Annotated in this window: 48 protein-coding genes and 1 pseudogene (2 of these 49 running past the window's edge); 26 read left to right on the top strand and 23 right to left on the bottom strand. The window is 72.5% G+C overall.

Annotated features, from left to right (window positions below):
- The 6 genes from AB0H28_RS24335 to AB0H28_RS24310 all read right to left on the bottom strand — a co-directional run.
- Positions 1–8: the 5' portion of a hypothetical protein gene (locus AB0H28_RS24335; RefSeq protein ID WP_358044387.1), read on the bottom strand. 274 nt of this gene lie to the left of the window's left edge; 8 of the gene's 282 nt are visible here — the first part of the coding sequence; its start codon is at positions 6–8; its stop codon lies off the left edge, out of view.
- A 79-nt stretch (positions 9–87) separates the two neighbouring features.
- The gene (locus AB0H28_RS24330) at positions 88–885 is read right to left on the bottom strand and encodes a hypothetical protein (RefSeq protein ID WP_358044384.1); all 798 of its coding nucleotides are present in this window, start codon (positions 883–885) and stop codon (positions 88–90) included.
- A 221-nt stretch (positions 886–1,106) separates the two neighbouring features.
- A complete protein-coding gene (locus tag AB0H28_RS24325; protein WP_358044381.1) occupies positions 1,107–2,777 on the bottom strand; it encodes a tetratricopeptide repeat protein in 1,671 nt (556 codons plus the stop codon).
- Positions 2,774–3,502, bottom strand: coding sequence for a hypothetical protein (locus AB0H28_RS24320; protein ID WP_358044378.1), 729 nt, complete (start codon positions 3,500–3,502; stop codon positions 2,774–2,776). Before AB0H28_RS24320 ends, AB0H28_RS24325 begins: the two co-directional genes overlap by 4 nt.
- A gap of 3 nt (positions 3,503–3,505) precedes the next feature.
- Positions 3,506–4,117 (bottom strand): DUF6879 family protein, encoded by a 612-nt coding sequence (locus tag AB0H28_RS24315; RefSeq protein WP_358044375.1) that lies wholly within the window; start codon positions 4,115–4,117, stop codon positions 3,506–3,508.
- Complete coding sequence (locus AB0H28_RS24310) at positions 4,110–4,382, bottom strand: hypothetical protein (protein ID WP_222952787.1); 273 nt, start codon at positions 4,380–4,382, stop codon at positions 4,110–4,112. Before AB0H28_RS24310 ends, AB0H28_RS24315 begins: the two co-directional genes overlap by 8 nt.
- A gap of 82 nt (positions 4,383–4,464) precedes the next feature.
- Between AB0H28_RS24310 and AB0H28_RS24305 the strand changes: the two genes are divergently transcribed.
- Complete coding sequence (locus AB0H28_RS24305) at positions 4,465–4,863, top strand: hypothetical protein (RefSeq protein ID WP_358044372.1); 399 nt, start codon at positions 4,465–4,467, stop codon at positions 4,861–4,863.
- Positions 4,864–5,010: 147 nt separating this feature from the next.
- Here the strand turns inward: AB0H28_RS24305 and AB0H28_RS24300 are convergent, their stop codons facing one another.
- Positions 5,011–6,423 carry a hypothetical protein gene (locus AB0H28_RS24300; RefSeq protein WP_358044370.1) on the bottom strand — a complete coding sequence of 471 codons (1,413 nt, stop codon included), beginning with the start codon at positions 6,421–6,423 and terminating at the stop codon, positions 5,011–5,013.
- Between the two features lie 414 nt (positions 6,424–6,837).
- On the opposite strand from AB0H28_RS24300, the gene AB0H28_RS24295 reads away from it, so the two are divergent.
- The 4 genes from AB0H28_RS24295 to AB0H28_RS24280 all read left to right on the top strand — a co-directional run bounded on the left by AB0H28_RS24295 (position 6,838) and on the right by AB0H28_RS24280 (position 18,910).
- Positions 6,838–8,910 (top strand): DUF262 domain-containing protein, encoded by a 2,073-nt coding sequence (locus AB0H28_RS24295; RefSeq protein WP_358044367.1) that lies wholly within the window; start codon positions 6,838–6,840, stop codon positions 8,908–8,910.
- Positions 8,911–9,050: 140 nt separating this feature from the next.
- Complete coding sequence (locus AB0H28_RS24290) at positions 9,051–15,479, top strand: DEAD/DEAH box helicase (RefSeq protein WP_358044364.1); 6,429 nt, start codon at positions 9,051–9,053, stop codon at positions 15,477–15,479.
- Between the two features lies 1 nt (position 15,480).
- Entirely contained in the window at positions 15,481–17,649 is a 2,169-nt protein-coding gene (locus tag AB0H28_RS24285; protein ID WP_358044361.1) for a UvrD-helicase domain-containing protein, read from the top strand.
- A gap of 13 nt (positions 17,650–17,662) precedes the next feature.
- Positions 17,663–18,910 (top strand): protein kinase, encoded by a 1,248-nt coding sequence (locus AB0H28_RS24280; protein WP_358044358.1) that lies wholly within the window; start codon positions 17,663–17,665, stop codon positions 18,908–18,910.
- A gap of 30 nt (positions 18,911–18,940) precedes the next feature.
- Here the strand turns inward: AB0H28_RS24280 and AB0H28_RS24275 are convergent.
- Positions 18,941–19,072, bottom strand: a pseudogene (locus tag AB0H28_RS24275) (DUF397 domain-containing protein); the annotation flags it as partial.
- Positions 19,073–19,524: 452 nt separating this feature from the next.
- Here AB0H28_RS24275 and AB0H28_RS24270 point away from each other — a divergent pair.
- From AB0H28_RS24270 to AB0H28_RS24240, 7 genes are all read left to right on the top strand, one after another.
- On the top strand, positions 19,525–20,115 hold the full coding sequence (locus tag AB0H28_RS24270) for an SAVMC3_10250 family protein (RefSeq protein ID WP_358044355.1): 591 nt from the start codon (positions 19,525–19,527) through the stop codon (positions 20,113–20,115).
- A gap of 9 nt (positions 20,116–20,124) precedes the next feature.
- A complete protein-coding gene (locus AB0H28_RS24265; RefSeq protein ID WP_358044352.1) occupies positions 20,125–23,577 on the top strand; it encodes a protein kinase in 3,453 nt (1,150 codons plus the stop codon).
- The gene (locus tag AB0H28_RS24260) at positions 23,574–24,179 is read left to right on the top strand and encodes a hypothetical protein (protein ID WP_358044349.1); all 606 of its coding nucleotides are present in this window, start codon (positions 23,574–23,576) and stop codon (positions 24,177–24,179) included. Before AB0H28_RS24265 ends, AB0H28_RS24260 begins: the two co-directional genes overlap by 4 nt.
- Before the next feature lie 327 nt (positions 24,180–24,506).
- On the top strand, positions 24,507–25,517 hold the full coding sequence (locus AB0H28_RS24255) for a hypothetical protein (protein WP_358044346.1): 1,011 nt from the start codon (positions 24,507–24,509) through the stop codon (positions 25,515–25,517).
- Between the two features lie 2 nt (positions 25,518–25,519).
- Entirely contained in the window at positions 25,520–26,194 is a 675-nt protein-coding gene (locus AB0H28_RS24250) for a hypothetical protein (RefSeq protein WP_358044343.1), read from the top strand.
- Between the two features lie 78 nt (positions 26,195–26,272).
- Positions 26,273–26,605 carry a class I SAM-dependent methyltransferase gene (locus AB0H28_RS24245; RefSeq protein ID WP_358044340.1) on the top strand — a complete coding sequence of 111 codons (333 nt, stop codon included), beginning with the start codon at positions 26,273–26,275 and terminating at the stop codon, positions 26,603–26,605.
- The gene (locus AB0H28_RS24240; protein ID WP_358044337.1) at positions 26,602–26,742 is read left to right on the top strand and encodes a hypothetical protein; all 141 of its coding nucleotides are present in this window, start codon (positions 26,602–26,604) and stop codon (positions 26,740–26,742) included. The genes AB0H28_RS24245 and AB0H28_RS24240 overlap by 4 nt, the downstream gene beginning before the upstream one ends.
- 134 nt (positions 26,743–26,876) lie before the next feature.
- Here AB0H28_RS24240 and AB0H28_RS24235 read toward each other — a convergent pair whose 3' ends face one another.
- The 7 genes from AB0H28_RS24235 to AB0H28_RS24205 all read right to left on the bottom strand — a co-directional run bounded on the left by AB0H28_RS24235 (position 26,877) and on the right by AB0H28_RS24205 (position 33,329).
- Positions 26,877–27,107 carry a hypothetical protein gene (locus tag AB0H28_RS24235; RefSeq protein ID WP_358044334.1) on the bottom strand — a complete coding sequence of 77 codons (231 nt, stop codon included), beginning with the start codon at positions 27,105–27,107 and terminating at the stop codon, positions 26,877–26,879.
- 4 nt (positions 27,108–27,111) lie between these two features.
- On the bottom strand, positions 27,112–28,371 hold the full coding sequence (locus AB0H28_RS24230) for a WXG100 family type VII secretion target (RefSeq protein ID WP_358044332.1): 1,260 nt from the start codon (positions 28,369–28,371) through the stop codon (positions 27,112–27,114).
- An 11-nt stretch (positions 28,372–28,382) separates the two neighbouring features.
- Positions 28,383–28,703: a type VII secretion target gene (locus AB0H28_RS24225; RefSeq protein WP_358044329.1), complete on the bottom strand. Its 321-nt coding sequence runs from the start codon at positions 28,701–28,703 to the stop codon at positions 28,383–28,385.
- Positions 28,690–29,091: a YbaB/EbfC family nucleoid-associated protein gene (locus tag AB0H28_RS24220; RefSeq protein ID WP_358044327.1), complete on the bottom strand. Its 402-nt coding sequence runs from the start codon at positions 29,089–29,091 to the stop codon at positions 28,690–28,692. The genes AB0H28_RS24225 and AB0H28_RS24220 overlap by 14 nt, the downstream gene beginning before the upstream one ends.
- 87 nt (positions 29,092–29,178) lie before the next feature.
- On the bottom strand, positions 29,179–29,814 hold the full coding sequence (locus tag AB0H28_RS24215) for a hypothetical protein (protein ID WP_358044325.1): 636 nt from the start codon (positions 29,812–29,814) through the stop codon (positions 29,179–29,181).
- Positions 29,811–31,211 (bottom strand): pyridoxal-dependent decarboxylase, encoded by a 1,401-nt coding sequence (locus AB0H28_RS24210; RefSeq protein WP_358044322.1) that lies wholly within the window; start codon positions 31,209–31,211, stop codon positions 29,811–29,813. The genes AB0H28_RS24215 and AB0H28_RS24210 overlap by 4 nt, the downstream gene beginning before the upstream one ends.
- Before the next feature lie 138 nt (positions 31,212–31,349).
- The gene (locus tag AB0H28_RS24205) at positions 31,350–33,329 is read right to left on the bottom strand and encodes a BTAD domain-containing putative transcriptional regulator (RefSeq protein WP_358044320.1); all 1,980 of its coding nucleotides are present in this window, start codon (positions 33,327–33,329) and stop codon (positions 31,350–31,352) included.
- Between the two features lie 73 nt (positions 33,330–33,402).
- Between AB0H28_RS24205 and AB0H28_RS24200 the strand changes: the two genes are divergently transcribed.
- The 3 genes from AB0H28_RS24200 to AB0H28_RS24190 are packed head-to-tail and all read left to right on the top strand — an operon-like array spanning position 33,403 to position 36,125.
- A complete protein-coding gene (locus tag AB0H28_RS24200; protein ID WP_358044317.1) occupies positions 33,403–34,281 on the top strand; it encodes an alpha/beta hydrolase in 879 nt (292 codons plus the stop codon).
- Between the two features lie 60 nt (positions 34,282–34,341).
- Positions 34,342–35,313: an ATP-binding cassette domain-containing protein gene (locus AB0H28_RS24195; protein ID WP_358044314.1), complete on the top strand. Its 972-nt coding sequence runs from the start codon at positions 34,342–34,344 to the stop codon at positions 35,311–35,313.
- Entirely contained in the window at positions 35,310–36,125 is an 816-nt protein-coding gene (locus tag AB0H28_RS24190) for an ABC transporter permease (protein WP_358044312.1), read from the top strand. Before AB0H28_RS24195 ends, AB0H28_RS24190 begins: the two co-directional genes overlap by 4 nt.
- On the opposite strand, the gene helR is transcribed toward AB0H28_RS24190, so the two are convergent.
- Positions 36,104–38,305 carry an RNA polymerase recycling motor ATPase HelR gene (gene helR / locus AB0H28_RS24185; protein WP_358044309.1) on the bottom strand — a complete coding sequence of 734 codons (2,202 nt, stop codon included), beginning with the start codon at positions 38,303–38,305 and terminating at the stop codon, positions 36,104–36,106. The genes AB0H28_RS24190 and helR overlap by 22 nt on opposite strands.
- 220 nt (positions 38,306–38,525) lie before the next feature.
- Here helR and AB0H28_RS24180 point away from each other — a divergent pair, with 220 nt between their 5' ends.
- Both AB0H28_RS24180 and AB0H28_RS24175 read left to right on the top strand, forming a co-directional pair.
- A complete protein-coding gene (locus tag AB0H28_RS24180; RefSeq protein WP_358044307.1) occupies positions 38,526–39,293 on the top strand; it encodes a TetR/AcrR family transcriptional regulator in 768 nt (255 codons plus the stop codon).
- Between the two features lie 194 nt (positions 39,294–39,487).
- The gene (locus tag AB0H28_RS24175) at positions 39,488–40,078 is read left to right on the top strand and encodes a hypothetical protein (protein ID WP_358044305.1); all 591 of its coding nucleotides are present in this window, start codon (positions 39,488–39,490) and stop codon (positions 40,076–40,078) included.
- A 144-nt stretch (positions 40,079–40,222) separates the two neighbouring features.
- Here AB0H28_RS24175 and AB0H28_RS24170 read toward each other — a convergent pair whose 3' ends face one another.
- On the bottom strand, positions 40,223–41,212 hold the full coding sequence (locus AB0H28_RS24170; protein ID WP_358044303.1) for a WYL domain-containing protein: 990 nt from the start codon (positions 41,210–41,212) through the stop codon (positions 40,223–40,225).
- A 94-nt stretch (positions 41,213–41,306) separates the two neighbouring features.
- Here AB0H28_RS24170 and AB0H28_RS24165 point away from each other — a divergent pair, with 94 nt between their 5' ends.
- Positions 41,307–41,879, top strand: a complete 573-nt coding sequence (locus AB0H28_RS24165) for a DinB family protein (protein WP_358044301.1) — start codon at positions 41,307–41,309, stop codon at positions 41,877–41,879.
- A gap of 81 nt (positions 41,880–41,960) precedes the next feature.
- Here AB0H28_RS24165 and AB0H28_RS24160 read toward each other — a convergent pair whose 3' ends face one another.
- Positions 41,961–43,181: an aminotransferase class I/II-fold pyridoxal phosphate-dependent enzyme gene (locus tag AB0H28_RS24160; RefSeq protein WP_358044299.1), complete on the bottom strand. Its 1,221-nt coding sequence runs from the start codon at positions 43,179–43,181 to the stop codon at positions 41,961–41,963.
- A 106-nt stretch (positions 43,182–43,287) separates the two neighbouring features.
- Here AB0H28_RS24160 and AB0H28_RS24155 point away from each other — a divergent pair, with 106 nt between their 5' ends.
- Positions 43,288–43,671 (top strand): GNAT family protein, encoded by a 384-nt coding sequence (locus AB0H28_RS24155; RefSeq protein WP_358044297.1) that lies wholly within the window; start codon positions 43,288–43,290, stop codon positions 43,669–43,671.
- A gap of 184 nt (positions 43,672–43,855) precedes the next feature.
- On the opposite strand, the gene AB0H28_RS24150 is transcribed toward AB0H28_RS24155, so the two are convergent.
- From AB0H28_RS24150 to AB0H28_RS24140, 3 genes are read right to left on the bottom strand one after another with little or no spacing between them, the layout of a single operon-like run.
- On the bottom strand, positions 43,856–44,677 hold the full coding sequence (locus AB0H28_RS24150; RefSeq protein WP_358044295.1) for an MOSC N-terminal beta barrel domain-containing protein: 822 nt from the start codon (positions 44,675–44,677) through the stop codon (positions 43,856–43,858).
- Between the two features lie 2 nt (positions 44,678–44,679).
- Positions 44,680–46,308: an acyl-CoA dehydrogenase family protein gene (locus AB0H28_RS24145; protein ID WP_358044293.1), complete on the bottom strand. Its 1,629-nt coding sequence runs from the start codon at positions 46,306–46,308 to the stop codon at positions 44,680–44,682.
- Complete coding sequence (locus tag AB0H28_RS24140; protein WP_358044290.1) at positions 46,305–46,904, bottom strand: TetR/AcrR family transcriptional regulator; 600 nt, start codon at positions 46,902–46,904, stop codon at positions 46,305–46,307. Before AB0H28_RS24140 ends, AB0H28_RS24145 begins: the two co-directional genes overlap by 4 nt.
- A gap of 140 nt (positions 46,905–47,044) precedes the next feature.
- Between AB0H28_RS24140 and AB0H28_RS24135 the strand changes: the two genes are divergently transcribed.
- The 6 genes from AB0H28_RS24135 to AB0H28_RS24110 all read left to right on the top strand — a co-directional run bounded on the left by AB0H28_RS24135 (position 47,045) and on the right by AB0H28_RS24110 (position 54,281).
- Positions 47,045–48,595, top strand: coding sequence for an ABC transporter substrate-binding protein (locus AB0H28_RS24135; protein WP_358044287.1), 1,551 nt, complete (start codon positions 47,045–47,047; stop codon positions 48,593–48,595).
- Positions 48,592–49,536, top strand: coding sequence for an ABC transporter permease (locus AB0H28_RS24130; RefSeq protein WP_358044284.1), 945 nt, complete (start codon positions 48,592–48,594; stop codon positions 49,534–49,536). Before AB0H28_RS24135 ends, AB0H28_RS24130 begins: the two co-directional genes overlap by 4 nt.
- Complete coding sequence (locus tag AB0H28_RS24125; protein ID WP_358044281.1) at positions 49,533–50,414, top strand: ABC transporter permease; 882 nt, start codon at positions 49,533–49,535, stop codon at positions 50,412–50,414. The genes AB0H28_RS24130 and AB0H28_RS24125 overlap by 4 nt, the downstream gene beginning before the upstream one ends.
- 83 nt (positions 50,415–50,497) lie before the next feature.
- Positions 50,498–51,475 carry an ABC transporter ATP-binding protein gene (locus AB0H28_RS24120; protein WP_358044403.1) on the top strand — a complete coding sequence of 326 codons (978 nt, stop codon included), beginning with the start codon at positions 50,498–50,500 and terminating at the stop codon, positions 51,473–51,475.
- 20 nt (positions 51,476–51,495) lie between these two features.
- The gene (locus AB0H28_RS24115) at positions 51,496–52,482 is read left to right on the top strand and encodes an ABC transporter ATP-binding protein (RefSeq protein WP_358044278.1); all 987 of its coding nucleotides are present in this window, start codon (positions 51,496–51,498) and stop codon (positions 52,480–52,482) included.
- 11 nt (positions 52,483–52,493) lie between these two features.
- A complete protein-coding gene (locus AB0H28_RS24110; RefSeq protein ID WP_358044275.1) occupies positions 52,494–54,281 on the top strand; it encodes a gamma-glutamyltransferase family protein in 1,788 nt (595 codons plus the stop codon).
- 43 nt (positions 54,282–54,324) lie between these two features.
- On the opposite strand, the gene sthA is transcribed toward AB0H28_RS24110, so the two are convergent.
- Both sthA and AB0H28_RS24100 read right to left on the bottom strand, forming a co-directional pair.
- Complete coding sequence (gene sthA, locus AB0H28_RS24105) at positions 54,325–55,728, bottom strand: Si-specific NAD(P)(+) transhydrogenase (protein WP_358044272.1); 1,404 nt, start codon at positions 55,726–55,728, stop codon at positions 54,325–54,327.
- A 74-nt stretch (positions 55,729–55,802) separates the two neighbouring features.
- Positions 55,803–57,155, bottom strand: coding sequence for a glycosyl hydrolase family 18 protein (locus AB0H28_RS24100; RefSeq protein ID WP_358044269.1), 1,353 nt, complete (start codon positions 57,153–57,155; stop codon positions 55,803–55,805).
- Between the two features lie 121 nt (positions 57,156–57,276).
- Here AB0H28_RS24100 and AB0H28_RS24095 point away from each other — a divergent pair, with 121 nt between their 5' ends.
- Positions 57,277–57,671 carry the 5' portion of an ROK family transcriptional regulator gene (locus AB0H28_RS24095; RefSeq protein WP_358044267.1) on the top strand. Its footprint extends 847 nt past the window's final position, so the window shows 395 of its 1,242 coding nt (coding positions 1–395); the start codon lies at positions 57,277–57,279; the stop codon falls past the right edge of the window.

The following is a 57,671-nucleotide window of genomic DNA, read 5'->3' as shown; positions in this document are numbered from 1 at the left end:
GCGCTCACGGGCGGCCCGACCGGATCTCGGTGCCGTGCCGGCCCGGCGCGACCGGCCAGTGCCGGCTGATCAGATTGGTGGTCGGCGTCAGGAACAACGGCACGACCCGAGCGCCGAAGGCACGACGCCGCACGCGAAGCAAGCGTCGGGGTGGGGGGCTCGCACGGTCCGCAGCGATGAAGTAGAGGCCAGTGCCTTCAACATCGCCGGAGTCGGCTGTGGCGGAATCGGTCGCAATGACTGCCGAGCGGCCTGCACCTGCTTCTTGGTGGCCGTCGGCCAGCCGCGTGCCCTGACCTCCTGGGCCAACAGCTTGATGCCGATGCCCGGATGGCTTGCCTGGACAACGCGTATTACCTCGGCCAGAGAAGGTCGATTGCGGGCAGCGGTTGTGACCTTCGCCGGCTTCCGGGTCGCGGTAGGGGGAGTGATCACTGTGATGGTTCCGCCGGACTTCGCCCTCGTCGTCGACGAGGTCTGGGTGCGGGTGGGCACAATGACGGTTCGGTGGGACTGCGCGTTCGATCGGACCGGATGGGCGCGCAGCGCCTTGCGTACCTGCTCCGCGGAAACGTCAGGCCAGCCGCTCTGTCGGAGATGGCGGACGAGCGTCTTGTCCTTGATGCCGCGCATACGCGCCTGAAGCTCACGGGCAGCATCCGCCAGCTCCCGCTGTGTCGGCACCCGTCCAGGGCTGCTTCTCCGCGAGGTCGAGGCGGCACGGCGCGAAGAGCGGGCAGCCACTGGTCGCTCCGACGGCTTCAATCGGTCGAGCCAGGTGTCGGGGTTGCGATCAGGCCGATCGTCGTTCTCCCAGTCGCGCCGAAAGTCGGCCGCATCCCGACCTTCCGCGTTGGCATACCAGTCGGTGATGGTGCGCCTCATGACCAAGGTGCCCTCCGGTGCCGTCGGGGTGAGTCACCGTATGTGAGGCAGTCGACACTATGGCGGTCGCGCAACGCATGGAAGCCACCGATAGTCCTTGATGGACGGCGATCGGCTCGGTCATCGATACGGGGACCTGACCGGCCCGCGTCATTGGTTGACCACGATCAACGGGCGTCGACCTTTTCCGCACGGTTGTGGGTTGTGCGTACACCCGAGGTTCAGCCCTCCGGGAGGGACGCGGCGAGGCGTTCGCGGAACGCGGCGGCCCTGGCGTCGGCGAACCGAGCCAGCAGGGCGTACGCCTCCCGCCGGTGCTGTGCCGCCTCGTCGGCGCGGCCGGCCGCCGCCAAGGCGGCGGCCAGGTGGTCGAGTGTCAGCGCCAGTTGCCAGTCGTCGCCGAGTTGCCGGTGCACCGCCGCCGCCCGCAGGTGGAAGGCGATCGCCTCGTCCGCCTGCCCCAGCTCCCGGTACGCCTCGCCGGCGCCGTCCAGCGCCATCGCCTCGCGGCTGCGGTCACCGAGTTCGCGTTGGATCGTGGCCGCCCGGTGCACCGCCTCCAGCGCCTCGGCCGGCCGGCCCGAGGCGCGCAGCACCCGGGCGCGCTCCACCAGCCAGTGCGCCAACCACACCTGGTTGGCGTCCTCCTCAGCGATGGCCACCGCCCGTTCGATCGCCACGGCTGCCTCAGCCACCCGGCCGAGTTCGCGCAGCGTCATGCTGAGGAAGAACAGCGAATTGCCCTCCTGCCCGCGGTCGTCGATGCTCCGCTGCACCGCGAGCGCCCGCTCCAGCAGTTCGGCGGCCTCGGAAAGGTCCCCGATCTCATAGCGTGTCTCGGCGAGGTTGCTCAACAACAGCGCCCGCCAGCGCTGATCACCGAGCTGCTCGAAGATCGCCAGGCTCTCGCCGAAGTGGGTGAGCGAGTCGGTGAGCCGCCGGTGGCGCAGGCCCAGCAGCCCGAGCGCGTTGATCGACACCGCCGTGCCGCGAACGTCGCCGATCTCCCGCCGGATGGTCAGCGCGGCCCGATGGTGCTCGGCCGCCTCGGTGAGCTGGCGGGCCTGGAAGTGCGCCTTGCCGAGGCTCTCCAGTGCCTCCGCCTGGCCTCGCCGATCGTCCAGTGTGCGGGCTGCCTCCAACCCGATCCGGGCGGTGGCGAACCAGCTCTCGAAGGCGTTGCGGTGCATGAAGACGCTGCGCAGCAGCGCCGCCAGTTGCCACGCGGTCCGCTGCAAGCCGGCCTCCGCTGCCATCCGGGTGGCAGCTACCAGGTTGTCCCGCTCGGCGTCGAGCCAGGCGTCCGCGTCGCCGCTGGTCGCGAAGGCCAGCGGCGTGACGTCGGCCGGCGGGTCCAACGGCACGGTCCGGTAGAAGGGCAGAGTGCGGTCCAGCGCCGCGTCGGCGGTGTGCAGATACCAGTCCAGGAGGCGGCTCAGCGCCGCCCGCCGGTCCTCCGAACTCTCCAGGTGCCGGACCTGGTCCACGGCGTAGGCGCGCAGCAGGTCGTGGAGCTGGTAGCGCCCCGGCGCGTTCTGCTCCAGCAGGTGCGCGGCGACCAACGCGTCCAGCGGCTGACGTACCCGGGATGTCGCCGCGCCGATCAGCGCGGCGGCAGCCGGTGCGGTCAGGTCCGGGCCGGGGTGCAGCCCGAGTAGCCGGAAGAGCCGGGCCGCCGTCGGGTTCAGCGCCCGGTAGGACCAGGCGAAGACCGCGCGGACCGCGTCGGACTCCTCGCCCTCCTCCGCGGTGAGCGCGTCCCACAGCGCCGACTCGTCGCGCAGGTCATCGATGAGCTCACCGAGCGGCATGAACGGCCGGCTCGCCGCCCGCTCGGCCGCGATACGCAGCGCCAGGGGCAACCGGGCGCAGAGTCGCGCCAACTCGGTCAACTCGTCGGGGTCGTCGCCGCTGCGGTAGGCCGAAGTGACGTCCCGCAGCAGGGTGACCGCGTCGTCCTCGGCGAGGATGCGCAGGTCAGCCGCCGGCCGCCGTCGCGGGTGGCCAGACCGGACAGCAGGTTACGGCTGGTCACCACCGCCAGGCTCAAATCGGAGCCGGGCAGCAGCGGGCGCACCTGCCGGGCCGTCGCGGCGTTGTCCAACATCACCAGTACGCGCCGGCCGGCCAGCCGGGACCGGTACAGCGCCGCCCGGTCGTCGAGGTCGACCGGCACGGCCGACGGTGGTACGCCCAGGGCGCGCAGGAATCGGTCGAGGATCTGTCCGGGCTGGGCCGGTTCGCCGGGGTCGTAGCCGCGCAGGTCGGCGTAGAGCTGCCCGTCGGGAAAGCGGTGCCGGACATGGTGTGCCCAGTGCAGGGCCAGCGCGGTCTTGCCGACACCGGCCGTGCCCGTGATCACCGACAGGGTGACTTCGGCGCGGCGGTGCCCGTCGGACAGCAAGCGGTCCAGCGCCCGTTGCTCGTCGACCCGGTTGACGAAGCCGCGTACGTCACCGGGTAGCTGCTGCGGCACGTCCGGGGCCGCCGCGTCGCCGTGGAAGTGCACGCCGCCGTACACGTCGCGCGCCTGGACCAGCTCCGCCGGGCCGGACACCTCGGACCGGTTCACGTGCGCCCGCGGGTGCCCGGCCTCGTCCGACCCGACCCCGTTCACGATTCACCTCGCGCGAGGAGGCTCCAACGGCGCCACCGTCCGGTCGAAGAAGGCATCCAGCGGCTCACCGCGTCGGTAAAGCGACTCGATGTAGGCCTGGCAGCGCGCCACCAGTTCGGGGTCACGCCAGCGGCGGGCGGACGCCAGCACGCCGTCGGCGTCGTAGACCGCCTCGTACATCACCTCGGTGCCGAGGGTGTAGATCTCCGGCAGTGGACCGCGCGGCTCGGCCGTCGCCACCGCGTCGACGCCCACCACCCGGGTCAGTCCGCCGTACTCGTGGCGCAGCCGCAGCACATGCAACTCCCACTGCAGGTAGGGCGTCAGCGGTTCCTCGACGACGCGGACCCTGCGGGTGGCGAAGCCGTTGTCGGCGATGCGGCGGTAGTAATCCTCGAACTCAGGGCGGCGACCGTCGAGGATCCGCAGTGAGTCCTCCCAGCGCCCGGCGGCGAACGCCTCCCACCCCTCGTCACCGGGTTCCTTGAAGGTCTGCTGGCGCTCCAGCTTCCAGAAGCCCGGGTCGCCGGTCTGCCAGAATCGTTTCTCGAAGTCAGCCCAGTAGTCCTCCAGGCCCAGACTTTCGCCGGTGTCGCCGTCGAACAGCTCATGCATCAGGTATGTCCACCTTCGCCGCGATCATTGTCGATCGGGGAATGATGATAAGCCGCTCACCCGGGTCCACCGAGACTCCTTCGGGCAGTCGCCCCCGGTATGTCTCGGTGAGGTCCTGCCCGATCACCGCCACGTCGCCGTTGCTCAGTTCCCACACATCGGGACAACTGCCGTCACCGGAGGTGTTGCCCAACTCGTGCGAGGACTTGCCCCAGCGGCGCTTCAGCTCGGCGGTAGGGTTCGCTTCCCAACGCTGCCCGCTCATGCCGGCCTCCTGAAGAGGTATGCGTATCGACACTCAGGGTAACATCGAGTGCGCTTGATGGCGGAGCGATTGGAGGCGTCGGATGGCAGATCCGGTCATGGTCACCGCGGCGACGACGCTCATCGCCTGGGCGACCACCGAGCTGGCCGAGAGCGGGCGGACGGCGGTGGCGTCCCTGATCGATTTCCTGCGGGCCCGCTTCTCCCACGACCCGGCCGCGCGAGAAATTGTCGAAGGCGCCCTGTCGCAGCCCACGCCGCAGGCAGTGAACCGTCTCGCCGACCTGTTGGACGACGAGTCACGCCGCGACCCGTCCTTTGTGGCCGAGCTGCGTTCGCGATGGTCGCGGGCCGACGCGGTGATCGCCGAGGGAGCCGGCGGCGTGGCGAACTCAGTCTCCGGTGACGTGCACGGGCCAGTCGTCCAGGCACGCGACGTCCACGGCGGGATCCACCTCGGCGACGGCACCACCCGGCGCTGACCACGCCGACGTCAGAGTCCCGTTGCTGGGCTTCGCTCGAGCTCAGGTCGTCGCGGGGTAGGCGTGGGGTGCCCAGGGATGGATGTCGTCCGACTGACTCACGGACGGTTCAGCCCGAAACCGGTCCGTCGAGGGCGGCCGCCGGGATCAGCGCCCCTCTGCGCGCCGCACGACGAGGACCGTGCCGTCGCGGCCGACCGACAGCACCCCGCCGTTAAGGGGGGTTCGCGACCACTGGCGAAAGGTTCGCGGCGCGGCTCGGAAGTACGCGCCGAGCCGACCGTCCGCGAGCTGCCGGTAGAGGCCGCTCTCCACACCGCGGAAGACCTCCAGGATCTCGTTGTCCGGCAGTGGCGCCCGGTAGCGGGTGCCCTCCGCCCGCAGCCCGTTGGGCAGCCGGAGCGTTCGCGCGGTGCTCGACTCCCAGGGCAGGTCGAGATCGAACAGAGTCTGCTGCCCAAGCTCGGGCGGTTCGTCGCGCTGGCGCGGTGTCGCGTAGTCGCGTGCGGTGCCGTTGTCACCGGCGAAGAGAAGCGCGGTCGCCGCCGCGGCACGGGTCAGGATCTGCGTGAACCAGCCACGCCGCTCCGCAGGTATGTCGAACACGTCGGGGCGCCCGGGCGGCAGTTCCTCGGTGGGGAGGACGTCCGTGTCGTCGGCCGGGGGATCGGCCTCCGGTGGCACCTCCCACGTGCGGGCCTCGTCGGGCGGTGCGGGCTGCGGCCGCCAGTCCTGGTCGCCGGGAGCAGCACCCAGCAACTCGTCCAACTCGTCGTCCGCGCCCGACCACAGCTCGCCGTCCCCTGGCGGGTCCAGCACGTACGAGGTGATTCGAGCCCGGGACAGGTAGGAGGCCACCATGAGCGACGGCTGGCTGCGCCCACCCACCCGCAGCGCGTCCACCTGCACAGCCGCGCGGGCGAGCTGCCCGTGCGCGAAACCCGGGGACTTATGGGTGCCCTTGCACTCCAGGACCACGATCTTCATGCCGTTGTGCCGACCTGAGCGATGGTGACCCAGCAGAATGTAGTCCGGTCGCTTGGTGGTCCTCGGCGCGGTGGCGACCTCACCGACGCCGTCGAGGAAGCCCGCCTTCAACGCCACCTCCGCGTCGACGGCGTGGAAGTCCCAGCGCGGATGCTGCCGGCGCAGCACGGCCTTCGCCACCACCAGGGCCAACCCGATGCCCAGCTGCTCCGACTGGGCAACCTTGTGGTGATACACCACGTTCCCAGCGTGCCGGGACAACGCGAGATGGCCGTCGCGTACGTCCAGCGTCGCGCAGTAGCGGACATGGGCCCAGTGCCGGGCCACCTGCGCCAGCGGCGACGCGGTCAGGAACGTGGTGGCCACGCCCAGCTCGTGCAACACCTCTGCGGGGCTGGTGCGGACTGCCGCGCCGATGTGGATCGGGCTCGGCGGTTTGCCGTAGCGGTAGGCGTCGTTGTCCCGGGCGCGATCCTTGGCGTATGTGAGCACATCGGTGACAAGTTGCTCGGACGACTCGACTGCGAGCGTCGACTCGGTGCTGAGGGATCGCACCAGTGATTCGATCTTCACGCTTACCTCCGAGGGGTGAGGCGCAGCGCTTCTTCTGGGTACCCAGGGTTATCGATCAAACGCTCAGTGTCAATGCAGCCGGACTGCTGCGCGGCGAGTTTTGGCGAAGGCGCCTGCGGAGGGACGCCGACCGGTCCGGGCTGACCTGCCGACCTTCGCCGGTCTCGGGCGGGGGAGGGCCGTTCGGCCGGGGTGATCACCGTGATGGTTCGTCGTGACCGCAGTGGGGCGGACCGACGCTAAGGGCGGTGGAGGCAGCCACCCGCATTGGGCGCTCGTGGCGAGTCCGGCGACAAGGTCGATCAGCCGACATTCTTACAGTTTCGTTGACATCATTCGCAATGGACAGGTAGCAGTGTGCGCACGGCTTTCGCGTCCGCGCAGCCGAGCTGCATGGTCCCTTGGGGAGAGTACTTGAAGGCGAACGAGACGACCGTCCGTAACCTGCTGCAAGGCGAGAAGCAGTACGTCGTGCCGCTCTACCAGCGTCGCTACAGCTGGAAGCGCAAGGACCTCGCACAGGTCTGGGCTGACGTGATGCGGGTGACGGAGGTGAGTGACAACGCCACACACTTCCTCGGCTCGGTGGTTCTCGCACCCAGTCCAGCCAACACGCCGACCGGCGTGCAGAGCTGGCTCGTCGTGGACGGGCAACAGCGGCTGACTACGCTGAGTATCCTTCTGTGTGCGATTCGGGATTATGTTCGAGAGTCTGATACGCAGCTGGCGGCAAAGATCGACGATATGTACCTGTTCAACAAATATGCGTCGGGAATAGAGCGGTACACCCTGCTACCCACGAAGGCCGATCGAGCGGCGTGGTTGGCTCTCCTGGAAAGGGACCCTGGTGCCGGTGGTGAGGACCGGATCGGAGAGGCGTATCGCTTTTTCCGGGCCGCGCTCGTCCAAGCCGACGACCCAGACGATGATCACGATCTGGTTCGAATCGAGCAGGCAGTGGCGGCGAGGTTGAGCCTTGTGGAAATCGCCGCGCACCCGGATGACAACGTCCACCGCATCTTCGAGTCCCTCAACTACACCGGCCAGCCGCTCACCCAGGCCGACCTGCTGCGCAACTACCTCTTCATGCGCCTGCCCGCTCGGGGTGACCACGTCTACGAACGGCATTGGCTGCCGCTTCAGGAGTTGCTCACGGATAAGCAGCTTGAGGACCTGGTCTGGCTGGACCTGGTGCTCCGTGGGGACGACCGCGCCACCCAAGAGGCGATCTACCAGTCGCAGCAGCTGCGCCTCGGCCAATTGTCCGGTGAGGCCGCGATCGAAGAGTGGATCATCGATCTCCATCACAAGGCGCGCCTGTTCCGCAAGATTCTGAAGCCGGGCGAGGTTGCCGATCCGATCCTGCGGCGGGCGTTGGACCGGCTCGACCGCTGGGGTGCGGCAGTGGTCCACCCCATCGCTCTCTACGTCCTGCTGGCGCACGAGGCGCGCCGCCTCAGCTCGGTCGAAGCCGCTGATGCATTACGTGTCGTCGAGAGTTACCTGGTCCGTCGCATGATCGCGGGTATCGCCAGTGCCAACACCAATCGGATCTTGATGTCGCTGGTCAAGGACCTGGGGGAACAGGTTCCCTCGGCCAAAGCGATCACGCGGGCGCTGTCCGGGGTCCGGAAGAAGTTCCCCACCGACCAGTACATCCGCGATGCCGTGCTGGTGAACAGCTTCTACTGGCTGGGTCGCGGGCCGCAGCGCAGCTACGTGCTGCGCTGTATCGAGGAGGACTTCGAGCACAAGGAGCCCATCAACTTCGACACCTCGAAGGTCACCATCGAGCACGTGTTGCCGCAGTCCCTGACGGACGAGTGGCGGGAAATGTTGGCCCCCGACCTGGAGGCCGACGAGACCGTGGAGGAACTGCACAGCTCCCTGGTGCATACGCTTGGGAATCTCAGCCTGACCGCGTACAACCCTAAGCTGGCCAACGACGGTTTCGAGGCCAAGAAGAAGATCCTCCGCGACAGCGGACTCGCGATGAATCGTGAAATCGCTGACTCGCCCCGGTGGGGTCGAACGGAGATCCTCGCGCGTGGCCGAGCCCTCGCTGACCGAGTCCTGCTCATCTGGCCCGGCCCCGACGAATCGGCTGCGGTGACCCCACCCAGCCCACGCTGGTCCCTGATGAACCAGGCGCTTGCCAGCATCCCCGCCGGCCGCTGGACCAGCTACTCGGACATCGCCGAGGTGGTCGGCGTATTCCACCGCGCGGTTGCCGGACGCCTCGCCAGTGTGCAGGTGCCGAACGCCCACCGCGTGTTGAAGATCGACGGCGCTATCTCGGCAGACTTCCGCTGGCCCGACCCCGAACGCCGCGACGACCCACGGGCTGTGTTGGAGACCGAGGGTGTGCGCTTCGACCATGCGGGTCGCGCGGCAGCTGACCAGCGGATGACGGCCACCGAACTAGCACGCGAGGTCGGTCTCGACACCAGCGAGGACGGGGAAGGTGAGGAGCCGGCAGCCGCATGACCAGCCTGCCCGCCAGCATCGGAGTGATCGGTGCTGGCGGGCAGGAATGCCTGTCGCGAATCTGACTCACGCGTGGTTCAGCCCATCCGGCAGTTCAGGGGCCGGTAAGGGGTAAAGTAGCATGCGTCGGTGATCCGCTCATGAGACCGACGATCGCCGCCGACACCCTCCGTCGGACCCTCACGCAATACCTCACCACCACCTTCGGTCTGACCGAGGACGGCGTACGCCAAGGTCTGGAGGGTTTCCTCTCCCACCCGGAGCAGGGCATCTTCCGCGGGCCGTACCTGCGGATCCGCACCCCCTTCCGCCCGGCGGCGGGCGACTGGCGGGCGTGCCTGGACTGGGCGCCGGCCGACTTCAGCCCCTACCTGCACCAGGCGAAGGCGTTCGCCCGGCTGTCGACGCGTGGCCGGGCGGCCCAGCCGACCCTGATCACCACCGGCACCGGTTCCGGCAAGACCGAGTCGTTTCTGATCCCGGTGCTCGACCACTGTCGCCGGCAGCGGCAGCAGGGCCGGGCCGGGGTCAAGGCGATCCTGCTCTATCCGATGAACGCCCTCGCCACCGACCAGACGCAGCGCATCAACGAGCTGCTCGCCGACCCGGCGTTGGCCGGGGTCACCGCCGGCCTCTACATCGGCGACGTCGCGGCCATCGAATACCGGCACGTGATGACCAAGCGGTCGGAGATGCGGCGGACCCCGCCCGACATCCTGATCACCAACTACAAGATGTTGGACCTGCTCCTTCAGCGCGGCGATGACTTGCCGCTCTGGGAGGGCGCGGAGCCGGCGTACGTGGTGCTGGACGAGTTCCACACCTACGACGGCGCGCAGGGCACGGACGTGGCGATGCTGCTGCGCCGGCTCGGCGCCGCGCTCGGTCTCGCCGAGCCGGACCGCCCGCTGGGCGGCATCTGCCCGGTCGCCACCTCCGCCACCCTGGGCGAGGGTGGCGGTCGCGACGGCCGGACGGCCATCCGGGAGGTCGCCGAGCAGGTCTTCGGCGTCGCCTTCGACGCCGGGTCACTGGTCGGGGAGGACCGCTACGAGCCCGGCGAGTTCATGAAACAGCAGGACTTCGGCCTGCCGCTGCCCAGCCCGGAGCAGCTCGCCGCCGTCGACGCCCGTGACCCCGAAGCCATGATGGCCGAGGTCGCCGAGCTGGTGGTCGGCCGGCGCTGCGTCGACGACCCGCCACGCCTCGGCGGGCTGCTGCGCCAGCACCCGCTGACCAAGGCGGTGCTCGACTCGCTCCAAGCCCGCCCGTGCACGCTCGACGAGATCATCGACGTGCTGCCCCGCAAGAACGCCACCGGCTGGGGCAGCGCCATGAAGACGCGCCCCGAGGTGACCGCCCGCGCGCTCGCCCGGTTCGTCGGCCTGCTGTCGCTGGCCCAGAACCCCGACGCGCCCGGTCGTCCGCTCCTCAACATCGAGACGCACCTGTGGGTACGGTCCGTGTCCCGGCTGCTGCGCGGCACCTCCCACCAGCCCGCCTTCGGCTGGTACGGCGAACCGCCCCGCCAACTCGACCCGTACGTGCCCGACGCCGACGTGGTGGTCGCCGACAACCGCCATCCGCGCCTGCCGGCCGTCTACTGCCGGCACTGCGGCCGGTCGGGGTGGATGGCGCTGTCACCGGAGAAGGACCCGCAGGAGCTGGAGACCGACCCGGACAAGATCTACCGGGCCAGCGTCGGCCGGGACAAGCGCCGGGTCCGGGCGTTGATCGCCGCCACCGACGACGAGATCCAGCAGCGGGCCGGCGGGCTGCTCGTGCTGGAGTACGGCCGCCGGGTCCGTCCCTTCGACGAGCATCGGGACCGGGTACGGTCCGACGACGCGATCGTCGTGCTCGGCGACATCGTCGCCATCGACGCGGCGGAGAAGGACCGCTGCCCGTCCTGCTCGATGGACCACGGCATCCGGTTCCTCGGAGCCGGGCTGGCCACGCTCGCCTCGGTGGCCATCACCCAACTGTTCACCGGCGGCGAACTCGACGCACACGAGAAGAAGACGCTGCTCTTCAACGACTCCGTGCAGGACGCCGCGCACCGCGCCGGATTCGTGGCCAACCGGTCGTACGCCTTCTCGCTGCGCTCACTGCTCGCCAGCCGCCTGCGGCCGGGACAGTCGGTCGGGTTGGACGACCTCTTCGTCGAGATGGTCGAGGCCGCCGCCCAACCGGAGATCCTCTCCACCGTCGTCCCGCCCGACCTGCACGACCAGCCGGGCGTCGACAGCCTGCTCGCCGGCGAACACCACGGCAGCCGGGAAACCTGGTCGCTGATCAGCGAACGGCTCGTCTTCGCCACCGTGATGGAGACCGGGCTGCGTTCCCGCCAGGGCCGCACCCTGGAACTGACCCGCAGCGTCGCCGTCGAGGTCGCCCTCGACGACCCGGCGAAGGCCGCCGCGATCTGCCGCGACGTGCACCTGACCGGAGTCGGTCAGCTCGGCGACACGCCGCCGGAAGACGCCCGCTACCTCGCCTTCCTGCGCGGCCTGCTGGAGCGACTCCGCACCCGAGGTGCGGTCTACCACGAGTGGCTCGTGCCCTACCTTCGGCGCGGCGGCACCCGGTGGCAGGTGTGGGGTGGCCGTCCCGCCGGCATGCCCGCCTTCCCGCGCGGCGTGTCGGCGCCGGCCTTCCTGCTCACCACATCGAAGTCCCGCTCCGAGTTCGACGCGATCAACGCCCGCGGCAACTGGTATCAGGACTGGACCTCCCGCTGCCTCGGCATGGACCACGGGGAGGCCGGCGTCTACCTGTCCCGGCTGCTGCCGGCCCTGGCCGCCGCCGACGTCGTCGCGGCCGGCGACACCGAGGACAGCAACACGGTGTACGGGCTGATGCCCGGCCACCTGCGGATCACGCGGCTCGACGACGATTCCGCCGTGCGGGCCGGGGTCGGCTGCGACACCTGCCACTGGCAGCAGACCGAGCACCCGGACCGGGTCGGCGAATGGACGGGCCAGCCGTGCCGGCAGTACCGCTGCCGCGGCCGACTGCGACCCGTCCACGACGACACCGCGCCGGACGACTACTACCGCCGCCTCTACCTGGAGAGCCCGGTCTTCCGCGTGGTCACCGGCGAACACACCGGCATGCTCACCCGGGTCCAGCGGGAAACCGTGGAACAGAAGTTTCGCGGGGGGAAGCGGTACACCGACCCGAACGTGCTCTCCTGCACCCCCACGCTGGAGATGGGCATCGACATCGGCGCGCTCTCCGCGGTGGTGCTCGCATCGCTTCCGCACGGCCCGGCGAACTACGTTCAGCGGGCCGGTCGCGCCGGTCGCAAGAGCGGCAACGCGCTCGTGCTCACCCTGGTCGGCCGCAGCGAACGGGACCGCTACTACCTGACCGAGCCGCGCGACATGATCGCCGGGCAGATCGTGCCGCCCGGCTGCTTCCTCTCCGCCGTCGAGATCCTGCGCCGGCAGTACCTCGCCCACCTGATCGATCTCGCCGCCCGCGGCCGGATGCCCGGCGTGCTACCGATGCCCCGGCGCGCGCACGTCCTGTTCGGCCCGAGCGGATGGCTGACCAACCTGGCCGACGCCGGCCGCCGCGACGGGGTCCGGCTGGTCGAGGACTTCCTGGCACTCTTCGGTGACCGGGTCCTGCCGTCCGCGGTCGAGCAACTGCGGGAGTTCGCGGTCGACGGGATCGTGCACCGGGCCAAGGAGGCGGGTGAGAACTGGGAACTGCGACTGGCGGACCTGCGACGCCGCCTGCAGGAGATCAGCCGGGCCCGCGGCACGCTCGTGCCGAGCGACCCCGACCACGCCCGCGAGATCCGGATGCTGAAGGCGGAGGAAGGCGCGGTCCGCCGCCGACTGCGGGACGTCAGCGCCGCCGCCGCGCACGGCACCCTGGTCGAGTTCGGGCTGCTGCCGAACTACGCGCTCATCGACAGCCGTACCGACCTGGAAGCCACCCTGACCTGGGAGGAGCAGGTCGACGGCGACCGCCGGTTCCACAGCGAGCTGCGCGAGTACGCCCGCCCCGCCCGGCCCGCACTCGTCGAGATCGCCCCGGGCAACAGCTACTACGTGCGGGGCTACAAGCACGAGATCTCCGGGCTCGACGTCGGCCCGCCCGACCGGCCCACCTACGAGCAGTGGCGGGTCTGCGCCCAGTGCGGATACGTGCGTACCCACCTGGCGAAGGAGGACACCAGCCCGTGCCCGCGCTGCGCGGACCGGGGCATCGCCGACCACGGCCGGCTGTTCCAGGTGCTCCAACCGACCCGCGTCCACAGCCGGGACAAGCGCGACGACGCCCGGATCCGGGACGACAGCGACGACCGGGACCGCCGCTTCTACGCCACCACCGTCGCGGTCGACATCGACCCGGCGAAGGTCGGATCGTCCTGGCGGCACGCGCACGACACGTTCGGCGTGGACTACAGCCGGCACGCCATGATCCGGCACTTCAACCTGGGCGCCCAGCGCTACGACCGGGCTGCCGAACTCTTCGCCGGCGAGGAGGTGCGGATCAACCGGTTCCACACCTGCACGTCCTGCGGCGGCACCACGGTCGACGGCAGCCCGGTGGTCAGCCAGCAGCTCGCAGCGCAGGCCTCCGGCGCCACCGTGATTCAGGGCGCCGAGCACCACCGGCCCTGGTGCCCGTACCGCCGGTCCGCGGCGGCGCCGGACACCCACGTCGACCTGATCCTGGCGCACGAGCTGGAGACGGAAGCGCTGCGGATCCTGATCCCGGCGGCGACCGCCCTGGTGCAGGAGCGGCTGTTGTCCTTCGCGGCCGCGATCCAGCTCGGCATCGCGGCCCAGTACGGCGGCGAGCCGGCCCACCTCCAGGCGATCTCGGCCACCATGCCGGACGGCCAGAGCGACGGCACCCGCAACTTCGTGGTCGTCTACGACACCCAACCGCAGGGCACCGGCTACCTCCACCGCCTCGCCGAGCCGGAGGAGTTCCGGGCCGTTCTGCGCCTGGCCCGACAGCAGATCGCCGACTGCGACTGCCGCAACGAGGCCAAGCCGGTCTGCCACCGCTGCCTCCTGCGCTACGCCCGCAACGAGCACTTCGCGCTGATGAGCCGGGACGAGGCGCTGGGCATGCTCGACAAGCTGCTCGACAACTGGGGCGTCGAGGAAGGCACCCGCACCGACGAGATCTCCCTGATCCACCAGGTGGAGAGCGAACTGGAGCTCCAGTTCCTCAGCAAGTTGCTGAAGCTCGGTGAGACGGCGGGCTCCGGGCTGCGGATCGACAGGCGTCGGGACCACGACGGCGCGCGGATCGCCGACCTGCGGTTCGTCAGCGACGGTGGGCAGAACATCACGCACTGGCAGATGAAGTTGCAGAACACCGTCCGGGGAACGCGACCCGACGTGCACTTCACCCGCCTCGACGCGCCGTCGCCGGAGGTGGTGGTCTATCTCGACGGGTTCAAATATCATGCCTCGCCGCAGTACAACCGGCTCGCCGACGACGCCGAGAAGCGGGCCCGACTGCGCGCCCACGGCTACCTGGTCTTCGCCGCCACCTGGGACGATGTGAAGACCTGGGGGAGCGCCGACGGGTCGGGGCGATGGACGCCGTACGGCGGGGTCTGCAAGCAGACCGCCCGGGAACGGTACCGGCAGTTCCTGCCCGGCGCGGACCCGGACGAGCTGGAAGCGACGATCTGGACCAACCCGATCGAGCAGCTGATGCGCTTCCTCGCCGAGCCCGACCTCGTCCGGTGGCAGCGCCGCGCGGAGGCGACGCTCGCCGGCCTACTGAAGCAGGCCCGGGAAAACAGCGCCACCGATTCCGGCGGGGTTGTGGAACGCCTGGTGGCGGCCCTGCGCGGCGACGCTCTGCCCGGACCGGGCGCGGCACGCCACATCATGGTGGCTCGGGCCCGGGACAACGCGGACTGCCCGGTGACGGTGCTGATGGACGGCCGCAGCAAGCCGCTACCGACCTGGTCGGCGCTGGCCGTCGTGGACGATCTGCCCGCCGCGATGGCCGACGCCGGCCACAAGGACCGCTGGGCGGCGTGGCTCGTCTGGGGCAACGTCATCCAGTTCCTGGTGCACGGTGGCGGCGACGGTGGCCAGCTCGCGGTCTCCGCGCTGGACGCCTTCGAACCCGCGTCCCTGGCGGTCACCGAGGGCACCGGGCTGATGCTCGCCCAGCGTGCGCTGCCATTGGACGAGGAGACCGCCACCTGGCTCGGTGTCGCCCCGCAGCCGACGCCGACCCAGCCGGACCGGGTCGACGACCAGTCGCCGTGGCGGGACGTCCTGCGGTACTTGGACCCCGAGGAGAGCCGCCTGGAGCCCCTCGTGCAACAACTGGCGCGGCACAACCTGCCCGCGCCTGTGGTCGGCTACGAGCTGGGCGACCAGGCGTGGCCGGCGGAGCTGGCCTGGCCGGACCGGCGGGTCGCCGTCGTGCTCACCGGCCCGCCCGACGACCCGGAGACCGAGGACCGCGATCGGGCGTACGCCGAAGCGGGCTGGCATGCGCGGACCGCGCGGGAATGGTCTGCCGAGGAGCTGGCGGCGCAGCTCGCGACGACCAGTGGGGGAGAAAACTGAGATGAGCACCGGAGCGATGCTGCGCATCCTGGACCGCGCAGACAAGGAGGTCATGAAGCTCACCCGCGCCGACATCGGCGCGGTCTACGAGTTCATGCACAAGTTCCGCGACAACCCGGCCAACCCGGGGCTCAAGCTGAAGGCGCTCAACGGCGACTCCCGGCTGATGTCCGCCCGTGTCACCCGCGACTACCGGGCGCTCCTCCTCCACATCGCCGACCGGGACTACCTGCTCGTCGCGGTCAAGCACCGCGGCGAGGTGTACGACGACCTCTCGCGGTACGCGTACCGGATCAACCGGGTGACCGGTGGCATCGAAGTCGTCGACCTGGCGCCCGTCGGTGACAGCATCATCGGCCGGGTCGTCCCGCCGGACCCCGAGCCGGTGCCCGCGAGTAAGCCGCTCTTCGACGCCTACACCGACGCCCAACTCATCGACCTCGGCGTCTCCGAGCCGCTGCTGCCGCAGATCCGGGAACTCACCACCGAGGCAGAGCTGCTGGAGCTGCTGGACCGGGCGCCGCAACTCACCACCGACGTGCTCTTCGCGCTCTTCGACGGCACCCCCTACGACGAGGTGCTCCAGCAGGTCACCGAGCCGGTGCGCGCCGACGAGCCGGTTGACCCGGAGGACTTCGAGGCGGCCGTGGAACGGCCCGCCACCCAGGTGACGTCCGACGACGAGGCGTTGCAGGCGATCATCGGGGAGGCCTTCGAGCGTTGGCAGATCTTCCTGCACCCCACCCAGCGCAAACTGGTCGAGCGGAAGTACAACGGTCCCGCCCGGGTCGGCGGCGGTCCCGGCACCGGCAAGACCATCGTCGCGCTGCACCGGGTCGCCCACCTGGCCCGGCAGCTTCCGCCCGGTGCGGACAAACCCATCCTGCTGACCACCTTCAACCGCAACCTGGCCGCCGACCTTCGTACCCGCCTGCTGGCGCTCGGCGGTCAGGACCTGGTGGCCCGCGTCGACATCGTCAACATCGACCGGCTGGCCAGCCGGGTCGTGACCGAGGCGAAGGCCGGCGCGAACCGCAGTGTCGTCGACGACAACCGGGTCCTCGACCTGTGGGGCGAGTTCCTTCTGGAGACCGGCGAGTCGGGTTGGGACGCCGACTTCCTCGCCGCCGAGTGGACGCAGGTGATCCTGGGTCAGGTGCTGAACTCCCGCGCGGACTACTTCAAGGCACGCCGGCCCAACCGGGGCCGCAGCCTGACCCGTATGGAGCGGGATCAAATCTGGCAGCTGACGGAGCGCTTCACCTCGTGGCTCGAAGACCGCGGCGTGTGGACCTGGCGCCAGGTGGCCCAGCGGGCGGCCCGACTGGAGATGGACCGGGCGGAGGCCTCCGGGGAGTCGTCCGGCGCTCTCCGCCGCCCGCGCTACCGCCACATCGTGGTGGACGAGGCGCAGGACCTCAGCGCCGCGCACTGGAAGATGCTGCGGGCCATGGTGCCCCCGGGACCCGACGACCTCTTCCTGACCGGCGACACCCACCAGCGCATCTACGACAATCACGTGACGCTCGGCAGCCTCGGCATCAACATCCGCGGCCGGTCGTCCCGTCTCACGTTGAGCTACCGCACCACGCGACAGATCCTCGCCGACGCCCTCCAGATCATGACGGGGGAGGTGTACGACGACCTGGACGGCGGCGAGGAGGACCTGGCCGGCTACCGCTCGCTCCTGCGAGGTGCGCCACCGGTGTTCCGTGGCGTGCCGACCTGGGCCCAGGAGCGGGAGCTGATCGCCGAACAGGTGCGTGCCTGGGGTAACCCGGTCGACGGCTCGGTGGCCGTCTGCGTCCCGACGAAGGACCTGGCGGCCGAGGTACTGAGTCGGCTCGAAGCCGACGGGCTCCCGGCCGTGGAGATCGGCCCGGACGGCCCGAAACAGCCCGACGGCATCCACGTCGGCACCATGCACCGGTTCAAGGGCCTCGAATACCAGCGCATGATCATCGCTGCGGTCGGCGACGGCCTCGTACCCCGACAGATGATCAGCCGGTACCGGGACACCGATCCGAAGCGCTACCAGCGGGAGCGCCAGAAGGACCGGTCGCTCCTCTTCGTCGCCGCCACCCGGCCGCGCGACGAGCTGGCCGTCTTCTGGCACGGCACGCCCAGCCCGTTCCTGACCGCCCGACTCGTGCAACGACAGTTGCCCTGAGAGGAGACCGCAGGTGCAGGCGGGGGACCGCGTCAGCGATCGGTACGAGCTGACGTATCCGATCGGCCGTGGCGGGATGGGCCAGGTCTGGGCCGGCTACGACGAGCGCCTCGACCGACCGGTGGCGGTCAAGTTCCTCCGGACCAAGGAGGTGCCGGAGACCGAGCGAGAGGTCGCGGTCAAGCGTTTCCGGCGGGAGGCGCGGGTGACCGCCCGCCTCGACCACTCCGGTGTGCCGGTCATCCATGACCTCGGTGTGCACGACGACGACCTGTACATCGTCATGCAACTGGTCCGCGGATCCCAGCTCGCCGACCTCGTCGCCGAGCAGGAGCGACTGTCGGTGGCCGAGTCGGCGTCGATCGCCGCGCAGGTCTGCTCCGTGCTGACGGCCGCTCACGCGGCCTCCCTTGTGCATCGCGACCTGAAGCCGCAGAACCTCATGGTCACGCCGTCGGGTGTCGTCAAGGTCCTCGATTTTGGTGTCGCCGCGCTGATCGGGCCGGCCGAGCAGTCCCGCCTGACTGCCACCGGTCACACGCTCGGCACGCCCGCCTACATCGCGCCGGAGCAGGCGTCCGGCGCGGCCGTCGGACCTGCCGCCGACCTGTACGCCCTCGGGTGCATCCTCTTCGAGACGCTCACCGGAAGGCCGCCCTTCGAGGCCGCGAACTCGCTGGAGATGCTGCACCGGCACATGCGGTCACCCATCCCGATCGTCACCGAGTACCGCTCGGATGTGCCCGACGATCTGGCTCATCTTCTGTTCTGCCTCTTGGCGAAGGATCCGGCGGACCGGCCCGCGTCGGCTACTGAGGTCGAGCAGCTCCTCACGCCCTTCAGCGGCGGCGGAAGCGTCGGTGCGCTGGGCGGAGGTGAGGCCGGTCCGGCCGCGTCGACGACCGCGGACGTCGTGCCACCACAGCGATCGGTGCAGTCCCTGGCCGAGCTGCGTGCACAGGTCGAGGAATTGGCCGAGCAGGAACGGTTCGCGCAGGCGGCGGAACTCCTGGAGCGTTCTCTCGATGCCGCCAGGGCTGGGGACGAAATCGTCCCGCTACGGCTCGATCTCGCCAATCTCCTCATGCTCGGAGGCGACTTCCGGCGGGCGGAGCGTGCCTTCGAGGAGCTTGGTCGGGACCTACGTCACTCGGCAGGCCACGAAGATCTCGCTGAACAGTGCCGTCGAGACGCGATCGCATGCCGTGTCGAACTGGGGGAACTGACGCAACCGGTGACGGAACCGAATTCCTCAGCTTGACTCTCGCGAGCGAGGGCCTCGGCGTCGTGATCAGTGACGCGCGTCGCGCACGAGGCCGCCGAAGAAGGGGGGCCAGGTCTGCGGAGTGAAGGTGAGGGCGGGCCGGTCGGGGTTCTCCGAATCACGTACGGCGACGAGGACCAGGGACGGCTCAGGTACAGCTCGCCCGCCCTTGGTTGCCCGGAAGTCGACGACGAAGCCTGCGACCGCGCCCGGATGCGTACCTGCGCGTCTGAGGTAGGCCGGGGATCAGTGATTCCTCGCAGCGGCGAAGCCTGGCGGAGGCGGATTCCAGGCCGACGTGCAGCTCGAACCAGCTCGGCACTGCATCCCCGTACGCGTGCCACCACCCCTTGCACTTCGTCTTGGTGGCCAACCCCTTCATCACGTCGATCAGCTCGTCGGACACCCCGCACAGCTCGCACATCGCCTTGACGTCGAGCACCCGAACCGCGCCGATCACGTCGGACCTTGCTCCCGTCACCTCCTCGGTGGCCCCGCGGACTGTGCGGGGACGGCCGAGGCCGGAGTCCGGACGTCACCGCAGCGGGCGGCAGCGCGAGCACATGCCACGTAGGCTGGAGTCGGCCCCCTCCCTGCCACCGGAGCATGCCTTGACCCTCAAGTACTACCTCTACCTGTCGCACCTCAAGCTCGGGCTCCTCGCGGCGCAGGTCACTCCCTCCGCGCAGCACGAGACCGAGCTGGCGGTGGATCTGAAGGTGGTCCGCTACAGCCGCAAGGCGGTCCGGCCGGAGCGCCACGACCTCGACAAGCTGGAGAAGGTGATCCGCCACCTCCAGGACGCCGACCAGATCGGCACCGCGTTCGAGCCCGGCCCCTACTTCCAGGCCTGCCTGCCGATGCGCTGGCAGGTGTTCCCCACCGCCGGCATCGTGGTCTTCGCGGGGACGCTCGACGACCAGGTCATCGTGCTGGGCGGGTCGGCGTCGCACGTGGTCGGCGGCGGCGATGCCGAAGCGCGCGGCTCGGTGCCGCCGTACCTGTTCCGCAAGCTTCAGGAGCTGCACGCGGAGCCGGGCGAGTTCGACGACGAGCGCCTCCACGAGGCCCTGGCGCAGATCGGGGACGGGCTCCCGGGGCCGGCGCAACCGGTCGAGTTCGTCGCCAAGCGGCTGGCCGAGAAGTCGGGACCGAACGGCGCGTTGCTGGGCAGCCCGATCTACGTGGCGCTCGCCGACTAGGGCTTCGGGGTGGACGCGGGGGACGTGATCCGGTGGCGGCCGGGGGAGACCGTCCTCGACACGTTCCGCATCGAGGAGGTGGTCGAGACCGGCGGCATGGGTTTCGTGTACCGCGCCCGTCACCTCGGGTGGAACGTCGACCTCGCCGTGAAGACGCCGCGACCCGACCTGGCCACCGCGTCCGGCATCCTTGACCTGCTGGCCCAGGAGGCGCAGGCCTGGACCGATCTCGATCCCCACCCGAACGTGGTCGGCTGCGCCTACGTGCGACGCGTCGGCGCGTACCCGGTGATCTTCTCCGAATGGGTCGCGGGCGGCGACCTGACCGCGGCGGTGCGGGAGGGCCGCTGCCGCGACCTCCCGGCGGCGCTCGACGTCGCGATCCAGACGCTGCGCGGCATCGGGCACGCCCACGCCGTGGGCCTGGTGCATCAGGACATCAAACCCTCGAACATCATGTACGACGGCGAGACCGCTCGGGTGACCGACTTCGGCACGGCCAAGGCGAAGGCGCACGCCGCGCAGGATCCGCAGGGATCCGCCGAGACCGCGTACGCGACGCTCGGCGGATTCACGCCGCAGTACTGCTCTCCCGAGCAGGTCGATCCGGACGGCCGGATCGGTCGGGCCAGCGACCTGTGGTCCTGGGCGCTGACCGTGATCGAGGTGCTGCACGGGCGTCGTCTCTGGGAGTGGGGCCACGACGGCGCGGACGCGCTGGCGGCGCTGCGCACCGATCTCCCGGCGGCGCTGCGTGACCTGCTGGCGGGCTGCCTCGCGCGCGATCCCCGGTCGCGGATCAACGACACCGCCGAGGCGGAGGCCGTCCTCGCCGCCGTGTACGCGGACCGCATGGGCAGCCCTTACCCACGGTCCCGGCAGGTTCCGCCGTCGTTGAAGGCCGACGGCCTGTCCAACAAGGCGCTGTCGCTGTGGGACCTCGGCGAGCAGCGCCGGGCGATCGAGTTGTTCGAGCAGGCGAAGGCGATCGATCCGCACAACGTCCGCGCGGTCTACAACCACGGGCTCACCAGGTGGGCCGACGGGCTCGTCACCGACGAGACCCTGCTGTCGGAGCTGCGCGCCACCGGCGACTCGTGGGAAGCCGACCATCTCGCCGCGATGGTCCACCTGGAACGCGGTGACGGCGTCCTCGCGGAACAGCACCTGGCCGAGGCGGACCGGAAACATCCGGGCTCACCCGAGATCACCGCTGCCCGCGAGCGCTGTGCCCGACTGGCGCCGAGGGGCACGCTTGAGACGTTCGGGCAGTTCACCGGCGAGGTCGTGGCGATGGCGTGCGATCACGACGCGACGCACGTGGTGGTGGCCGAGGCGTCGGGCCGGGTGCGGATCTGGGACGCCCTCGCCGGCCGGGTGGTCGGCGAACTCGCCGATCCGGGCCGGACCCCCGTCGACGTCGCGATCGACCACGCCGGGGCGCGGGTCCTCGTCTGCTACCAGGACACCGTGGTCGAGCGGTGGCGTCTCACCGACGGCGCCGCCGAACTCGACGGCCGGTTGGACGGCGGAACAGCCGTGGCGCTCAGTCCGGAGGGCGGCTTCGCGGCCGTGGGCACGGCCGACGGTCGCGTCCTCGTCTTCCGCACCGACACGTGGGAGTCGGTCGCTGACATCCAACCCCACGAGGGTCGGGTCACCCGGGTGATCCTTGCCCGGGACGCCGAGGTGTGCGTCTCCGCTTCACTGGGCCGCACCGACGTCGATCGCCGGGTGGAGCAGTGGTGGCCCCTGCGGCGTACGAGGATGCGCGGCCTGCAGATGCCGACCGACGGAATGGGCGCCGACGACCGCAGGATCGCCCTGGCGACGGACGGGTCGATCGTCCTGCGGCTCGGCGTCCGGTCCATGATGACGGTGGACATGCGGGTCTGGGACGAGCCGCGTCGGTGGGAGGTTCCCTGGCTCTTCGGATACGACGTGCTCGGCGTCTCGGGCCGGGCCGGCTGGGCGCTGCTCGACCCCGGGACCGGCGACCTCCAGGTCCTGGAGTTGGCCATCCGCCGTTTGGTCCGTACCTTCCCGAAGGACTGGAAGCGCGGGTCGCATCGTGACGCGACCGCGTTCAGCGGTGACTGCGGATACGCCGTCATCGCCGAACGCGACGGCTACCGCGGCCGGACCTCGCTGTCGCGCCTGCCGATGCCGCTGCCCGGACATCTCGCCCCCTGGGCGTACGCGCCGCCTCGCCCGGTCGGCGCCCTCGCCTCCGAGGAGCGAGCGTTCGACCAGGTCATGGCGCGCATCGAAGGGATGATCGCGGCCGGGGAGGGCCGGCGCGCGACCGACGCCGTCCGCGAGGCCAGGACCATTCCCGGCTTCGCGCGCCATCCGCGGCTGCGGCGGGCCGCCCGGGACGCGGGCCGCGGCCGGCGACGCACCGAACTGGCCGGCATCTGGGTGGAGCAGGAGCTGTCCGACGTGATGCTCGCCCACGGGACCTTCGACGTCAGCGACGACGGGCGACTGTTCGCCTTTCCCGCGAACATCGACGAGGTGGAGATCTTCGACCTGGAGACGCTGGAGAAGGCGGGCTCGGTGGTCGAGAGGCGGAACCCCGCCCGCGGCCTGCACTTCGCCCGGGCCGGGCGCGACCTGGTCATCGGCTACGCGGACGGGTCCGTCGCGTGCCACGACACGGCGACGTTCGAGCCCCGGTTCAAGGTCGCCGGCGCCCTGCCCCGCGACGAGGGGGAGACGACGCTCGACATCTCCGGTGATCTGCTGACGGTCGGGTTCGGACACGGGCTGGCGACGGTGTGGTCGTTGAGGGATGCGGCCTGCGTCGCGAAGATCCGCACCGGCGCCGGGACGATCCATGGCGTCACGGCTGACGAGAAGTCCCGCTCCGTCGCGGTGCACCTGGAGACGGGCGACACGACAAGCGTGCAGGTCCGGTCGATCGACACCGGGAAGGTGGTGCGTACCTTCCCGGACGTCCACTCGCACACGGAGATCCGCTTCGCCTCCGGCGTGCTGCTGCTGGCCGAGATGACCCGCCTCACCGCGTGGCGGCCGGAGCGCCGGCGCCCGCTGTACCGCCTCGACGGGGTCCGGCACAGCTCGTCGGCGGACCTGGCCTTCGCCGACTCCCGTCGCCTCGCCGTTATCGCCGGGATGGCGGGTTTCGTGGTCTGGCACGCCGCGACCGGAGAGGTGGTGTTCGACGGGCGGGCCCTCGCGGAGCCCGATCTCCGCTACGGGACCGAGGAGGTGGCGGTCTCCTCCGACGGTCGATTCGCCGTGGCGGGAGACGGCGGGGACGAGACCCTCGACGTGTGGGACCTCCGCGCCCGGCGCCGGATCCGATCGCTGCACGGTCACCCCGTCAGGGTGAACGCGATCCGCGCCGACGCCTCCTTCCGCACCATCGTCACCGGGGACCACCAGGGCAACGTCCGGATCTGGGGCCTCGACTGGGACCACGGGAGTGATCGATGACGTCCAAACCCGACCTGCGGGCGAAGTTCGTGGCCAACCGGGAGCAGGTACGGTCCTGGCTGGAGGCCTGGGAGATCCCGGAGATCGTGTGGACCGACGAGTTCAACGAGATCCCGGCGCCCTGGGTCGTGGTGGAGCGGGATGGGAAGAGTTGGCTCAGGGACAACGCACCCGTCGTGGACGCGTACCACTGGATGTTCGTCGGGCGGCCGCTGACCCCCGGGGTTCGCAAGGTGCAGGCCCTGTGGCACTTCGGAGCGGGACACCGGTTCGAGAAACTCGAACTGACGATCACCAGCGTCTGCGATCCTGGATACCTGGCCGAGAAGCTGACGCTGGCGGTTCACCACGGCAGGTTGGAGGGGTGGCGGCAGGAGGACGCGCAGCCGCTCTACCAGTGGCTCGTCGAAGGCGTGAACACCAGGCCCCTCGACAACGCCGTACGGGGCAACAAGCGGTTGGGATTCATCCTGCTGAGCTTCACCCGCTTCCCGACCGGCGACGGCGATGTGGCGGTGTCGCTGACCGCCGTCGAGACCGATCGTGCGCTGGACGGCTCGCTACTCGACGACAACGGGGTCTCCATTCCCCCCGCACCGTGATCCGCTCGGCAGATCAGGCGGCGAGCAGGCTGGTCAGTTGTCGTCGCGGGTCAGCCCCGTCCTCTACGACAGCCTGGCCGCGTTCGTGCAGCCGAACACCCGCGCGGTGGACGCGGTGCTGCGGTCGGCGGCGCGATCACCGCGCCTCCTCGTTGGGGCTGTATGTCACGCGGGATGCCGCCCTGCGAGTTCGCAGGACGATCAGTCGCGTTCCTGACCGAGATGTTGATCCACTTCGAGAGTCTGGTTGGCTGGCCGGATCACGGCAGGGACGACGGGAGCACACATGGTTGCGGCCACGGCGGCCCGGACCGGCACCGCGACCGGATGACCGCCCGCGGGAAGACGGCCGGTCGACCGGCTGAGGTGGTCTGCGTCAACTGCGGCGAGGCCGTGCGTGGCCGGGCGGGCTCGCGTGGTCACGGCCCGGACATCGCCTGGTACGTCCACTACCGTCCGTGTGCCGCCCTGGTGGAGGACCAGATGGAACGGCTGCATGTGTTGCCGGAGGACAGCGCGGCGGACCTCTACCGGTGTCGAACCTGTGGCGCCCATCGGGTCTGCCATACCCGCTGGCGGACCCGGTGCCACATCTGCCTGGACGACCGCTCGACCGGGTACGCCCTCGCGGCCGGGGAACGCGTGCTCGCCCGCGTCCCGCACGAACCCGCGCTCGGGGACCAGGTTCGTCGTTTCGCCGGCCTCACACCGGCCGACGCCGTTCCGGTACGCGCCGCCGCGGAGTTCCAGGCCGCGATCGCCTTCGGTACGGAACTCGACCGGCGTCGTCGGGACGGCTGGAACGACGTGACCGGTGACGTGCACGGGCTGCCGTGGTGCGGCGAACGGACCGGGCCCTCGTCCCATGGCACCTGGGGCGTCCACGACCGGTGCGGAGCCTGGCAGCGGCTCCGCGAGCGGTCCTGCCCGCAGTGTCCTCCGGAGCCGGGTGACAGGTCGTTCGCCGCTCTCCGGGACACCACTCACCTGCTCTATCTGGTCCGCCATCGCGGTCTGCTCAAGTTCGGGGTCGGCGGCGCGCGTCGGGTCCGGCAGCACCTGCTGGCGGGTGCCGAGCTGGTGGAGGTGGTCGAGGGCCGTCACGCCGATGTCATCGCCGCCGAGGCGACCCTCAAGCGGCAGAAGCGGGAGGCGGCGATGCCGCTGCGCGCCTGGCGTACGTGGCGGATGCCGGCGTCGTTCGGCCGAGGAACCGAGGTGGTGCGGGCCGGTGTCCGGATCAGGCTCGCGGACGTGCTGACCGACGGTCGCGACGTCACCGCGACCTTCACAACGACGGCGTGGCGCACCGGTTCGGCGCCGAGCCGGAGGAGCTGAGCATGGCGCTGACGATTGCGGAGCGCATCATCGAGGAGCTGGTCCGCGCCCGGGCGCCGCTCGACGACGACGAACTCGCGCGACGGCTCGGTGTGCAGCCCCGACAGACGATCAACCGGGCATGTCGCAGGTTGGAGCAGGACCGCCGGCTGCGCCGGTACACCGGCGCCAGCGGCAAGATCGTGAACGAGATCCGGACCGAGCCGGTGGACGCGATCGTCGCGCAGGAGGTGCTGCCCGAGCCGGCGACGGGGGACAGCGCCACGCAGCGGCGGGCCGAGGGAGTCATGCTCGCTCTGCTGGGCGAACGTCTGGGACAGGCCTTGCAGCCCCGCAGATTCCTTCTGCCCGACGGCGCGCGGGTCGAGGTCGACGGAGCCGACGAGGTCCTCAGCGTCCTCGTCGAGGCGTGGGCGCATCAGGGACCACCCAAGCCCGCGCAGAAGAACAAGGTTCTCGCCGACGCGATGCGACTGCTGTTCGTCGCCTCGACGCATCCCACACGCCCCCGGATGGTGCTCTGCCTGTCCGACGAGGAAGCGGCTCGGCACTTCACCACGTCCCGGTCCTGGGCGGCCAGCGCACTCCGTGCCTTTGACGTCCAGGTCGAGGTGGTCGAACTGGCACCCGAGATGCGAAGCGAGATCCTGGCCGCCCAGCGGCGTCAGTACCGCTGAACCCCGGGTTTGCGCTCGCCCACATGCCCTCAGCAGAATGGCTCGCACACTGCCGCCAGCAGCGGGCAGGCTTCCGCCATGACGAGCGGCTTCAGCGGCGAGGTGGCCACCTACTACGCCCGGCATCGGCGCGGCTATGCGCCCACGGTGCTCGACGCGCTCACCGCGACATTCCCCCTCGGCGCCGATGACACGGCGATCGACCTCGGCTGCGGCACCGGTCAGCTGAGCATCCCGCTGGCTGCCAGGATCGGTGCGGTCGTCGGCATGGACCCGGAGCCGGACATGCTGGCCCTCGCCCGATGCGCCGGCGTGGACGCCGGAACGACCAACGTCACCTGGATCCTCGGCGGTGACGGCGACCACCCGCCCTGTCCCGGCTGCTTGGCGCCCGGACGATCGGCGCGTTGACCGTCGCCGTCGCCATCCACTTCATGGACCGCGACACCCTGTTCGAGACCGTGCGGCCGTTGCTGCATCCCGGCGGCGGCATCGCCGTCACCAACGGTACGCCGCTATGGCTGCAGTCCGGCGTCCGCGACAAGTAGCCGCGCCCCAATAGTGAGCGGATCCGGCGTCTACCAGCGCGAGGTGCCCGGTGGAACGCCATGGGCGTCAAACGAAGCCGGAGACACCCGTGGCGTTCCACCCACTCCCTCCGCGGGCCACGGGATCCTCAGTGTCAACTCGCGTAGAGCATCCTCTGCGGAAAGTCTCCTGCCTTTCGCCATGAGCTGACAATCTTGGCTGTGATGGCGCTGGCTGCGTCGTTGAAGTCGCCGTCCTCGACACTCGCCGCCAGGGTCTGCGGGTCGATGACGAGGACGCGATCGAACCGGTCCTCGAACCCGAATTCATATCGCACCTCGTGCGCCGGAGCGTCGACCCGACGTGCGACCACCATCATGCCCATGTCGCTATTCTCCCCACCTTGAGTAGTCCTCATACGTCGGGCCGGGGATCGAGTCCTGCCAGTTCGAGGTCCGGTTTGCGGCGGCGTGGGCTTCCCGGTAGTCCGCATGTGGGTGGGCCTGGTAGTACCTCGACTCTGCCAGCTCGTGTTCCAGCAGCCCTAAGTCCTCCGGTAGGGGGTCGCCTCGGCGCAGACGCAACCAGGCCTCGGCCATCGGTGCGCTGGGGTCGTACCGTTGTCGGACGATCCCACCGGCGTAGTCGTCCATCGGATGCTCCTCAAAGAAGATGTGTCGTCGGATCTGCTCTACCTCCGCTGCTGAAAAGCCTCGAGAACCATCCAGGCGGGGAGCATCGGCGAGGTTTGCCGCAATCGTCGCAGCATCGTCCTGCTGTCGGATCGCTGCATAGGCGTCATTGGCCCAGCCCTGTTGCCGCTCGTAGTCGGACAGGTTGGTTGGGCGGCTGGTGTGCCCGCCGTGCACCCCTTCGAGCGGGCTGTGCGGAGATCCAGGTGAAGGATTGGTGAGTCGGCTCAGTGCCTGCTTCAGCTTCTCGATCAGCTCGCCGAGCCGCCGCACCTCCGGCATCAGCCGCCGCAGGCTCGCCATCAACCCCCGCAACAGCCGCGCGATCCGCGCTCCCCACGACGCCACCGTCGTGGTGACCTGCTCCACGACCAGCGGCGTGGCCAGCCCGGCGCTGGCGACCAACTCGGCCGCGTACACGATCAGGCGGGAGACGCAGGCGGCGACGGCGTCGCGGACCAGTAGCCGGACGGCGGCGACCAGGCCGGCGGCGCCCTCGGTGATCGCGGCCATCGCCTCGGCGCCCTGCGCCAGCCCGGTGATGGCCTGCTGCTGCTCGTGGGCCCAGGTGCGGTATCCGGCGCCGGCGGCGCCGATCCAGCCGGCGGCCTCGGTGCGGACCGCGTGGGCCAGGTCGGCGGCGTCCTCGCGCAGCGAGGCGGCGACGTTGCGCCAGGTCTGGGAGTGTGCGGTGATCTCGGCGGGGTCGCCGGCGAGCCAGTCGAGGGCTTCGCTGAGCGGCTTGACGTGTTCGATGAGCCAGGCGATGCCGTACTGCAGCAGCGCGCTGACCGGGTCGGACACGATCGCGAGGGCGTCCAGGCCGGCGCTGACCACGCCGAGGCTGCCGTCGATCCAGCTGCCGGTGCGGACGCCGTGGGCGATGAGTTCGATGTCCTCGCAGATCCAGATGCCCGCCCAGGCGCTGGGCCCGGTGTCCGCCGCGCCGGCGACCAACGGGTTGGTGGTCACCGGCGGTTCCGCACCTGGTCGAGCAGGTGCGCGGCGTGGGTGTCGGAGGCGCGGTAGCGCTCGGCGCTGCTGCGGACCTTGCCGGCGGTGTCCCGGACCGAGGTGGCCGCGGCGACGACGCCGTCGACCAGTGTGCGCTGGAGGCCGTCGAGCAGCACCGGCATGATCTGGCAGAGCTGCCCGTACGCGTCGGCGCCGAGCCGGACGTGCTGGCCGGCCCGCCGGGCCGTGTCGATGCTGTCGGCGCAGCGGTCGAGGTGGGCGGCGTGGGCGGTCAGGTCGTCCGGGTCGACCTGGAGGATCTCACCGGCCGGCATCCGGCGGGCCCTGGTCGGGGTCGAGCCGCCGCCGGTGGGACTCGACGATCGCCCGTGCGGTCGGGTCGTCTGGGCCGAGCGTCTGGGCGGTCGCCTCGGTGAGCCGCCGCAGCAGGTCGGCCCGGGCGGCCCGGGCGGTGGCCAGCACCTGTTGTGCGGTGTGCGCGGCGGCGTGCTGCCGGGTGCGTTCGTCGAGCCGCAGGTCGGCCAGCAGCCCGGACGCGTCGACTGTCACCTCGACCAGACCGTCGTCACTGCGGGCGGTGCCGGTCAGCGCCTGCGTGCGCGCGGACAGGGCCGTCGCCCGCGCGGCCTGCGCGACCAGGCCCGACTCCCACTCGTCGAGCCGGCGTCCCGCCGCGTCCAGCGCGGCCTCGTCCGCCCACATGGCCACCCTCCCCAGGGACTTCGGTGACCGTGACGATATCAACCGGTCGCGTTGGGTGCATGTCCCGTCACGTATCCAGGTTCGGCGTCAACCCTGGAGCCGCTGCGCCCAGTAGACCTGGCCGTCGGGTCCCAAGTAGACCAACGCCAGCAGCAGGTCGGGCAGCGTCACCGGCGCGGTGGCGATCGGGAACTCGCGCTGCTGTCTGTCCAGGTGCGGGAAGAGCGCCACGAACGTCACCGGTGTGGCGGCGACGTCCCCGATCGCCAGCCGGCTTCCCACGCTCTGCCACTCGTGTTCGCTGATCCGCACGTCGCCCGCGCCGCGTAACCAGGGGTAGCGGTCGGCGATCCTGTTCTCCACCCCGGCGCTGCCCATGCCGACGCTTTCCTGCGGCGCGGACACCGCGAACACCGGCGGTTTGAGGTCGGTGCGCTTGTCGACGAGGAAGAGCGCGAAGTATCCGCCGTCCAACGGTGCCGATGGCGTCTGCCAGGACACCCGGCCCAGCACCAGTTGGTCACCGCCGGACGCCACCGGCGCCTGGTACGCCGAACCGAGCGCGGCCTGCGCCTCGTCGTAGGTGACGAACTCCAGCGACGAGCGGAGCTGGAGCGCCTCCGGCCCGTAGGGCGGGCGCTGGTGCCACCAACGCCACCCGCCGACCACCGCCACGGCCACCACCAACGCCACCGCTGCGGAAGCTGCCCGTCGCCACGTCACGACCGGAAGTGAACCACGCCGCCGCCCGTCCGGCGGGCCAGCCGGGTGATCGCCGCCACCGACCGGTCCACGTCGGCCTCGGTGGTGGTCGCGTTCGACACCGAGATCCGCATCAGCCGCCGCCCGCGCCACGTCGTGGCGCCCACCCAGCACGTCCCGTCGGCCTGCGTCGCGGCCACCACCCGGTCGGTGTCCGCGTCGTCGCCGAAGCCGACCAGCACCTGGTTGAGCACCACGTCGTTGACCACCTCGAACCCGGCCGCGGTCAGTCCGTCGGCGAACCGGCGGGCCAGCGCGCAGCAGCGTTCGACCAGCGCGGCGACGCCGTCGCGGCCCAGCTCCCGCAGCCCGGCCCAGGCCGCGAAGCCCCGGGCCCGGCGCGAGGACTCGGCGGTCAGGTCCGCGCCCGCCGGCGCGCCGCCGGAACCCACCAGGTACGCCGCGGCGTACGACATGGCCGCCGCGTGCACGTCCGGCCGGGCGCAGAACGCGAACGCGGTGTCGTACGGCAGGTTCAGCCACTTGTGCCCGTCGCAGGCCCACGAGTCGGCCGTCTCGATGCCGTCCACCAGGTGCCGGGTGGTCGGGGCGGCGGCGGCCCACAGCCCGAACGCGCCGTCCACGTGCACCCAGCCGCCGTGCCGGTGGACCAGGTCGCACGCCGTACGCAGCTCGTCGAACGCGCCGGTGTTCACGTTGCCGGCCTGGAGGCAAACGATGGTCGGTCCGGTGCCGGCGTCCCGCAGCGCCGCCGCCAGCGCGGCCGGGTCGACCGCGCCCTGCGGGCCGGCGGGCACCTCCCGCACCGCGTCGGTGCCGAGGCCGAGCAGCCGCAGCGACCGGTCCACCGTGGCGTGCCGTTCGGCGCCGGCGAACACGCGCACCGGCGGCGCGCCGAGCAACCCGCGCCGTTCCACGTCCCAGCCGGCGTCGGCGAGCACCTGGTGCCGGGCCGCGGCGAGCCCGGCCGTGTTGGCCGCCTGGCCGCCGGTGACGTAGCCGACCGACGCCGTCGCCGGGATGCCGAGCAGCTCCTTGAGCCAGGTGCCGGCGGCGGCTTCGGCGGCCATCGCGGCCGGCGAGCTGACCGCGTTGAACGCGACCTGGTCCCAGCCGGCGGCGAGCATGTCGGCGGCGGTGGCGGCCGGGGACGCGCCGCCCACCACGAAGCCGAAGTAGCGCGGGCCGGCGCTGGCGATCAGCCCCGGCTCGGCGGCGGCCACCAGCTCCGCGAGCACCTCTCCGGGCGGGGTGGGCGCGGCCGGCAGCGGGACGGCGAACGCCCGGTCCAGCGCGTCCTGGTCGACCGGCACGCCGACCGGCCGCTCGGCGAGTGTCCACCGGTAGTCGGCCGCGTGGTCGGCGGCCTGCCGGAACAGCTTCCGCAGCTCGTCCATCGCCGCACCATAGCCCGGCCGCGCCCCGGGGCCGAGTGCGCCCACGGTATCTGGTGGCGCTGGCCGCAGGAGCCGCCCGGGCCACGCCCGGGGTTGAGTCCACGGGTGTGGCCGCACGGCGGTCCGTGGACGACGACGTCACCCCGACTCCGCCTCCAGAGCGGCAGTGATCCGGTGCAGGTGCGCGGCGACCGGACCGGCGGTGAGCATCCCGCTGCCGGCGCCGGCCAGTTCGGGCGCGGCCGGCGCGAGCGCATCGCGGGCCCGGCGCATCGCGGCCGCGTCGTCGAGCGCCACGGCGGCCCGGCCGGTGAGCGTCCACGACGCCTCCAGCAGCAGGTCGCGCGGCGGTGGCGGGGTCCGGCGCAGCGCGGCGGCGGCGTCGGCACGCCGGTCGGCGGCGAGCAGCACGAGCGGGCGGGCCCAGGGCGCGTACGGGCCCCAGTCGGTGTGGTCGGGAAAGTCGGCGGGGAGGTCGTGCCACACCCGCAGGCAGAGCAGCGCCAGCGGGAGCAGGCCCCGCTCGACGCCGGGCATGCCGCAGCCGGCCATGCGCACGGCGGCGGCCCGGTAGGCGGCCTCCGCCTCCGGGTACGGCGCGCCGGCCGCCGCCGTGCGCATGGCCCGGTACCAGGTGGTGAACACGCCGGTGAGCGGGGACTCGTGGCGGGCGGCGAGCCGGTCCGCGGCGTCGGCGTGCGTGTCGGCGGCGGTGAAGTCGCCGAGCGCGCCGCGCGCCTGCATCCGGATCAGCCGGCCGAGGATCTCGACCGGGGCCAGGCCGTGCCGGGCGGCCAGCTCGACCAGCTCCGCGCCGATCGCGTCCCGCTCGGCGGCCAGCCCGGCGCGGCGGAACGTCTGCATGAACACGCCGTTGAGCGCCTGGGCCAGCAGCGCCGGGTCGGCCAGGCGTCGGGCGATCGCCGCGGCCTGCCGGGCCGCCTCCGGCCCGCGCGTCGACGGCAGGCCGCGGGACTCGACCGCGACGGTGGCGAGCAGCCGGGCCCGGGTCGCCTCCGGCGCGTCCGGGCCGAGGGCGGCCAGCGCCCGTTCCGCCGCCGCCACCACCCGGGCCGCCTGCTCCGGGTTGTCGGCGCGGGTCCAGATCGCCGGCACGTCGTAGCCGCCGATCACCCGCGCGGTGAGGTCCGCGTCGCCGAGCTGCTCGGCCGCCTCGATGGCGGCGACCCGCTGGTCGCGGGCCGCGGCCAGGCCGCCGGGCCCGGTCACCGCGAGGCTGCGCAGCAGCCCGACGGTGGACTCCAGCCGGGCCCGCGCACCGGGGACCACGCTGCGTTCGTACGCGGCGGCGGCCTCCGCCCACACCCGCGCCGGGCCGGTGGGCTCCGGGTCGGCCTGGCGCAGGAGGTCGGTCTCCAGCCGGTGCAGCCGCGGGCCGGGATCCAGGCCGAGCTGGTCACGCAGTCGCTCCCGGGCCCGGCGCAGCACGGCCAGCGCGTCGGCCTGTCGCCCGGCGCGGTAGAGGGCGAGCGCCAGCAGCCGCCAGCCGTCCTCCCGCCACGGGTGGTCCGCCACGTGCGCGTCCAGATCGGGTACGGCGTCGGCGGCCCGCCCGAGCGCGAGCAGCGCCTCGGCGCGCCGTTCCACCGCGGTCAGCCGCAACTGGTCGAGGCGGGCCCGTTCGGCGCGCGCCCACGACTGGTCGAGGCCGGCGTAACCGGGGCCGCGCCACAGGCCCGACGCCGTGTCGAGGCGGTCGAGCGCGGCGCGGGGGAGCGCCTCCGCGGCACCGGTGACCAGGTCGGCGAACCGCCAGGCGTCGACCCCGTCCGGTGCGGCGCGCAGCGCGTACCCCGGTCCGTCGGTGACCAGCAACCGGGCCGGCTCGCGCGGCGCACGCCGCGGTTCCAGGCGGCGGCGCAGCGCCGCCACGAACGTGCGGACCGCGCCCACCGCGCCGGCGGGCGGGTCGTCCCACAGGTCGTCGACGAGGTGGTCGACCGGCACCACCCGGCCCCGGGCGACGATCAGCCGGGCCAGCACGGCCCGGTGCCGGGGGCCCTTCAGGTCGACCGGTGCACCGGCGTCGTCCCAGGCCGTGACCGGACCGAGCACCCCGAAGCTGACCTGCACCGACCCCTCCTCGACCCAGGTCACCGTAGCGCGCTCATCGGTTGCTCATCCGGCGCCGGCACGCTTCACCGGTAGGACGAACGAGAGAGGCACCGGAATGAGCATCGGCATCGCAGGATTCGACTACCGGCGGGTCACCGTCGCCGACGGCGTGGCGTTGAACGTGGCGGTGGGCGGCGTCGGCCGCCCGGTCGTGCTGCTGCACGGCTTCCCGCAGACCCACCTGATGTGGCGGCACGTCGCCGCCGACCTGGCCGCAGACCACACCGTGATCTGCCCGGACCTGCGAGGGTACGGCGCCAGCGACAAGCCGCCCGCGCACGGCGAGGAAACGTACGCGAAGCGGACCATGGCCGCCGACGTGGTGGCGCTGGCGCGGGCGCTCGGGCACGAGCGGTTCGCGCTGGCCGGGCACGACCGGGGCGCGCTTGTCGCGGTGCGCGCCGGCCTGGACCACCCGGATGTGGTGACCCACCTGGCGTCGCTGGACGTGCTGCCCACCCTGGACATGTGGGACGTGCTGCACGGGGCGTCGGCGGCGGTGGCGTTCCACCTCTACCTGATGGCGCAGCCGCCCGGCCTGCCCGAGCGGATGATCTCCGCCAGCGCGGACGCGTTCTTCGGTCACTTCCTCGACGCCTGGGGCACCGGCCCGTCGGCCGTTCCGGCGGAGGTGCGCGCCGAGTACCTGCGGGCCTCCCGGGAGGCGGTCGACTCGATCGTCGCCGACTACCGGGCCTCGGCCGGGATCGACGTGGCCCACGACCGGGCGGACCGGGACGCGGGCCGGCGGCTGGCCATGCCGGTGACCGTGATCCAGCAGGACTGGGGTGCGGCGCTGGGATACGACGCGGCGGCGGTGTGGCGGGCCTGGGCGCCGGACCTGGAGCACCGCACCACCACCGCCGGGCACTTCATGGCCGAGGAGGCGCCGGCCGAGATCAGTGCGGCGCTGCGGGCGCTCCTGAAGCGGTAGCGTGCGCCTTCTACCGTACCTTGTACGGTAAGGCGACGACACCACGGAGGAGGCGACCCGGTGGAACACGCGATCATCACGCAAGGGCTGTGCAAGCGGTACGGGGACACGGCCGCGCTGGACGGCTTCGACCTGCGGGTGCCACCCGGCACGGTCTGCGGGCTGCTCGGCCCGAACGGCGCCGGCAAGACCACGGCCGTACGGATCCTGGCCACACTGCTGCGCTTCGACGCCGGCCGGGCCGTGGTGGCCGGCCTCGACGTCGCCCGCCAGGCCGAGCGGGTGCGCTACCGCATCGGCCTGGTCGGGCAGCGTCCGGCCGTCGACGAGGCGCTCAGCGGCCGGGAGAACCTGGTCATCTTCGGCCGCCTGTTCCACCTCGGCCGGGCCCCGGCCCGGCGGCGCGCCACCGAGCTGCTGGAGCGGTTCGGGCTCGCCGACGCCGGCGGCGCGCCGGTGCGGACGTACTCCGGCGGCATGCGCCGGCGCCTCGACCTGGCCGTCGGCATGATCCGCACGCCGTCGGTGCTCTTCCTCGACGAACCCACCACGGCACTGGACCCGCGCGGGCGCAACGAGGTGTGGGAGTCGGTCCGGGACCTGGTCCGGGCCGGCACCACCGTGCTGCTCACCACGCAGTACCTGGACGAGGCCGACCAGCTCGCCGACCGCATCTGCGTGCTCGACGCCGGTCGGGTCGTCGCCGAGGGCACCCCGGACGCGCTCAAGGCCCGCCTCGGCGGCGACCGGATCGACCTGGTCGTCCGCGACGCCGGTGACCTCGCCGCGGCCGCCGACCGGCTGCGCCGGGTGGCCACCGCCGACCCGGTCGTCGACCCGGACCGCCGCGCGGTCAGCGCCCAAGTCGACGACCGGGCCGGCGCGCTGACCGAGGTGCTGCGCGCGCTCGACGCCGACGGGGTGACCGTGGCGGACGTGGCGCTGCGCCGCCCCACCCTCGACGAGGTGTTCCTCCGGCTCACCGGCCGACCCGCCGAGCGGGTCGACGCCACCGTGAGGGTGCCCGCGTGAGCGCCGCCACCGTCGCCTCGCCGCCGGGCCGCCCGTCCCTGGCCGGTGACAGCCTCACCCTCACCTGTCGCGCACTCGCGCACTGGCGCCGGGAGCCCGGGCCGCTCGCCGGCGCGCTGGCCTTCGACATCCTGATCGTGCTGATGTTCGCCTACCTGTTCGGCGGCGCGCTCCAGGTGCCCGGCGGCGGCAGCTACCGGGAGTTCCTGATGCCCGGCATGTTCGCCATGACCATGCTCTTCGGCATCAGCCAGACCACCATGGCGGTCTCCGCCGACGCCGAACGCGGCGTCACCGACCGGCACCGGTCGATGCCGGTCTCCCGGCTGGCCCCGCTGCTCGGCCGGGCGCTGGCCGACATGCTGTTCGCGGTGGTGACGCTCGCGGTCATGCTGCTCGCCGGCCTGGCCGTGGGCTGGCGGGCCCACGGCGGCCCCGGCGACACGCTCGCCGCGCTCGGTCTGATCCTGCTGCTGCGCTTCGCGCTGACCTGGGTGGGCATCTACCTCGGCCTGGTGACCAACGGCGCCGGCGCGGTGACCGCCGTGCAGACGCTGGAGTTCCCGCTCGGCTTCCTGTCCAGCGCGTTCGTGGCGCCGTCGACCATGCCGGCCTGGCTCGGCGCGGTCGCCGAGTGGAACCCGCTGTCGGCGACCGTCGGCGCCACCAGGGAGCTGTTCGGCAACCCCGGCTGGGGTGGCGAGGGCTGGATCGCCGCGTACCACCCGTTGCTGGCCGTGCTCTGGCCGCTGGCGCTGGTCGCCGTGTTCGTGCCGCTGTCGCTGCGCCGCTACCGCGCGCTGGGCGGCTGAACCTCGCCGGCGGGGGCGGCCCCACCGCTCCCGCCGGCGAGCACGACCAACTGCCGGGTGGCCCGGGTCATCGCGACGTAACGGTCCACCGCTCCGGAGATCCCGCCGCCGAACGCCTCCGGCTCGACCAGCACCACCAGGTCGAACTCCAACCCCTTGGCCAGCTCCGGGGTCAGCGACCGAACCCGGGGCGACGCCGGGAACGCCGGTTCGCCGATGACGCACGCGATCCCCTCGGCGTGCTCGGCGAGCCAGCTCCGCACCACCTCGTCCAACTCGCCGCGGGCGCCGTGGCGCACCGGCAGGTCGCCGGTGCGGATGGACGTCGGCACGTTCGCGTCCGGCAGCACCGCCCGGATGACCGGCTCGGCTACCGCCATCACCTGCGCGGGCGTGCGGTAGTTGACGGTCAGCGACGCCACCGCGATCCGGTCGAACCCGACCCGCTCCAGCCGCTGCCGCCAGGACTCGGTGAACCCGCGCCGGGCCTGGGCCCGGTCGCCGACCACGGTGAAGCTGCGCGACGGGCAGCGCGACAGCAGCATCTGCCACTGCGCGTCGGTCAGCTCCTGCGCCTCGTCCACCACCACGTGCGCGAACGGCCCGGCCAGCAGGTCCGGGTCGGCGACCGTCAGCACGCTGTCGTCGACCAGGCTGGTCCGCATGTCCTCCCCGCGCAGCATGGTCATCAGCCCCTCGCCGTCGTCGTAGGCGTGCGACGCGATCAGCGCCTCCACCACCGTGTCCATCTGCTCCCGTTGCGCGGCGAGGGCCGCGGCGTCGCGGCGGCGCCGCCGCGACGCCTCCCGGTCGCCGACCCGCCGGCGGGCCGCGTCCAGCAGCGGCAGGTCGGCGGTCGTCCAGGCCCGGGCGTCGACACGGCGCAGCGTACGGAGCTCGTCGGCGTCCAGCCACGGGGCGCACCGGCGCAGGTAGGCCGGCACCGACCACAGGTCCGCGACCACGTCGGTCGGGTCGAGCAGCGGCCACGCCCGGCCGAACGCGGTGACCAGCTCCCGGTCGCCCGCCAGGGCCCGGCGGACCGCGTGTTCCGGCTCGTCGCCGTCGTAGCGTTCCACCAGAATGGCGAGCAGCTCCGCCCAGACCTCGTCGCGGGCCTCGTTGTGCGCCGCGCCCGGTCCGGCCGCCGCGAACGCCTCCGCCCAGTCGCCGGCGGTGACCCGCAGCTCGGCGTCCGGCAGGGCGACGGTCATCGCCGTCGCGGGCGGCTCCTCGTAGAACCGCACCGCCGCCTCGACCGCGCCGACCAGCTCCGCGGACGACTTCAGCCGGGCCACCTCCGGGTCCGGCTCGGCCGTCGCCGTCGCCCCCTCGGGTACGAGGTCACGCAGCGTGCAGATCTGCACCTCCTCCTCGCCGAGGTTGGGCAGGACGTCGGAGACGTAGCTCAGGTAGGGCTGGTGCGGGCCGACGAACAGCACCCCGCCGCGGCGCGCGCCCAGCCGCGGGTCGGCGTGCAGCAGGTACGCGGTGCGGTGCAGCGCGACGACCGTCTTGCCGGTGCCCGGACCGCCGTCGACCACGAGCGCGCCCCGTGAGCCGGCCCGGATGATCGCGTCCTGGTCGGCCTGGATGGTGCCGAGCACGTCGCGCATCCGGGCCGAGCGGGTGCCGCCCAGGCTGGCGATGAACGCGGACTGGTCGTCGAGGGCCGCGTGCCCGGCGAGCCGGTCGACGGTGAACACCTCGTCCCAGTAGTCGGTGATCCGGCCGTCGGTCCAGCGGTAGCGGCGGCGGCTGGCCAGGCCCATCGGGTTGCCGTGGGTGGCGCCGAAGAACGGCTCGGCGGCGGGGGACCGCCAGTCCAGCAGCAGCCGGCCGCCCGCGCCGTCGGTGAGCCCGAGCCGCCCCACGTACATCCCGGCGGCGCCGTCCGCGCCGACCATCCGCCCCAGACACAGGTCCAGGCCGTACCGGCGCAGGGTACGCAGCCGCGCGCTCAACCGGCGAACCTCCTGGTCCCGTTCGACGGCCTGCCGGCCCTTGCCGCCCGCGGCCCGGCGCTCGGCGTCGAGCCGGTCCGACAGCTCGGCGGTCGACCGGCGCAGGCTCTCCGCGATGAGCGCGAAGTGCCGCTCGTCATCGGCGATCAGGTCCGGGTCGGCTTTCGCCGCGAGACGCTCGGGGAGATCGAAAACGCTTGTGCTGGGCGGATTCACGGCTGGCTCCGATCTGCGGACACACGGGGGCCTCCGCTCTTCGCGGCTTTTTCCGGTGTTCGGGGAATGGGCTTCGGCCGGCAATTCTGCGGCACCACCCGGGGCTTGCCGCAAGACCGGGGGTGCGCTATATGTTTGTTATGGCGGGAGGTCCCGCCATCTTTTTGCGCTCGTCCCGTCGACCGGGTGTGGATTGCGCGGCCGGTAGGATGGCCGCACCATGCCGACCGACCGCAGGCGCAAGGCCGACCCCGCCCGCAGCCTGGCCATCTTGTGGCGTACCCGGGAGCCGGCGAGCCGCGGCGCCGGGCCCGGCCTGAGCGTCGACCGGATCGTGCGGACGGCCGTCGAGATCGCCGACGCCGAGGGCATCGACGCGCTCACCATGCGCCGGGTCGCCGAGGCGCTCGGCGTCGGCACCATGTCCGTCTACACCTACGTGCCGGGCAAGGCCGAACTGCTCGACGTCATGGTCGACACCGTCCTCGGCGACCTGCCCCGACCGGCCGACGTGCCGGGTGGCTGGCGCGGCCGGCTGGAGCGCATCGCCCGGGACAACCTGGCGCTCTACCGGGCCCACCCGTGGCTGCTGCGCGCCGAGACCGCCCGGCCGGTGCTCGGCCCCAACGTGCTCGCCAAGTACGACCACGAGCTGCACGCCGTCGCCGACATCGGGCTCGACGACGTGGAGATGGACGCCGTGCTCACCCTCGTGCTCGGGCACGCCAAGAGCGCGGCCCGCGCCGCCCTCGACGTGGTCGAGCTGGAGCGGGAGACCGGGATGACCGACGAGGCGTGGTGGCAGACGCACGCGCCCTGGCTGGAGAAGTTCATGACCGCCGGCAGCTATCCGCTCGCCGCCCGGGTCGGCACCGCCGCCGGCGTGGCGCACGGCGCGGCGTACGGGCCGGACCACGCGTTCGAGTTCGGCCTCCAGCGGGTGCTCGACGGCATCTCGGTGGTGGTCGCCGAGCGCACGGGCGGCTGACGCTTGGACGAATGGGCGCAGGTCGACCCCGCCCGCCACCCGTTCGACGCCGCCGCGGCGGCCGATGTCGTACGGCGGCTGGCGCCGCCGGTGCCGCCCGCCGCTGCGGTGCCGCGTCACGGCGACATCTCGACGATGCGGCCCGGGCCGCGTCCCGCGAGGCGGACCGGCTGGCCGTCGACTGGAACGCGGCCATGACCGAGGTCCTGATGGCCCACTACGGCACCTGGGCCTACGGCTGGCACTGGGGTCCGCGTTCGCTCTGGTACTACTTCTCGCAGATCGTCACCTCCGGGCCGGAGACCCTGGCCCGGGTCGCCGCGGCACTCGTGGACTGGCGACAGTGGCTGGAGGAGGTGGCCGAACGGTTCGACCGGCTGCTGCCGGCGCTGCGGGAGGCGGCGCTCGCCGGGCCGGACGAGGCCGTCGCGGCGTGGGAGGCGGCGTTCGCCGAACTGTTGACCGCCGGTTCGGCCTGGGCCGAGGATGCGGACGGCTGGTACGGGCCGTGTCATCGGCTGCTCGTCTGGCTGCTCACCGCCGCCGGGCTGCCGGCGGACCGGAGCGTGGCGCTCGTCGACGGGGCGTTGGCGCCGTGGTTGGCCCGCTGGACGTACCTGTCCGCCGGGGAGGTCGCCGACGTCGCCGAGCGCCTCGCCCGGCAGGTCGTCGGGCGGGAGCCCGGCGGACTCGCCGCCCCGGGCGAGAGCGGCGACGACTGGCCCGACACGTGGCCGCACGGCTGGCCGTCCTGGCGCGCGACGAACCGACCGCACCGCCCCTAACCCTCGCGGCCCTCCATCCCGCGATCTTGCACATTCGGTCCGCGGTACGCCGCAAATGCCCCTTGTGCCGGGGCGATAAGTGCAAGATCGCCGGGCGCCCGGCGCCCGGCGCCGGGCGGGGGCGGGGTCAGGGCGGGGCGGGGGTCAGGGCTGGGGGTGGGCGGCCCGGGCGTAGCGGTGGGCCAGGTGGGCGAAGGCGGTTCGCAGCTCAGGTGGGCCGACCACCTCGATGTCGGCGTCGTAGCGGCCGAGCACGGCGGCCAGACCCGGCCAGGACCAGGCGCCCAGCACCAGCCGGCAACGGTCTGGGCCGAGCTCCTCGACGATGCCGTCGCGGGTCCAGGCGGAGACCGTGCGGGCCGGCAGGTCGAGGATCACCTCGCCCCGGCACGGCCAGTCGCCGGGGCCGGTCGCCCCGGTGAACCGGCCGGCGACGAACGCGGCCACGTTCCCGCCGGGCAGCTCCCGGGGCGTGAACCGGGGGCCGGTGGGCGTACGCGGGCTGATCCGGTCGACGCGGAACGTGCGCCAGTCGGCGCGGTCCAGATCCCAGGCGACCAGGTACCAGCGCCCGCCCCAGGTGACCAGATGGTGCGGCTGCGTCCGGCGCGGCGGGGGCGCCTCGTCGGCCGGGGCGGCCGGCGGCGCGGCCGGATAGTCGAAGCGCAGTTCCTCCCGGGCGTGCACGGCGGCGCTGAGCGTCATCAGCAGGGCCGGCTCCACGCGGGGTTTGGTCGCGGCCCCGGCCCGTGGCGCGGCGACCACCCGCAGGGCGTCGACGCGGTGGCGCAGCCGCGCCGGCATCACCTGTCGCACCGTGGTCAACGCCCGCGCGGCGGCCTCCTCGATGCCGGTGACGGTGGTGGCGGCGGTCTGCAACGCCACGGTGAGCGCCACGGCCTGTTCGTCGTCGAAGAGCAGCGGCGGCAGCGCCGAGCCGGCGGCCAACCGGTAGCCCCCGTCCGGCCCCTTGGCGCTCGCGATCGGGTAGCCCAGCTCGCGCAGCCGGTCGACGTCGCGGCGCACCGTGCGCGGGCTGACCCCGAGCCGCTCGGCCAGCACCGCGCCCGGCCAGTCGCGGCGGGCCTGCAACAGGGACAGCAGGGCGAGCAGTCGCGCGGAGGCCGTCGGCATGGCACGCATTCTGCCGGCAGAAGCGGACACAAACTGACCGCTACGGCTGGGAGCGTGTGCCCGTACCGATCAGGACCGGAAGGAACCGATGACCATGACCGTCCCCACCGCTACCACCCTCGACGCCGAGCGTGCCGACCTGCTCGCCGCGCTCGCCGCGGCCCGCGCCGCGCTGACCGCCACGGTGCGCGACCTCACCGACGCCCAGGCCGGCGAGCGGCCCACCGCCAGCGCGCTCTGCCTGGGCGGTGTGCTCAAGCACGTGGCCTCCGGCGAGGAGGCCTGGCTGCGGTTCGTGGTCGAGGGCCCGGCGACGATGACGTTCACCCTGCCCGACGGCGTCACCTGGGCCGACATCATGGCCGGCACGGCGCGCGAGCTGCCACAGTGGTTGGTCGACCGGGAGCGGACCTTCCAGATGCTGCCCGAGGACACGCTGCCTGCCATCCTCGACCGGTACGCCCGGGTGGCCGCCCACACCGAGGAGATCGTGGCCGGCGTCGCCGACCTGTCGGCGGCGCAACCGGTGCCGGACGCACCCTGGCACGAGCCCGGCACGGTGATGAGCGTGCGCGCGGTGCTGATGCACATCCTCGCTGAGACCCGCCAGCACACCGGGCACGCGGAGATCCTGCGCGAGACGCTCGACCGGCGGACCACCACCTGACCGCGGCCGCCACCGGCGGGACGCACGGACCACCCGGCGCCCACCGCGACGTCCGTGCCGTCGGTGGGTGTCGGCGTCTCCTCAGGTGGCGCGCGAGCGTGTCGCCCGGCCCATCCGGGCCACCGCCTCGGTCAGCACGGCGGGCGAGGTGGCGAAGTTGAGGCGGACGAAGCCGACGCCGCCGGTGCCGAAGACGTGCCCGGAGCTGAGCGCCACCCGGGCGTCGTCGAGGAACATCCGGGCCGGGCCGGCCAGGTCGCTGGCCACGCCCGGCCGGTCACCCGGCGCCTCCGTGGGCACGCCGAGGCGGGTGCAGTCCAGCCAGGCGAGGTACGTGCCCTCGGGCGCGCGCCACGACACGTCGGGCAGGTGCTCGGCCAGCAGCGACCCGAGCAGCGCCCGGTTGGCGTCGAGGCCGTCGAGCAGCAGGTCCAGCCAGGGCCCGCCGGCGCGGAACGCGGCGGTGTGCGCGAGCACCCCGAGGTGGCTGGGGCCGTGGCCGACCTCCTCCGGCATCCGGGCCAGGTCGGCGGCGGCCGCCGGCCCGGCGACCGCCAGCGCCGCCTTCAGACCGGCGAGGTTCCACGCCTTCGACGCTGAGACCAGGGCGAACGCGTCGTCGGCGCCGGCGACGGTGAGGTACGGGGTGAACCGCGCGCCGGCCAGTGCCAGCGGGGCGTGGATCTCGTCGGAGACCACCCGCACACCGTGCCGCGCGGCCAGCTCGGCGACCGCCGCCAACTCGTCGCCGCGATGCACCACCCCGGTCGGGTTGTGCGGGTTGCAGAGCAGGAACGCCGGCCGGTCGCCGACCGCGCGCGCCTCGCGGAACGCCTCGTCCAGCGCGGCGAGGTCCAGCCGCAGGTCCGGCCCGAGCGGGGCCTCGACCACCCGCCGGTCGGCGTGCGTGACGAACGCGTAGAACGGCGGATAGACGGGGGGACAGACCACCACCGCGTCACCCGGACCGGTGACCAGCCGGAGCACCTCGACCACGCCCGTCATCACGTCGGGCACCAGCGTGCTGCGCGCGACCGGAAAGTCGGCCCAGCCCCAACGCTGCGCGGCGAACCCACCGAGCGCCTCCGCGTACCCCGTCCCGAACGCGTAGCCGGTGTCGCCCAGGTCGACCGCACGGCGCAGCGCGTCGGCCACCGGCGGCGCCAGCGGCACGTCCTGCTCCGCGACCCACAGCGGCAGCACGTCCGGCGGGTGCAGCCGCCACTTCACGCTGGTGCGCCGCCGGAGCTGGTCGAGCGTGAGCCGGGTGAGCGGATTGCGGTCGTCGGCGGAAACGCTCATGGGTTACACCGTAGGCGGCCCTACCATCGTCCGATGGCCCACCCGATCTACCCGCTGCGCACGCCCCGGCTGCGGTTGCGCCCGGTGCTGCCTGACGTTGGCCGCGGTGGACGGCTCGCGGGTGATCGGCGCGGTGGAGCTGGTCTGGCGCAGCCGGGCCGACCGCACCGCCGAACTGGGCTACGTCTTCCACCCCGACCACGGCGGTCGTGGCCTGGCCACCGAGGCGGCCGGGGCGGCGCTGGACTGGGGTTTCGGTGAGTTCGGGCTGCACCGGGTGACGGTTCGGTGCCACGCCGGCAACGAGGCGTCCGCGCGGCTGGCGACCCGGCTCGGTTTCCGGCAGGAGGCCCGGCACGTGCGCAGCTACCGGTTCCGCGGCGAGTGGGCCGACCAGCTCGTGTTCGCCGTGCTGGCCGAGGAGTGGCGGGCCCGGCCGGGCGGATCGCTCGATTCCCGGCGTGCCAGCCCGCACCCGTCGACCGGTTGACCGGGCCGCCCGCCCACGACCCTGACGTCCGGGTGCCCGTCGGCCGGGCAGGACCGGGTTCGCGGGGGTACGCCCCGCCGCTTGATCCACTCCACCTCGCCGGAGTGGCGTCATCCGCGCGCTCGGACACCGCCACGTCGCCGAGCTGGTGTCGATCAACGCCTCGATCGGACCCGGCGGGCCGTCACTCGGCGACGACCGGGTCGCCGACGCGGATCTCGCCGGTGGTCACCGGGATCAACCGGACGCCGAACCAGGTCTTCCCGTCCCGGCGTCGGTGCCGCGCCAACGTGCGGATCGGCTCCCTGCCCCGGGTCAGCGTGACCGGATCGATCAGCGTGAGCTGGCAGCGGTCGCAGCGTTCGGCGACCCGGAAGTCGACCGCGCCGACGCGCACCCGGGACCACCCGTCCTCGGCGAACGGCTCGGCCGGCCCGTCGAGCACGACGGTGGGGCGGAACCGCGCCATCGGCAGCGGGTCCGGCGTGGGCTCGCCCCGCTCCCGCGCGCCCTCGGTGATCCAGTCGCGCAGCCGGCGCAGCGACGGCAGCGTGGCGAGCAGCAGCGGGCCGGCGTCGGACAGGTTCAGCGGGTCGCCGGGCCGGCCGCCGTGCTCGATCGACACCGGCCGGCGTCGCGGGTCGTCCAGCCAGCCCAGCCGCACCGGCTGGCCCAGCCGGTCGGAGAGCCAGTCGTGCGCTTCGCCGGCGGCCAGGCGCAGCGTGTCCAGCCGGGACACGGCGGTGGGGGCCGGCGGGCCGGCCACGGGTTCGGCCACGGTCAACGACGCGCCGCGCCGGTCGGTGAGGGTGAGCGACCCGGTCCCGGGTGCGGCGGTCAGGCCGAGCATCGCCAGCGCGGTGCGGGCGGTCAGCGCCGCCCCGTCGGGCCGCAGGAGCACCCACCGGCGGTCGTGCCGCAACCCCCACGGCTCGACCGTGGCCCGGTCGACGTCCACCCCGGCGAGGGACTTCACCGGATGGACGTGCGTCGAGACCAGCCGCACGCTCAGCCGACCTTCGGGGTGGCCCGGTCGATGATCGCGGCCAGGTCGACCCCGCCGGGCAGCGTCCCGTACGCCTGGCCGTGGTCGCCGCCGAGCCGCGACGCGCAGAACGCGTCGGCGACCGCGGGGTGGCCGTGGCGCACCAGCAGCGCGCCCTGCAGCACCAGCGCGAGGCGTTCCACCACCCGCCGGGCCCGCAACTCCAGGTCGGTGTGGTCGGCCAGTTCGTCGCGCACCCGCCGGACCGCGGCGTCGAGACGCGGGTCCGCGCCCGTCGCGGCGGCCACCTCCGCCTCGTACGCGGCGAGCACCTGCGGCTCCCGGGTGAGCGCGCGCAGCACGTCCAGCGCGGCGACGTTGCCGGAGCCCTCCCAGATCGAGTTCAGCGGCGACTCGCGGAACAGCCGGGGCATGCCGGACTCCTCGACGTAGCCGTTGCCGCCCAGGCACTCCAGGGCCTCGGCGGCGTGCCCCGGCCACCGCTTGCAGACCCAGTACTTGCCGACCGCGAGGGCGAGGCGCTTGAACGCGGTCTCGCCGGCGTCGCCGCGCGCCGACCGGTCGGTCGCGCCGGCCAACCGCATCATCAGCACGGTGGCGGCCTCGGACTCCACCGCCAGGTCGGCCAGGACGTTGCGCATCAGCGGCTGGTCGGCCAGGTACCGGCCGAACGCCCGCCGGTGGGTGGCGTGGTGCACCGCCGTGGTGACCCCCTGACGCATGCCGGCCGCCGCACCGATCACGCAGTCCAGCCGGGTCAGGTTGACCATGTCGATGATGGTGCGTACGCCCCGGCCCTCGTCGCCGACGCGCCACGCCACCGCGTGCTCGTACTCGACCTCGGCGGAGGCGTTGGAACGGTTGCCGAGCTTGTCCTTCAGCCGCATCAGCCGCATCGGGTTGCGGGCGCCGTCGGGCAGGACCCGGGGGACCAGGAAACAGGTGAGGCCGCCGGGCGCCTGGGCGAGGGTGAGGAACAGGTCGCACATCGGCGCCGAGGTGAACCACTTGTGCCCGACCAGCCGGTAGCTGCCGTCCGGCTCGGGCCGGGCGACGGTGGTGTTGGCGCGCACGTCCGAGCCGCCCTGCTTCTCGGTCATCGACATGCCGGCCAGCAGGCCGCGCTTGCCGGTCGGCGGACGCAGCCCGAAGTCGTACTCGGTGCTGGTGAGCAGCGGCTCGTAGCGCGCGGCCAGCTCGGGGCTGTGCCGCAGCGCCGGCACCACTGCGTAGGTCATCGAGATCGGGCAGCCGTGCCCGGCGTCGGGCCGCCAGACGTGGAAGCCGGCGGCGCGGGCCACGTGCGCGCCGGGCCGGTCGTCGGCCCACGGCGCGGCGTGCAGGCCGTGCCCGACCGCGGTGCGCATCAACTCGTGCCAGGACGGGTGGAACTCCACCTCGTCGACGCGGTGGCCGTAGCGGTCGTGGGTGCGCAGCACCGGCGGGTGCTCGTTGGCCAGCCGGCCGTGCTCGGCGGCCGATTCGCCGCCGGCCAGCCGGCCCAGCTCGTGCAGGCCGGCGGCGGCCCAGCCGGCGCCCTCGCGGGCCAGGCCGTCGAGCAGCGCCGGATCGTCGGCGGTGTCGTGGCCGACCAGCGGGGGGACCTGGTTGACGACCTCGTGTGTGCTCACGGTGCGACTCCCAGCGCGCGGTGGAGGAAGGTGGTCAGGCCGGGGATGGTCCCGGGGCCGGCCACCCCGGCGGACAACGGACCGACCATGGCCTCGGCCAGCGCGCCGACCAGGGCGGTCGCGGCCAGCTCGGGGTCCTGCGGCGGCAGTTCCCCGCGGGCGACCCCCTCGGCGACGTGGCCGGCGAGCACCCGGGCGTAGGCCCGGCGGAAGACCAGCCGCTCGGCGTCGACGGCCGGGTCGACCGGCTCGGCGAGCAGGGCGTACGCCAGGCGCGGGGACTGCAATGCCCGGCCGCAGAACGTCTCGACCACCGCGGTGACCCGGTCGGCGACGCTCGTCTCGAGCGCGGCGGCGCGGGTGACCGCGTCGACCTCACGCTGCGAGGCGGCGCGGAACACCTCGGCGAACAGGTCGGCCTTGGTGGGGAAGTGACGGTAGACGGTGCCGGTGGCCAGCGCGGCGCGACCGGCCACGGACGCCACCGTGCAGCCGGCGTAGCCGTGCTCGGCCATCACGTCCAGCGCGGCGGCGACGATCCGGCGGCGGGAGGCGTCGAGGCGGGCCCTGACCCGTTCGGTGCTCCGGTAGACCACGCCAAGGATTGAACCACCGTTCACTTCTTGCGGCAAGGCCCGATCGGCACGTCAATTTGGCTCGATTCGTTTGACATCATCCCGCCCGGCGAGAAGACTCGCCGAAACTTTCTTTTGTTCGGAACGCGGCAGGGGGGCCAATGTCCAGGAACAAGCTCGGCGTGATCGGCGCGGCGCTCACCCTCGCGGTCGGCGTCCTGACCGGATGCAGCGGCGGCGACAGCGTCGATGTCGGCGACGGCGGCGGGAGCGCCGGGAGCGCCGGGGGCGCGGGGGGCGTCCTCAACGCCGCGATCGGCGGCGAACCGGACCAGCTCGACCCGCACAAGACCTCGGCCTACTACAGCTTCCAGGTGCTGGAGAACGTCTACGACACCCTGGTCGAGCCGGACGCCGACCTGAAAATGGTGCCGTCGCTGGCCACCAAGTGGACCACCAGTGACGACCAGCTCACCTGGACCTTCACCCTGCGCGACGGGGTGAAGTTCTCCGACGGGTCGCCGCTGACCTCGGAGGACGTCGTCTACTCCTACGAGCGGATCATCAAGCAGAAGCTGAACAACGCCTACAAGTTCGCCACCGTCAAGTCGGTGACCGGCCCCGACCCGGCGACCGTGGTGGTGACGCTGAGCGCGCCCACGCCGAACCTGCTGGCCAACCTGGGCGGCTTCAAGGGCGTGGCGATCGTCGAGAAGTCCAACGTGGAGTCCGGCAAGGTCAAGACCGCCCCGGTCGGCAGCGGCCCGTTCAAGGTCGCCGGCTACACCTCCGGCGACAGCATCAAACTGGTTCGCAACGACGCCTACTGGGGGGACAAGCCGAAACTGGACGGGGTCACCTTCACCTTCGTCAAGGACCCCACGGTGGCGTTGCAGAACCTGCGCAGCGGCCAGGTCCAGTGGACCGACAACCTGCCCCCGCAGCAGGTCAAGTCGTTGCAGGACGGTGACGACCCGGTGGTGAAGTCGGCACCCTCCACCGACTACTGGTACGTGGCGCTCAACGAGGCCCGCAAGCCGTTCGACAACCGCGAGGTCCGGCGCGCGATCGGCTACGCCCTGGACCGGGAGGCGATCACCAAGGCGGCCAAGTTCGGTCTCGCCACGGTCAACCAGACCGCCATCCCGCGCAACAGCGCGTTCTACTTCGACTACGCGCCCTATTCGCACGACCCGGCCAAGGCGAAGCAGATGCTCGACCAGGCCGGCGTCGCCAACCTCACCATGGACCTGATGGTCACCAGCGAATACCCGGAGACGGTCACCGCCGCCCAGGTCATCGCCGCGCAGCTCAAGGACGTCGGGATCACCGTGAAGATCCGTACGCTGGACTTCGCCCAGTGGCTCGACGAGCAGGGCAAGGGCAACTTCGACGGGTTCATGCTCGGCTGGCTGGGCAACGTCGACCCGGACGAGTTCTACTACGCCCAGCACCACAGCGGCGGCACGTTCAACTTCCACAAGTACGCCAACCCGGCGGTGGACAAGCTGCTCGACGCCGCCCGCACCGAGACCGACCAGGCGGCCCGCAAGCAGGCGTACGACCAGGCGGCGAAGCAGATCGTCGACGACGCCAGCTACCTCTACCTCTACAACCCGGACGTGGTGCAGGGCTGGTCGACGAAGGTCTCCGGCTACCAGGTCCGCAGCGACCGGGCGATCCGGTTCCGCTCGGTCGCCCTGGGCAAGTGACCCGTTTCGTCCTGCGGCGGGTCCTCCAGTCCGCAGTGGTGCTGCTCGGGGTGACCCTGGTGGTCTTCCTGCTGCTGCAACTGGTGCCCGGCGACCCGGTCCGGGTGGCGCTCGGCACCCGGTTCGACCCGCAGACGTACGAGGCGCTGCGTTCCCGCGCCGGCCTCGACCAGCCGCTGCCGGTGCAGTACGCCAGCTACCTCGGCCACGCGCTCACCGGCGACCTCGGGGTGAGCTTCCGCACCGGTCAGCCGGTCAGCCGGATCGTGCTGGAGCGGCTGCCCGCGACGCTGTCGCTGGCCGTCACCGCCGTGGTGTTCGCCCTGCTGGTCGCGTTCCCGCTGGGCATCGTGGCCGCGGTGCGCAGCGGCTCGGCGGTGGACCACGCGGCGCGCGTGTTCAGCCAGTTCGGCGTCTCGGTGCCCGACTTCTGGATGGGCATCATGGGGATCATCCTCTTCGCCGGCGTGCTGGGTTGGCTGCCGCCGTCGGGTTACGTGGCGCTGACCGACGACCCGGGCCGGTGGGCCTCGCACGTGGCCCTGCCGGCGGTGACCGTCGGCCTGGTCACCGCGTCCATCCTCACCAGGTTCATCCGTTCCTCGGTGCTGGAGGTGCTCTCCGCCGACTACGTGCGCACGGCCGAGGCGAAGGGGCTGCGCAACCGGGTGGTGATCCTGCGACACGTGCTGCGCAACGCCCTGATCCCGGTGGTCACCGTGGTCGCGGTGCAGTTGGCCAGCCTGCTCGGCGGCGTGATCGTGATCGAGGTGCTGTTCGCCTGGCCGGGCATCGGCCGGCTCACCTTCGACGCCGTCCAGGCCCGCGACTATCCCGTCCTGCAGGGTGCCGTGCTGCTCGTCGCCGCCCTGTTCCTGCTGGTCAATCTGCTGGTGGACATTCTCTACGCCCGCCTCGACCCGAGGATCACGGTCAAGTGAGCGCCCGATCCGAGAGCACCGGCCGGCGCGTCCTGGACGCGCTGCGCCGCGACCCGCTCGCGGTGGGCGGCACGCTCGTCCTGCTGCTGCTGATCGTGGTGGGCGTCGCCGGCCCGTGGCTCGCCCCGTCCGGCGTCAACGACGTCGACGTCGATCAGATGCTGCGACCGCCCAGCGGGGCCCACCTGTTCGGCACCGACGAGCTGGGGCGCGACGTGCTCAGCCGGGTGCTGGTCGCGGCCCGCGTCTCGCTGGAGGTCGGCGTGGTCAGCGTCGGCATCGCGCTGCTCGCCGGCGTGACGCTCGGGCTGCTCGCCGGCTACTACCGGGGCTGGCTGGACAGCGTGCTGATGCGCTGCATGGACGTGCTGTTCGCGTTTCCGGTGCTGCTGCTGGCGGTGGCCATCGTGGCGGTGCTCGGCCCCGGCCTGCTCACCGCGATGGTCGCGATCGGCGTGGTCTACACGCCCATCTTCGCCCGGATCACCCGGGCCGGCGTGCTGTCCGTACGCGAGCAGGTCTTCGTTCGGGCCGCCGTCTCCATCGGCGCGTCCGACCTGCGCATCATGCGCCGGCACGTGCTGCCCAACATCGCCGCGCCGCTGATCGTGCAGACGTCGCTCTCGCTGGCGTTCGCGATCCTCTCCGAGGCGGCGCTGTCCTTCCTCGGCCTCGGCATCCAACCGCCGGCGCCGGCTTGGGGACGGATGCTGTTCGACGGCCGCGGCTTCGTCACCGACGCCTGGTGGCTGGGCCTGTTCCCGGGCGCGGCGATCTTCCTCACCGTGCTCGCCTTCAACCTGGTCGGCGACGCGCTGCGCGACGTGCTCGACCCGCGCCAGCTCACCCTCAGCGAGGCCCGGAGGAGCACGGCATGAACGAGCGCACCGAGCGGAGCGAGGGCCGCGAGGGCGTGCCCGATCGGCCTGGCATGACTGAGCGCACCGAGCGGAGCGAGGGCATGCCCGAGCAGACCGTGTTCTCCGTCGAGGACCTCACCGTCACCGTGGGCACCCGCCGCGGGCCGGCGCGCGCGGTGGCCGGGGTGTCCTGGCAGGTCCGGGCGGGGGAGACGTTCGCCCTGGTCGGTGAGTCGGGCAGCGGCAAGAGCATGACGCTGCTCGCGGCCACCGGGCTGGCGCCACGGGCGGCGCAGGTGACCGGCCGGGTGCGGCTGCTCGACACCGAGCTGAGCGCGCTGCCCGACGACCGGCGCCGCCGGCTGCGTGGCCGGCACGTGGGGTTCGTGTTCCAGGATCCGATGACGTCGCTGAACCCGGTGCTGCCGGTGGGCCGGCAGGTCACCGAGGCGGCGGAGGCGCACCTCGGGTTGACCCGCCGGGCCGCCCGCGACCGGGCGGTGGAGCTGCTCGACCTGGTCGGCATCCCGTCCGCCGCGCAGCGGGTCGACGCCTTCCCGCACCAGTTCTCCGGCGGCATGCGCCAGCGCGTCGTGATCGCGATGGCGTTGGCGTGCGAGCCGGACCTGCTGATCGCCGACGAGCCGACCACCGCGCTCGACGTCACCACCCAGGCGCAGATCGTCGAGCTGGTCGCCGACCTGCAACAGCGGCTCGGCACGGCGGTCGTCTGGGTCACCCACGACCTGGGTGTGGTCGCCGGCATCGCGGACACCGTCGCGGTGATGTACGGCGGCCGGATCGTCGAGCAGGGCCCGGTCGACGCGGTGTTCGACGCGCCGACGCACCCGTACACCCGGGCGCTGCTCGCGGCGCGGCCGGACCCGGCCCGCCGGGGTGAGGATCTGGTGGCGATCCCGGGCGCGCCGCCGAGCCCGCTCGACCTGCCGCCCGGCTGCGCGTTCTGGCCGCGCTGCCCGGTGCGGGCCGACCCCCGGTGCGAGCACGAGCTGCCCCCGCTGACGCCGGTGGGGGCCGGGCACACGGTCCGTACCTTCTACCCGGGAGGGACCCCATGACACGACCCGGGAGCGGCCCCGTGACGGCGGCGGACGTGGTCGCCGAGCTGGACGACCTGGCGGTGCACTTCCCGACCCCGGCCGGCGTGGTCCGCGCCGTCGACGGCGTCACCCTGGCGGTGCGCCGGGGCGAGACGCTCGGCCTGGTCGGCGAGTCGGGCAGCGGCAAGTCGACCGCCGGCCTGGCGCTGCTGCGGCTGGTCGACCCGACCGCCGGCCGGGTCCGGGTGGCCGGCGCGGACGTGACCAGCCTGTCCCGACGCCGGCTGCGCGGGATGCGCCGGCACGTGGCCATGGTGTTCCAGGACCCGCAGGCGTCCCTGGACCCGCGCCGCACGGTCGGTGACAGCATCGCCGAGCCGCTGCACGTGCACCGGCTGGCCGGTTCCGCCGCCGCCCGCCGGGACCGGGTGGCGGAGCTGCTGGACCTGGTCGGTCTGCGCGCCGACACCGCCGGCCGGCACCCGCACGAGCTGTCCGGCGGTCAGCGCCAGCGGGTGGGGGTGGCCCGGGCGCTGGCCGGCGAGCCGGATCTGATCGTCCTGGACGAGCCGATCGCCTCGCTGGACCTGAGCGTGCAGGCGCAGATCATGAACCTGCTCCGGCACCTGCAACGCGACCTGGGGCTGACCTACCTGTTCATCGCGCACGACCTGGCCGCGGTCGAGCACATGAGCGACCGGATCGCGGTGATGTACCTGGGCCGCATCGTGGAGACGGGCCCGCCGGAGCGGCTCTACCGGCGGCCGGCCCACCCCTACACGGCGGCGCTGTTGTCGGCGGTGCCGGTGGCCGACCCTCGCGTCGAGCGACAACGCCGCCGCACGGTGCTCTCCGGCGACATCCCGAGCCCGGTGGACCCGCCCAGCGGCTGCCGGTTCCGGACCCGCTGCCCGCAGGCCCGCGCCGAGTGCGCCGAGACCGACCCGGCGTTGGTCGAGGTCAGCCCCGACCAGCACGCCGCCTGCCTGTTCCCACTGGTCCGCGAGGCCGCCGACCCGGCGTAGGATCGACGGCGATGACCTTCACCACCCGCCCGACGCTGCGCGGCACGTTCGGCATGGTCTCCTCGACGCACTGGCTGGCCAGCCAGTCGGCGATGGGGGTGCTGGAGCGGGGCGGCAACGCCTTCGACGCCGCGGTCGCCGCCGGGTTCGTGCTGCACGTGGTCGAGCCGCACCTCAACGGTCCAGCGGGCGAGGTGCCCGCGATCCTGGCCACCGCCGGTGATCCCGCCCCCCGGGTGCTCTGCGGTCAGGGGCCGGCCCCGGCCGGCGCCACGATCGGGCACTTCCGGTCGCTCGGGCTGGACCTGGTGCCCGGCTCCGGCCCGCTGGCCGCGGTGGTGCCCGGCGCGGTGGACGCCTGGCTGCTGTTGCTGCGCGACCACGGCAGCCGGCCGCTCGACGAGGTGCTGGAGCCGGCGATCGGCTACGCCGCCGCCGGGCATCCGCTGGTCGGCGCCGCCGGGGAGACCGTGGCCCGGGTCCGGGCGCTGTTCGCCGAGCACTGGCCGACCTCCGCGCGGCTGTGGCTGCGCCACGGCCGCCCGCCCGCGCCGGGGGAGATGGTCACCAACCCGGCGTACGCCCGGACCCTGCGCCGCCTCGTCGACGCCGGTCGGGCGGCCGGCGCGGACCGGGTCGCGCAGATCGAGGCGGCCCGGCGGGCCTGGCGGGAGGGGTTCGTCGCCGAGGCGGTGGTGGAGTTCAGCCGCCGCCCGTTCCGGGACTCCAGCGGCCGGGACCACGCCGGGCTGCTCACCGCCGACGACCTGGCCGGCTGGTCCGCCGGCTGGGAGGCCCCGGTCACCGTCGTCTGGCACGGGCACACGGTGGCGAAGACGGGTTTCTGGGGTCAGGGCCCGGTGTTGCCGCAGACGCTGGCGATGCTCGACGCGCTCGACGATCCCCGGGTGCTCGATCCGTCCACCGTCGACGGCATCCACGCCCAGGCCGAGGCGCTGAAGCTGGCCTTCGCGGACCGGGAGGCGTGGTACGGCGACACCGACGTCCCGGGTGGGGCGCTGTTGTCACCGGAGTACGCGCGCGGTCGGGCCGCGCTGATCGGCGACCGCGCCTCGACGGAACTGCGTCCGGGCAGCCCGGCGGGCACCGCGCCCCGGCTCCCGGCGCACCTGCGCGCGCCCGCCGTCCGGCGGGGCGTCCCGCAGGACCCCACCACCGGCGAGCCCACGGTGCGCCCGGACGGGGTGACCCGCGGCGACACCTGCCACGTCGACGTCGTCGACCGGTGGGGCAACATCATTTCCGCCACCCCGAGCGGCGGCTGGTTGCAGAGTTCGCCCGCCATCCCGGAGTTGGGCTTCCCGCTCGGCAGCCGGTTGCAGATGTGCTGGTTGGAGGAGGGGCTGGCGTCGTCGCTGCGGCCGGGGCGCCGGCCGCGCACCACGTTGAGCCCGACGCTGGTGCTGCGCGACGGTGAGCCGGTGCTGGCCTGCGGCACGCCCGGCGGCGACCAGCAGGACCAGTGGCAGTTGCTGTTCCTGCTGCGTCACCTGGCCGGCGGGCAGGAGTTGCAGGCGGCGATCGACGCCCCGGCGTGGCACACCACCAGCCTGCCGGCCTCGTTCTATCCGCGCGAGGTCGAACCGGGCGTGCTGGTGGTGGAGGATCGTCTCGAACCTGACGTGCTGGCCGCGCTGCGGGCGAAGGGCCACACCGTCCGCCGCGCCGGCCCGTGGAGCCTGGGCCGCCTCTGCGCGGTGACCCGCGACCCGCGCACCGGCGTCCTGTCCGCCGCCGCCAACCCCCGGGGCGCCCAGGGCTACGCCACCGGCCGCTGACCCCGCCCCACCAGCACCGCGACCCGCCCGGCGAGCGTCGCGCTCAGCCGTCGATCCGGGTGATGTTGCGGATCTTGTTGGCGGCGTCCAGCGCCGCCACCTTGTATGCCTCGGCCAGCGTCGGGTAGTTGAACACGGCGTCGAGCAGGTAGTCGACGGTGCCGCCGCAGCCCATCACGGCCTGCCCGATGTGGATGATCTCGGTGGCCCCGGTGCCGAAGACGTGCACCCCGAGCAGGCGACCGTCCGCCGGCGAGACGAGCAGTTTCAACATCCCGTACGAGTCGCCGACGATCTGCCCCCGGGCCAGCTCGCGGTAGCGGGCGATGCCCACCTCGAACGGGGTGGAGCTGTCGGTCAGCTCGTCCTCGGTCCGCCCGACGAAGCTGATCTCCGGGATGGTGTAGATGCCGATCGGTTGCAGCTCCGGCATGGCCCGCGCCGGCTCCCCGCAGGCGTGCTGCGCGGCGAGGCGGCCCTGCTCCATCGAGGTGGAGGCCAGCGCCGGGAAGCCGATCACGTCGCCGACGGCGTAGATGTTGTCGACCGAGGTGCGGTAGTGGGCGTCGACGGCGATCCGGCCGCGGTGGTCGGCGGTGAGGCCGGCCGCCTCCAGCGCGAGGTCGTCGGTCTGGCCCTGCCGGCCGGCGGAGTACATCACCGTGTCGGCGACGATCTTCTTGCCGCTGCGCAGCACGCAGAGCGCGGCGGTGCGGTGCTTCTCCACGGCGGCCACCTCCTCGCCGAAGCGGAAGGTGACCGACAGGTCCCGCAGGTGGTACTTGAGGGATTCGACGATCTCCTCGTCGCAGAAGTCGAGCATCCGCTCGCGGCGCTCGACCACCGTCACCTTCGTGCCGAGCGCGGCGAACATGGAGGCGTACTCCATGCCGATCACGCCGGCGCCGACCACCACCATGCTGCGCGGCACGGCCTGGAGGTTGATGACGCCGTCGGAGTCGACGATGGTCCGTTCGTCGAAGTCGACGCTGTCCGGGCGGGCCGGCCGGGTGCCGGCGGCGATGACCGCCTTGTCGAAGCTGACCCGCTCTTCCCGGCCGGAGCCGGCGTCGACCCAGACGGCGTGGGCGTCGGCGAACCGTCCGGTGCCGGTGATCATCGCGATCCGGTTGCGGGCGAGCTGGTTGCGGATGACGTCGGTCTGCCGGGTGATCACGTGCTGGGTGCGGGCGGCCAGGTCGGCGACCGTGATGTCCTCCTTGACCCGGTAGCTGCTGCCGTAGAGGTCACGTTGGCTCAGCCCGGTCAGGTAGAGGACCGCCTCGCGTAGCGTCTTGGACGGCACGGTGCCGGTGTTGATGCACACGCCACCGAGCATGTCGCGGCGGTCGACGACGGCCACCCGCCGTCCCAGCTTCGCCGCGGCGATGGCCGCCTTCTGTCCACTCGGTCCGGAGCCCAGCACCAGCAGGTCGTAGTCATACACGTGGGCCAGCCTCGCAGCAAGCTCTCCCCGACGCCAGCCGTGGGGCCCCGCGGATCGCGCGGGGCCCCAGGATCTCAGCGGCCCTGCAGAGCGCGGACGTTGTCGCCGAACGTCCAGCCCTTTGACCCGTCCCAGTTGATCGACCAGGTCATCAGCCCCTTGAGGCCCGGCACGGAGTGCCATGCCTGGCCCACCGACGACGGGCTCAGGTGTCCGCCGCCCGCGCCGGGCTGCGCCGGCAGGCCGGGAACCTGCTTGTCGTAGGGGACGCGGATCGTGACGCCCTGGACGGTGAGTCCGTTGTTCAGGCACTGCGTCTGCGCCGTGAATCCCTGCACCGTGCCGGCCGGGTACGAGTCGCCGGCGCAGCCGTACATCGAGCCGTTGTAGTACTGCATGTTCAGCCACCAGAGCCGGCCGTTGTCCGCGTACTTCTTGACGATCGGCAGGTAGGCGCCCCAGATCGAGCCGTAGGTGACGCTGCCGCCGGTGACGTACGCGGTCTCCGGGGCCATGGTGAGCCCGAAGCCGGCCGGCATCCGGTCCAGCACCCCGTCGATGATCCGGATCAGGTTGGCCTGCGAGGGCGAGAGCTGGTTGATGGTGCCGCCGCCGGTCAGCCCGGTCTCGACGTCGATGTCGATGCCGTCGAAGTTGTGCCGTTTGAGGATCGGCACGACGGTGGCGACGAACCGGTCGGCGACGGCGGTGGAGCTGAGGTCGATGCCGGCGGCGGCGCCGCCGATGGAGAGCAGCACGGTCAGCCCGGCGGACTTGGCCTGGCACACCTGCGCCGGGGTGGGCACCCTGACGCCGGCGTCCATGCCGTCCTCCCAGAGCACGGTGCCGTCGGCGCGGATGACCGGGAAGGCGGCGGTGACGACGTTGTAGCCGTGGGCGGTGATCCGGGAGTCGGTGATCGGGATCCAGCCGAGTCCGGGGTGCACGCCGTTGGCCGCGCCGTCCCAGTTCTCCCAGTAGCCCTGGAGCACCTTGCCGGCGGGCCGGGACCTGAGCGCGCAGGTGTCGCCGCCGGGCGTGCTCGGGCTGGGCGTGGCGGTCGGGGTGGGGCCGGGCGTGCGGGTGGGGGAGGGGGTGGGTGTCGGCGAGGGCGGCCGGGTGGTCGGGCTCGGTGACGGGGTGCCGGTGGAGCAGGCGCCGAGGTCGGTCCAGAGCGCCGGCACGGCGGCCGGCGTCCAGCCGGCCCCGGGCGGCGGGGTGTGCGTCACCAGTGCCTGGTAGAGCCGGCCGGCGTAGCTGGCCCGGCTGCCGGCGGTCCAGGTGACGCCCTCGGCCCAGGCCGGTGCCTCGCAGGCCGCCAGCGCGGCGCGGGCGGTGGCCCCGCCGCCGGCGGCCGGAAGGGCCACGGCGACGGCGAGCATGGCGACGCCACCGAGCAGAGCGGTCATCGGACGTCCGAGTCGCATGACATTCCTCCTCGTCGATGGGGGCCCGCAGGCTATCAGTTAACTTTGTTAAATGTAAATGTCCAGTAGCCTGTGAGCACTTCGTTCAGAGCGTGAAAGTGCGGGAAGGACGGCGGCGGACGTGGACGCCAGACGCACCACGGTGCGCGACATGCGCCGGGCCAACCGGTCGGTCCTGCTCACCCGGATCTGGCTGGACGGGCCGCTCAGCCGGCACGAACTCGGCCAGTCCACCGCGCTGAGCCTGGCCAGCGTGAGCAACCTGGTCGGCGAGATGATCGCCGAGGGGCTGGTCGAGGAGGCCGGCTCGGTCGAGTCCGACGGGGGCCGCCCCCGAGTGCTGCTGCGCGTCGCGCCCGGCTACGGCTACCTGGTCGGCGCCGACGTGGGCGAGACCCGGGTGCAGGTCGAGCTGTTCGACCTGAGCATGACCGCGCTGGCCAAGGCGGAATACCCGATCGCCGCGGCCGAGCCCGACCCGGCGCGGGTCGCCGACCACCTCCGGCACGGCCTCGC

Source organism: Micromonospora sp. NPDC050980 (genome assembly GCF_040653835.1).
Classification (GTDB): Bacteria; Actinomycetota; Actinomycetes; order Mycobacteriales; family Micromonosporaceae; genus Micromonospora.
The sequence above is the reverse complement of the archived record's forward strand: the minus strand, read 5'-3'. Positions and strand labels throughout refer to the sequence as shown.

Coding starts and splice junctions, on each gene's coding strand:
- AB0H28_RS24330 (WP_358044384.1), bottom strand. CDS start 885: ATGAGGCGCACCATCACCGACTGGTATGCCAACGCGGAAGGTCGGGAT.
- AB0H28_RS24255 (WP_358044346.1), top strand. CDS start 24,507: ATGACCGCCCGCGGGAAGACGGCCGGTCGACCGGCTGAGGTGGTCTGC.
- AB0H28_RS24100 (WP_358044269.1), bottom strand. CDS start 57,155: ATGCGACTCGGACGTCCGATGACCGCTCTGCTCGGTGGCGTCGCCATG.
- AB0H28_RS24180 (WP_358044307.1), top strand. CDS start 38,526: ATGCCGACCGACCGCAGGCGCAAGGCCGACCCCGCCCGCAGCCTGGCC.
- AB0H28_RS24235 (WP_358044334.1), bottom strand. CDS start 27,107: ATGGGCATGATGGTGGTCGCACGTCGGGTCGACGCTCCGGCGCACGAG.
- AB0H28_RS24165 (WP_358044301.1), top strand. CDS start 41,307: ATGACCGTCCCCACCGCTACCACCCTCGACGCCGAGCGTGCCGACCTG.
- AB0H28_RS24310 (WP_222952787.1), bottom strand. CDS start 4,382: ATGAGCGGGCAGCGTTGGGAAGCGAACCCTACCGCCGAGCTGAAGCGC.
- AB0H28_RS24110 (WP_358044275.1), top strand. CDS start 52,494: ATGACCTTCACCACCCGCCCGACGCTGCGCGGCACGTTCGGCATGGTC.
- AB0H28_RS24175 (WP_358044305.1), top strand. CDS start 39,488: ATGACCGAGGTCCTGATGGCCCACTACGGCACCTGGGCCTACGGCTGG.
- AB0H28_RS24120 (WP_358044403.1), top strand. CDS start 50,498: ATGCCCGAGCAGACCGTGTTCTCCGTCGAGGACCTCACCGTCACCGTG.
- AB0H28_RS24290 (WP_358044364.1), top strand. CDS start 9,051: ATGAGACCGACGATCGCCGCCGACACCCTCCGTCGGACCCTCACGCAA.
- AB0H28_RS24160 (WP_358044299.1), bottom strand. CDS start 43,181: ATGAGCGTTTCCGCCGACGACCGCAATCCGCTCACCCGGCTCACGCTC.
- AB0H28_RS24135 (WP_358044287.1), top strand. CDS start 47,045: ATGTCCAGGAACAAGCTCGGCGTGATCGGCGCGGCGCTCACCCTCGCG.
- AB0H28_RS24225 (WP_358044329.1), bottom strand. CDS start 28,703: ATGCCGGCCGGTGAGATCCTCCAGGTCGACCCGGACGACCTGACCGCC.
- AB0H28_RS24250 (WP_358044343.1), top strand. CDS start 25,520: ATGGCGCTGACGATTGCGGAGCGCATCATCGAGGAGCTGGTCCGCGCC.
- AB0H28_RS24170 (WP_358044303.1), bottom strand. CDS start 41,212: ATGCCGACGGCCTCCGCGCGACTGCTCGCCCTGCTGTCCCTGTTGCAG.
- AB0H28_RS24220 (WP_358044327.1), bottom strand. CDS start 29,091: ATGTGGGCGGACGAGGCCGCGCTGGACGCGGCGGGACGCCGGCTCGAC.
- AB0H28_RS24285 (WP_358044361.1), top strand. CDS start 15,481: ATGAGCACCGGAGCGATGCTGCGCATCCTGGACCGCGCAGACAAGGAG.
- AB0H28_RS24260 (WP_358044349.1), top strand. CDS start 23,574: ATGACGTCCAAACCCGACCTGCGGGCGAAGTTCGTGGCCAACCGGGAG.
- AB0H28_RS24245 (WP_358044340.1), top strand. CDS start 26,273: ATGACGAGCGGCTTCAGCGGCGAGGTGGCCACCTACTACGCCCGGCAT.
- AB0H28_RS24200 (WP_358044317.1), top strand. CDS start 33,403: ATGAGCATCGGCATCGCAGGATTCGACTACCGGCGGGTCACCGTCGCC.
- AB0H28_RS24305 (WP_358044372.1), top strand. CDS start 4,465: ATGGCAGATCCGGTCATGGTCACCGCGGCGACGACGCTCATCGCCTGG.
- AB0H28_RS24210 (WP_358044322.1), bottom strand. CDS start 31,211: ATGGACGAGCTGCGGAAGCTGTTCCGGCAGGCCGCCGACCACGCGGCC.
- AB0H28_RS24315 (WP_358044375.1), bottom strand. CDS start 4,117: ATGCATGAGCTGTTCGACGGCGACACCGGCGAAAGTCTGGGCCTGGAG.